The organism is Methylobacterium ajmalii (assembly GCF_016613415.1).
Classification (GTDB): Bacteria; Pseudomonadota; Alphaproteobacteria; order Rhizobiales; family Beijerinckiaceae; genus Methylobacterium; species Methylobacterium ajmalii.
On the sequence record NZ_JACWCT010000098.1, the window covers coordinates 1 to 55,900 of the forward strand.

The following is a 55,900-nucleotide window of genomic DNA, read 5'->3' on the forward strand; positions in this document are numbered from 1 at the left end:
GCCGCTCGCGGCCTGCGTGCCCACCGCCGCGCCGGACTGGCTGGTTGCCCCGGCCAACCCCGCCGCCGCCGTGCGCGCGCCGCGCTACTCCGCGGTCACCGCGGGCGTGACGCGCTACGACGTGGTCGATCCCAAGGACTGGCGCGAGCTCAACCGCGCCGTGACACCGAGGTCCGGCTCGGGCGGCATGGAGGGCATGGACCACTCCCGCATGCCCGGCATGACCATGCCCGGCATGGGCGGCAAGCGCGACACGGGAGGGCGGTGATGCGCGAGCCCTGTAACCAAACCCCGCCCGCCCACGGACTCACCCCCAAAGGGAACCCACGGATGACCGCGACCGGCATGCGCTCGATGTCCGAGATGAAGCTGCCGCCCTTCGGGGTCGCGCGCTTCCGGAAGCCGCGATGAGGCAATCATCCCCGACGAGGGCGGCGTCCCTGTCCGCGGAAGCGGCCGCCGGCATGCGAGGGGGGGTGCCGGGCGCCCTCGTCCTGCCTCGTCCCCGGCTGTTCCTCGTCCCGTGCGCGGCACTCCTCCTTTCATCCCCGGCGGTCGCCGTCGGGGACGCGCCCGCGGGCGCGTCCGCCCCTACCGTAACGTCATCCGCGGGCGATGCGGCTCGCACGGCGTCGGATCAGGCCAGCTATCGGCGGATGCTCGCGCGCGAGGCCGAAGCGCGCGGAGTGCCCCCGGCCATCGCCGATGCCGTCGCGTACGTGGAGAGCGGGTACGATGCCGGCGCGGTCGGCGGGGTCGGCGAGCTCGGACTGATGCAGGTCCGGCCGACGACCGCGGCCATGCTCGGTCACACGGGTCCCGCCGGGGCCCTCCTCGATCCCGCGACCAACGTCCGCTTCGGCGTCGCCTACCTCGCACAAGCTTGGAAGCTCACGAAGGGCGATCTCTGCCGCACGCTGATGAAGTACAGGGCCGGTCACGGCGAGGAGCGGATGAGCCCGCGCTCCGCCACGTACTGCCAGCGGGTGCGGGTCCGCCTCGCGGCGACCGACGCTTCCCTCGCCGGGACCGCCTCACCCTCCTTCCGGGGGAGCGTCCGCGGGGTTTCCGCGGCACGCCTCACGGAAAGCGATCCCCGTTCGGCAATCGCTCGGCGCCTGTGGGCCGAGCATGCGGCGCGTGTCCGCGGCATCGGGGCGCGCATCGACCGCATCATGCGCGGCGGCTGAGAACCTGTCGGAGCAAGCCACGTGAACGTCCGCTCCAGCCCGGTCCCGCCCGCCGTCGGCGGCAGCTTGGAGGTCTGAACCCATGGCCCACGCCCACCATGCGCACCATGCCCACGGGAACCGTCACGGCCACGGCGCGGCGTGCGCTGCCGGGGAAACCGCGACGGACCCCGTCTGCGGCATGCAGGTCGACCCTTCGGTCACGCCCCACCATGCCGAGCACGAGCACGCGACCTACCACTTCTGCTCGGCGGGCTGCCGCGCGAAGTTCGTGGCCGAGCCGGCACGCTACCTGGCGGCTGACAAAGGGCCACCGGAAGCCCCTGGCGGGGCGATCTACACCTGTCCGATGCACCCGGAGATCCGCCGCGACCGACCGGGCAGCTGCCCGATCTGCGGGATGGCGCTGGAGCCGCTCACGCCGACGAGCGGTCCGGTCGAGAACGCCGAGCTCAAGGACATGAGCCGCCGCTTCTGGGTCGGCCTCGTCCTGACCCTGCCCGTCTTCGCCCTGGAGATGGGGGGACATCTGACCGGCCTCGTCGACCGCCTCGGCCTGCAAACCTCGAACTGGGTCCAGTTGCTGCTCGCCTCGCCGGTCGTCCTCTGGGCGGGGTGGCCGTTCTTCGAGCGGGGCTGGCAGTCGCTGGTGAACCGCCGCCTCGACATGTTCACCCTCATCGCCCTCGGGACCGGCGCGGCCTACCTCTACAGCGTCGCCGCGACCGTGGCGCCGGGGCTCTTCCCCGAAGGCCTGCGCGGCCATGACGGGGCGGTGCCGGCCTACTTCGAGGCCGCGGCGGTCATCACCGTCCTGGTGCTGCTCGGGCAGGTGCTGGAACACGGGGCCCGCGAGCGCACCTCGGGCGCGATCCGGGCGCTGCTCGACCTCGCCCCGCAGAAGGCCCTGCGTCTCGGGACGGGAGGGGCCGACGAGGAGGTGCTCGTCTCGGCGGTGGCTGTCGGGGACCACCTGCGCGTCCGGCCCGGCGAGAAGGTGCCGGTCGACGGCGAGGTCGTCGAAGGGCGCTCGGCGGTGGAGGAGTCGATGATCAGCGGCGAGCCTCTCCCCGTCTCGGTGGAGCCCGGTTCCCTCGTGGTGGGCGGGAGCCTGAACACGACCGGGGGCTTCGTCATGCGCGCAACGCGAGTCGGGTCCGAGACCACGCTGGCCCGCATCGTCGCGATGGTCGCCGAGGCCCAGCGCTCGCGCGCGCCCGTCCAGCGCCTGGTGGACGATGCGGCGGCCTGGTTCGTCCCCGTGGTCATCTCCGTCGCCGCCTTCGCCTTCGTCGCCTGGATGGCCTTCGGGCCGGAGCCACGCTTCACCTACGCGCTCCTCGGGGCGGTCGCGGTCCTCATCATCGCCTGCCCCTGCGCCCTCGGCCTGGCGACGCCGATGTCGATCATGGTCGGGGTCGGTCGCGGCGCCCGGGACGGGGTGCTGGTCAAGAACGCCGAGGCCCTGGAGCGGTTGGAGAAGGTCGACACGCTCGTCATCGACAAGACCGGGACCCTAACCGAGGGCAGGCCCAAGGTCACCGGCGTGCTCCCGGCCCCCGGTTTCACGGACGCCGACGTGCTGCGCCTCGCCGCCGCGGTCGAACGCGCGAGCGAGCATCCCCTGGCCCTCGCCATCGTCCGGGCCGCGGACGCGCGCGTCGTCCCGGGCGCCGTGGCGTCCGACTTCGAGGCACCGACCGGCAAGGGGGCGCTCGGCACGGTCGAGGGGCGTCGCGTAGCCATCGGCAACGCGCGTTTCCTAGAGGAGCATGCGACGGACGTGGCGCTTCTCCAGGCGCGGGCCGAGAAGGTGCGGAGCCGAGGCGCGACGGCGGTCCTCGTCGCCGTGGGCGGGAAGCCGGCCGGCGTCATCGCCATCGAGGACCCCATCAAGACGAGCACGTTCGAGGCCCTCCGACGGCTTCGGGAGGAAGGGTTGCGCATCGTCATGTTGACCGGCGACAGCCGGACGACGGCCGAGTTCGTCGCCAAGGCGCTCGGCATCGACGAGGTCGAGGCCGAGATTCTTCCCGACCGCAAGGCGGAGGTGGTCAGGACGCTCCAGGGTCACGGCGCGGTCGTGGCGATGGCTGGTGACGGAGTCAACGACGCGCCGGCCCTAGCCGCGGCGGACGTGGGCATAGCGATGGGCGGCGGCGCCGACGTGGCCATCGAGAGCGCGGGCGTTACGCTGCTCCGCGGGGACCTGTTCGGCATCGTCAGGGCCCGGGGCCTGTCCCGGGCAACGATGCGCAACATCCGCCAGAACCTGTTCTTCGCCTTCATCTACAACGCGCTGGGCGTGCCGGTCGCCGCCGGACTGCTCTACCCGTTCCTCGGCATCCTTCTCTCGCCGGTCATCGCGGCGGCCGCGATGGCGCTCTCGTCGGTCAGCGTGATCGGCAACGCCCTGCGCCTGCGCGCGGCGCGGTTCGGCTGAGACGCGGCCGTGACCTGCGCATCGCCATCCTTCGCCGACGGACCTCGCCCAACCCGCGGCGTGCAGGCCCGGCGCAGTCGAAGCCGGGGACGTGCCCCCTCCCCCTCCGAGCAACCGCATGAGCCCGTGGAGACCGTGACCACGCACCCGCTCGCACTCGGCGTCGCGGACGCCTACCTCGCCCTGGTCGATGCCGTCGTCCCGGAGTTCGTCGAGACCTTGTACCTCGTCGGTTCCGCCGCCATGGGCGACTTCCGGCCCCCGCTCAGCGACGTGAATTTCGTGGCGGTGTCCCTGGCTCGCCCGGGGCGGGGGGAGCTGGCCGCCCTCGCCGAGGCCCACGCCGACCTCGCGCTCGGTTGGCCGGCCCCGGCGCTCGACGGCATCTACCTGACCTGGAACGACCTGCGGGCCGGCCCGCTTGCCGTCCCGAACAGCCCCTGCGTCCAGCGGGGGCGACTTTTCGAGTCCGGGTGCCACGACCAGCATCCGCTCACTTGGAGCGTCCTAAGGGCCAGCGCAGTCACCGTTCGCGGTCCACTCTGCGCGGGCACCGGGCTCTGGCGTGGTGCGGCCCATCTCGAACGATGGGCCCTGGCCAGCGCCAATGGATGCTGGGGCATATGGCTCGGACCCGATACGGCGGACGAGACACTCCTCGCGGCGGACGGGGTCGAACGGTTCGTCCTCGGTATGTGCCGGCTCCATTACGTACTCGCAACCGAGGTCGTACCCTCGAAGAGCAACGCCGGCCTGTATGGGTTGATCACTTTCCAGCCGGAGTGGCATCGCATCATCGACGAAGCCCTACGCGTCCGTAGGGAGCCCGAGGTGGCCGGCCTCTACGGGACGCTTGGAGAGCGCGGCCGCGACGCGTTGGCTGTTGTCCGCATCGTCGCGGACGATGCACGAACGCTCGTCGTCAGTCCTGGCGGTTCAAGACCGGGCTGAAGGGGCTGGTCCCCAAATCGCCCGGTCGGGAACGGCCGCGCTGCGGTTCGCGGTAGCCTACGCCGTCCAGAGCTTGGCCGTTACGCCAGGCATGCGGGCGGGCCGCGGAAAGGGAGCCAACGTGATCGGCCTTCGTTCTGCCGGACGCCCCTCCGGCGGTCCCGGGAGAGGCAGGCCTTAGCCTATTCGGAGGTATTCGGGCTAGGCGCGCTGCGCCCTTCTGCCCGGACAACCGCCAGAGCCTTGTCGCCAGGAGTACCCGTTGCTTACCCCGCCGATCATCCACGACCTGATCCATCAGACGTTGGGCCTCGACCACACCCGCACCCACTGGTGGGTGGACCTCGTCACCGTCCTGGTCCTCGTCGTGGCGCCTGGCTGGACCGCTTGGCTCGCTGCCCGGTCGGGCCTGCGCTGGGCCGCCGCCCGGTGGCATCGCACCCGCGGGATGGCGGCGCTTCCGCCACCCGCCGCGGCCATGGACGAGCCGGGACGGCCGAGCTCTCGTCCGGCCGTGGCGGCGCGGCTGGAGTCCTACGTCGTGCGTGCGACGTCGCGGCTGCAGGTCCGTCTCGTGCTCCTCTCCGTCCTGACGCTGCCGGCGGCCTGGCTCCTCCTTGAGATCCCCAAGCACATCATCAACCACGCGCTTGCCGATGACGCGGGCGACGGTCACCCGAAGATGGCCTTCGTCGGCCTCCATCTGGGCCGCATCGAGCTGCTGTTCGCGCTGTGCGCCAGCTACCTGGCCGTGCTCACGCTCAGCGGTCTCGCCAAGTACGCGGTCAGTCGGGTCCGGGGGCGCGTGAACGAGCGCCTCGTGCGCCGCCTCCGCCTCGCCGTCGTCCGTCGCGCGCGCGGCGAGCGCTCCCCCGAACGGGGGGCCACGCTAGCCGCCGTCGCGGTCCAGGAGATCGAGCCCATCGGCTACTTCGGCGGCAGCCTAGTGGTGGTGCCGCTCGTCCAAGGTGGCACGCTCGTGACCAGCATCGTGTTCCTCCTCCTGCAGAACGCCGCCCTGGCCATGGCAGCCCTGATCATGCTGCCGGTCCAGCTGAGTATCCTGCCGCGGTTGCAGGGGCGGTTGAACGCGAAGGTCCGGCAAAGGGTGCATGCCACGCGGGAGCTGGGGGCGCTCCTCACCGCTCCCGCGCTCGCGCGGCAGGCCGGCCGCGAGGCGTGCGAGCCCTCCGACCTGAGCCGGCAGATGCGGCAGGCCCGGAAGCTTGAGGGGGTGCGCATCGAGATCAACGACCTGAAGGGCCGGCTCAAGGGCCTCTACAACTACACCTCAAACCTCACCCCGTTCTTCTTCTTCTCGATCGGCGGCTACCTCGTCGTGCAGGGTCAGCTCTCGCTCGGCGCGCTCGTCGCAGCCCTGGCCGCCTACAAGGAGATCGCCCCGGCCATGCGCGAGCTGTTCGACTTCGCCCAAGCCTGGTCCGACGCGAGCGCGCGCTTCGAGGAGGTCACCAAGGCCCTCGGGCCGGCGGGGCATGGGGATCGCGCGACGGAGAGGTCAGCGCGCGACCGAACCGTTCGGGCGGCCTGAGCGAAGCCGGCGAGCGCCGGAGCCTCGCGAGATGGCGTCCGGCCCCGCGCGACGACGCCATCCCGCATGGCCGGGCGCCCCTGGGAGGCGGCACCTCCCTCACCCTCCGGCACGGCCGCTCCTACCGCAGCAGCGTCGCGCCGAGCTGTGCCAGCCCGCGCCCCAGGCCCGGCGCGATGCCGAGGCCCAGCGTCCCTGCCGTGCACAAGCCGAGCGCCCATGCGTAGCCGGAGCCGGATGCCGGCCCCTCGGCACGGTCCGGGTCCCTGAAGTACGTCTCCGCGATGACGGCCGCGTAGTAGAACAGCGCCACCGCCATGTTGGCGGCGGCCACCACGGCCAGCCAAGCGAAGCCGCCCTCGATGGCGGCCACGAGCAGGAAGACCTTGCCGGCGAAGCCCGCCAACGGCGGGACGCCCGCGAGCGACAGGAGGGCGAGCGCCAGCGCCGCCGCTGGCCCCGGCGCCCGCCGTCCGAGGCCGCGGATCGCGGCGAGGGCGTCGCTCCCGGTCATGCGCTCGACCTGCGCGACCACCGCAAACGCCGAGAGGTTCATCAGGAGATAGGCCGCGAGGTAATAGCCTATGGCCGGCAGGGCGTCCGGGGCCTGCCCGGCCACCGCAACCCCCATCAGCACGTAGCCGGCCTGGGCGATGCTCGAATAGGCCAGCAGGCGCTTCAGGCTCGCCTGGCGGAGGGCCACCAGGTTGCCGAAGGTCATCGTCGCGGCGGCCAGGAGCGCGAGCACGGTCGGCCAGGCGGCGAGGCCGTCCGGCATCGCCGCCAGCAGGAAGCGGATGAGGCCGGCGAAGGCTGCCACCTTCGGCACGACCGAGACGAAGCCCGAGGCGGGGGCCGTCCCGCCCTGGAACACGTCCGGGGCCCAGACGTGGAACGGCACCAGCGTCATCTCGAAGCCGTAGCCGACGAGGACCAAGCCGAAGGCCAGCGCCACCCAGGCCCGGTCGGCGCCGGCCAACCCCGCCCCGATGGCCCGCAGGTTCAGGCTGCCGGTGAGGCCGAACAGGAAGGTGAGGCCGTAGGCCATCACCGCCAGCGCGGCGGCGCCGTAGAGGAAGTACTTGAGCGTCGCCTCCTGGGCCGGTCCGTCGCTCCGCACGAGCAGGACGAGCAGGTAGGAGGGGAAGCTCACCATCTGCAGGAACAGGATGATGAGGCCGAGATCCGTCGCCGCCGTGAGCCCCATGCCACCGACGGTCGCCATGAGCAGCGCGACCGGGTGGTGCGGTTCCTGCTCGCTCCCGCGGAAGTGGGACCCGAGCGCGAGCAGGCTCACCAGGGCGCCGGCCTCGATGACCAACTGGTAGAAGCCCCGGAACGGATCGACGGCGTATGTGCCGCAGAAGGCCTCGCGCGGCGGGGCCGTCAGCATCGGCGCGGTCAGGCCCATCGCGACGAGCAGGGCGAGGAGCGCGACGGCGGCGGGCAGGCGGCGCCACCGGCCCCGGACCCAGCCGGCAACCGGGACCAGCGCGAGGGCGCTTCCCGCCAGGACCATCTCGGGCGCGACGGCGCCGAGATCCATGCAGCCGCCCATCGTCTGCCCGCCGGTCATGGAAGGTGCGCCAGGGCTGCGGTCGTGCCGTCGAGCAGCGCGACGAGGACGGCCGGCAGGACGCCGATGCCGACCGCCAGGGCCGCGAGCGCCCCCGCCGCGCCCGCCTCGGCCGCCGTGAGGGGCGGCAGCGCCGGCATGTCGGGCGGCGCCCGACCCATCAGCAGGCCCGTCATCAACCGGAGGTAGACCGCGGTCGTCACGACGAGCGCGAGGACGGCGAGCGCGGCGACCCAGGCGGAGAGCTGCAGGGCGGCGCCGATGGCCTGGAACTCCGCGATGAAGCCGGACAGGCCCGGGAGCCCGAGCGAGCCGAAGGCGAGCAGGCCGAACAGCCCGCTGAAGGCCGGCATCGCGCCGATCAGGCCGCCGAAGCGGGCGAGTTCCCGCGTGCCGGCGCGGTGCTGGAGCATTCCCACGAGCAGGAACATGCCGCCGGTCAGGAAGCCGTGGCTGACCATCTGCACGGCGGCGCCGTTGAGCGCCAGCCGGCGCACGCCCTCGTTGCCGGCCAGCGCCGCCACCGCGACGCCGAGCGTGACGAAGCCCATGTGGTTGACGGAGGTGTAGGCGACGAGCCGCTTCATGTCGGACTGCGCCAGCGCCGCCAGGGCCCCGTAGAGGAGCGAGGCCAACGCCAGCGCGACGAGAAGCCAGCCGAACCGTGCGACCGTGTCCGGCAGGGTCGGCAGCAGCACGGCGAGCATGCCGTAGCCGCCCATCTTGAGCTGGAGACCGGCCAGCACGACGCTGCCCTCGGTCGGCGCCTCGACATGCGCGTCGGGCAACCAGTTGTGCAGCGGCACCACCGGGAGCTTCACCCCGAACCCGAGGAGGAGGGCCAGGAAGACGAGGCCGCCCGCGAGCGGGGTCCGGTCCAGCGGCCGCGCCTGGACGATGGCTGGAAGCGAGAAGGTGTGGGGCTCCATGGCGAGGTAGAGGGCGAGGAAGCCGAGCAGCATGGCGAGGCTGCCGGCGCGGGTGTAGAGGAAGAACTTGAGCGCCGCGTACCGCCGCCGCTCCCCGCCCCAGATGCCGACGATGAAGTACATCGGCACCAGGCCGACCTCGAAGAACAGGTAGAACAGCAGCAGGTCCTGCGCCGCGAACAATCCGATCAGCCCGGTCGCGAGCAGGAGGAAGAGGAAGGCGTGGGCGTGCGCCCGGTCGTGCTCGCCCAGCACGTAGACCATCACCACCGTGAGCAGGAGGGCGGTGAGCAGGATCAGCGACAGGGAGAGGCCGCCGACGGCGACGTCGTACGCCGCCCCGACCGACGGGATCCACGGCAGGGTCGCCCGCCATTGCAGGCCTCCCCCTGGCTCGAATCCGGCCCAGAGCGCCAGCGCCGCGGCGAGCGTCAGGATCGCGCCGCCGAGAGCGACGTGACGCGCGAGACCCGGGCGGCCGCGCGGCAACGCCAGCACGACGAGGCCCGTCAGGAGGGGGAGGAAGATCGTCGCCGTGAGCATCGGGTCAACTCGGGTTCAGGGCCAGAGCAGGAGGGCGCCGGCCGCCAGGGCGGCCGTGGCCCAGGCGAACAGGCCGAGCGTGTAGAGGTAGAGGCGGCCGGCTTGGAGCGCGCGGAGCCGCTCGCCCCCGGCGGCCAGCCAAGCCGCGAGCCCGTCCCCCAGGCGTGCGAAGCCGCGCACCTCGATGCGACCGGCCGCCTCGCCGGCGCCCCAGGTCCACCCGGCGACGCGTCGGGCCGCCGCGTCGAGCGCGTCCTCAAGGGGTCCGAGGCGCCGGGCGAGCTGCGTCGTCCAGCGTGCCGGGGCCGCCGTGGCCGCCGAAAGCCCGGCGGCGAGCCGAGCCGGCCACGGGCCGAGCGCGGGTGATCCGCCCCTTCCCCTGGCAACCCCGATGCCGAGGCCGAGGAGGCCGGCCGCGATGCCGAGGTTCCGCAAGGAGACCTCCGCCCCGGGGTCGGCCTCGAACGGCAGGAGGGCGCCGAGGCTGCCGGCCAGCAGCCAGCCGAGTACCGCCGCGGCGAGCGCCAGCGCGAGCGTGCCCGCGCGCATCGTCCAGGCGGTCTTGCCGGTCCCGGCCCGGTCTCGGCGCCGGCCTAGGAAGGCTGCGGTCCCCGCGCGACCGATGTAGGTCCCGCCGAGAAGGACGAGCAGCACGACGAGCGCCCCCGCCCCCGGACCGTGTTGCGACGCGACGGCGAGGATGCCCTCCTCGCTCCAGAATCCGGAGAGCGGCGGAACGCCGGCGAGTGCGAGGGCCGCGACGAGGAAGGCGGCTCCCGCGAGGGGCAGGGCGCGGAGGAAACCGCCCAGGCGGTCGAGCGCGCGCGTGCCCGCCCGCTCCTGCACGATGCCTGCCGCCAGGAACAGGGTTGACTTGAAGGCCGCATGCACCGCGAGGTGGAAGGCCGCGGCGCGGGCGCCGCCGAGGCCGAGCGCGACCATCATCTCGCCGAGTTGGGAGCAGGTGGACCAGGCGAGCACCCGCTTCAGGTCCGCCTCGGCGGTCGCGACGAGCGCCGCGAAGACCGCCGTGACCGCACCGACCCAGAACAGGGCAGCCATCGCGAGCGGGGCCGCGGCGAAGACCGCGTCGAGGCGAAGGACGAGGAACACGCCGGCGGCGACCATGGTGGCCGAGTGCAGCAGGGCCGAGACCGGGGTGGGCCCGACCATGGCGTCGGGGAGCCACGCGGAGAACGGCAGCTGGGCGCTCTTGCCGAGCGCGCCGGCGAGCATGAGGAGCGCCATCGCGGTCACCGCGCCGGGAGCGACCCTGCCCGCCTCGACGGCCCCGGCGAGCGCGTCGACGTCCGTGGTCCCCGTGGCTGCGAGCGCCAGCAACCATCCGAGCAGGAGGCCGACGTCGCCGGCCCTCGTCATCAGGAACGCCTTGGAGGCTGCACCGGCGGCCCCCGGCGCGGCGTGCTCGAAGCCGATCAGCAGGAAGGACGCCAAACCGACCATCTCCCAGGCCGCGAACAGGAGCGCGAGGGAGTTCGCCAGGACGAGGGCCAGCATGGCCCCTACGAACAGGCCGAGTTCGGCGAAGAAGCGGGGCCGGTCCGGGCGGCCGCCCATGTATCCGACCCCGTAGGTGGCGACGCATACGGCGACGCCGGCGACGACCATCGCGACGAACCGGGTGAGAGGGGTCGCCGCGAGCCCGACGGTCAGCCGGTAGTCCCCGCTCTCGAACCAGCTCACGGTCATCGTTGCCCCGGTTGGGACCAGCGCGAGCGCGACGAGGGAGAGGGCGACCCCGGCGACCACGAGTTCGCCGCCGCCCCATGGCAGGCGCCGGCCGGCGGCGAGGGCCGTGACTGCCGCGAGGAGCGGCAGGAGGGGGATGGCCAGGAGCGCCGTCATCCGTTCAGGTCGGTGTAGGCGTCGACCTCGACGGTCCGGCGCTGCCGGTAGAGCAGCAGTACGAGGGCGAGACCGATGGCCATCTCGATAGCCCCCACGGTGACGACCAGGATGGCGAGGACCTGCGCGGAGTAGTCGGTCGGCGCGGTGAAGCGCCAGAACGCGACGACGTTCAGGCCGATGGCGTTGAGGAGCACCTCGACCCCCATCAGGACCATGACCGCCGAGCGCTGGGCGACGACGGTGTAGACGCCGATGGCGAACAGGAGCGCGGCGACGACGAGATAGGCGGTCAGCGGCACGGTCATCCGACGTGGTCCTCGTGTCCGTGGTGGCTCCCGTGGTGCTCCGGTTCGGGCGCGCCGCCCGCTTCCGCGAGCGGAGCCAATCGGTCGTCCCGGATGGCCTCCGGCTTCGCGTCGACGGCGGCCTTTGCGGCGCGCGAGGGGTCGTCCGGGTGGGTCGAGGGCCGGGCAAGCAGCACGGCGCCGAAGATGCCAATCAGGATCAGGAAGCCTGCGCCCTCGAAAGCGACCATGTACTTGTCCATGAGAAGGTTGCCGACCCGCCGGGCCGAGTCGGGATCCGGTACCGCGTCGGTCACGGGCCAAGCCGGCCGCAGGAACAGCATGCCCACTAGGACGACCCCGGCGGCGGCTGCGAGCCAGGCCGCGAGGGGGCGCACGGGCGTCACCATGGACATGTCCATTCCGCCGTGGCCGCCATCCCCGTGCTGGTGGTCTGCGTGCCGGTGCTCCGCATGTCCGCCGTGGGCGCCGTGTGGCATGGCACCGCCCCCGTGGTCGCGCGCGTGGCCGTGCCGTCCCTCGCCGTGCGGCATGGCATGGCCCTCGTGCCGGTTCCCGGCGTGGCTGCGGCCCTCGCCGCTCGCAGGGTCGTCCTGTCCCGCGCTTGTGGCCTCGTCGCGCGGCACCAGGCCCTTGCTGAACCAGCGCTCCAGCGGGGACAGCTCCATGCCGGCCATCATCGCCCCGCCGGGATCGTGCATGACCAGCACCATGAACAGGATCATGACGAGGAAGCCCCCGATGTACATCATGACCTGGAGCAGCCCGATCAGGTCGGCCGACAGCAGGATGAACAGGCCGGCGACGCCGATGAACGAGGCCATCAGGAAGATGCCGGAGCGGAACATACTCATCGTCGTCGCCATGCCGAGCGCGCCGGCGACGGCGACGAAGGAGCAGGCCCCGAAGGCAAGGATATCGAAGGCGGCCATCATGCGCCGGGCCCCACCCCGAGGAGGATCAGGCCGCCGACGAGGAGCACGTTGACGAGGCCGAGTGGGATCAGGATCTTCCAGGAGAGGGCCAGCGTCTCCGCCGTCGAGAGCGGGCGAACGAGGCGCCCGAGCCCGAGCATCAGCGCCATCAGGCCGTACGTCTTGGCGAGCATCCAGGCCCATCCCGGGAGCCAGGGACCCGAGGGACCTCCCAGATAGAGCACCGCCCCGACCGCGGCGACGACCAGGAGCACGCCGGCGAGTGCGACCCGCCACACGAGCGCGGACCAGCCGCCCACGACACCGAGCACGCCGCCGCCCAGCGAGGCCGCGAACGGCTCCAGGAACGGGGCGCGATACGACTGCATCAGCCCGGTGACGACGTAGAGCAGGAAGCCCAAGGGTTGTAGGACGACGAACCAGAGGCCGCGCTGCGCGTCGACCACCACTACGGTCGACAACGAACGGGCCATCATGATCACGCCGACGTAGGCGAGCCCGAGCGGCACGACGTACGCCACGAGCTGGGCGACGATGCGGTAGCATGCCTCGACCCCCTCGGGGGTATTCGCGCCCCAGCCGGCGAGAGCCAGGCCCAGCACCACGAAATCCACCACGACGATGACGTAGAAGAGGCCGATGCCGAGGTCCCTCCCGATCAACCCGGGGCCGAGGGGCAGCACGACCATGGCGAGCGCGACGCCCGCGAGCGCCACGACCGGACCGGCCGGCAGCAGCCATCGGTCGGCGTTGGGCAGTTGGAGGTTGTGCCGCAGCTCGGTGTGCCGCGCCGGGCCGGCCTCCTGGTCGATGCGAACGAACGCGTGCTCGACCGCGAGCGTCAGGGCAGCCCCCCCGAGCAGGGCGCCCAGGACCGCCAAGGCCGCCGCTACTCCCATCGCAGCCCGCCCATGCCCCAGGCGTAGGCGATGCCAGCCGACAGGAGCGCGATGAAGACCAGCATGTCGAGGAAGGCGCTCATGCCGATGTCGGCGAAGACGACCGCCCACGGGTACATGAAGATCATCTCCATGTCGAAGGCGAGGAAGATCAGCGCGTAGACCGCGTAACCGAAGCGGAACTGCGCCCACGCGGGGGGAGCGCGGACGGTCCGCGTTGGCGCGCGCGCGAACGCGGCCACGGCCAGCAGCGCAAGGCCCATGGCCATGAGCAGCACGAGGGCCACGAACCCGAAATCACCCAGGACTGGGCTTTGCGCCGGCATCCGCTCCATTCCCTTCTCCTGCTGACCGCCCCCACCCGAGGCAGGGCCCCTCCGTGGCCTGGGACGCCTAGGCGACGTGGCCCGCATGTCGACGGCGTCAATCCTCCGCGAACGCCCGCCCCGCATGGTCGTCGACAGGCGGAGGAGGTTGGCGAAGGCGCTGAGCAGACCGACCGCGGGAAGCGCGGCTTCGGCCCCGCGGAGCGGGCCTTCCCCCCTCCTCCCCGACCTCGGCACCCCCGGGGGTGGACGAACTCTCGATGCGGCTCATCGTGGCGGCCCTGCTACGGGGTGGTCCGGGGATCTAGGCCGGCGTGGGAACGCACGGTCCGGCGGCTCGGGGAAATGGTCGGGCGCTCGCGGCCGTGCCGCGGGCACCATCCTGCCTCAGACACCGTGGCAGGTGAGGCTCGCCAGCCGCAGGTATCGCCGGCTATTGAAAGATGAGCTGGGAGCCGACCGACGTGATGGCCGGGTCGTTCACGAAGGCGCCTGCCCGTCCGTCGTCCGCGTTGAACATGAAATCGTCCTGGGCCATCTGGCTCTTCGTCAGGCCTTCAAGGAAGATCGACCCGTTGCCCTGGTCCGTCTGCCAGCTGACCAGGACGCCGGTGTGCCCGTCGTCGTGCGCCGAGACCCCGTCGGCAACGGTGACTTGGCTCGGCAGGATGTCCCGGAATGCGATATGGTCGAAGGCGCCCGGGCCGGCGTCGAAGCCGCCGGTGACGACGTCGTTCCCGGTATCGGGTCCCACGATGAAGGCGTCGGCGCCGTCGCCGCCGTTCAGCTCGTCGTTCCCCTTGCCGCCGTCGAGCATGTCGTGGCCGGCGCCGGCGTAGAGCTTGTCGTTGCCGTGCTCGCCCATGAGGTTGTCGGCCTGATCGCCGCCGTACAACCGGTCCGAGCCGGCGCCGCCCCTGAGGTCGTCCTGGCCCGCACCGCCGTCGAGGACGTCGTCGCCGGCATCGCCGCGTAGATCGTCGTCCCCGGCAGCCCCGAACAGCAGGTCGTTCCCGCCTAGGCCAAAGTAGTAGTCCCGCTCGCCGGTGCCTTGGAACGTATCGGCTTGGCTGGAGCCTTCCCTTACGTTGAACTCGTCGAAGCGGAACGTGTTTGCGGAACCGGTGTCACTCCCCGGGTTCGGGGCACCGAGGTTGAAGCCCTCGTCCTTCGCGTAGCTCAAGGCGGTGACGTGGTCCGCGTCCGCGCTCGTCGGCTGAATGAGCATCCTGTCGTCCGTGAACATGAAATCGTCCTGCGCGAGGTCCGTCTTCCGGACGCCCGCCAGCAGGACCGAGCCCTCGCCCCCGGTCACGTCCCAGCTGATCTTCACACCGGCGGAAGTGTCTTGGAATCTGAGGTCCTCGGGCGCGAGGTCCCGTACCGCGAGGTGGTCCAGGATGCCGGGACCGGCGGAGAAGTCGGTGATGACGTCGTTGCCGCTGTCGGGCGAGATGACGAAGGCATCGCCTCCCGGACCGCCTGTCAGGATGTCGTTGCCGGGACCGCCCTCAAGATCGCCGTGTCCGACGCCCTCGTTGAGATAGTCGTTCCCTTCGGCGCCACGCAATGCGTCCGCGGCCCCGCCGCCGATCAGGACGTCGTTTCCCTTGCCGCCGTCGAGGTGGTCCATGCCGGCGCCCCCCAGGAGGACGTCGTTGCCCTTGCCGCCCTGCAGGTCATCGTCTTGGCCTCGGCCGGCGAGATAGTCGCTCCCGCCTCGGCCGAAGGCGATGTCCATCCGGCCGGTGCCGGGGTAGGCGTCGGGATCTCGCTCTCCGATGAGCAATCGGTAGTCGCCGAAGTCCTCCTGAACGTTGTGGTCGTTCGCAGGGACTTGGTGGTGCGAGCGATGCGACATGAGGGATCTCCTGCCGATGAGCCAAGAATCGGAAGCCAACCCGCCCGGGTTGCGCATCCGCCTATACCCCATCGGGGTAGGCAGGCTTCCAACACCCCGCCCGCGAAGCTGTTTCATCCCTACCGCGGCGCGGGGCGGTTTGACGCAGGCCCCGCCGTGCGCTCCGCGTCGGAACGGATTGCCACGGTCCCGCCGCTCCGGACGCCTTGACACCTGGTTCCAGGAAACGGGCAGGTGTTCGGAATACGTGTCCCGAACCCCCTCGGGGTATATCCCACTCTTGAGTGGGCCCTTCGTCGCGGCGGGGTGCTGACGGCGTCGACCACCGGGGTGGATGCCCGATCAGGTTGACCGCGGAAAGGTGGCCACCGGCCCAAGGCGGTAGTTGTCCGCATCCCCCGCGATTTGCCCGGATGCGCCTTACGAAGCAGCCGGGGCCAAGCGTCAGCCTCGTCGAGGGGACGGGGTGCCCGAGTCGGCTTTGGCCGGCGCGGCCGGCACGAACGCTCGTGATGTCTCACTAGGCCGGAGAGAGGGGCCGCGCGGCCTGGACATCACCTGGGCGCGCCGACCGGCCGTGCGATGGCCAGCACTCCCTTGAGGCCGGTTCCGAAGCGCGCGATGGTCTCGCGATGCCCCCGCAGCTCGCTGTACGGCAGGTAACGAAGATCCAGCTCGCTCACACGCGAGAAGGCAGGTCTGGCGAACTGCGCCCGGACGTCCTCCTCCCTGTTGTCGGGCGCGACGAGGAAGAGGTTGCGGGCCGTCCCGCCCTCGACGCCGAGCGCCAAGTCGAGCATCCGCACGATCCCGGAGTATATGCTCGTCGTATGCTCGACCTCGAAGGCCGCCGCCACGTCCCTGCTCGCCTTTTCGAGCCAGATCACGTCGATGAGCCGGACCGTTTCGGCCGTTCCGTTGGCGGTGAGCCGTTCGGGTAACCGGTCGAGGCAGCCGTCGGACAGCCTGCCGCCTGCGTAAGGACGGCCCCCGTCATTCGAGGCGACCCAGACGTCGAAACCGAGCGCGAGCCCGAGGTCCCGGAGCCAGCCCTGGATCTCGGTGTGGGTATGGTCGGCCTCGCTTGCGGCCTGGGCCGCCTTCGAGGCGGCGCCGGCCGCCTCCGCCCGCAAGCGTTCGAGATCCTCCCGCCATCGCTCCAGCGCCCCGGTGGCATCCCGCTCGGGAAGCGGGTAGCGCCCCGACCCGACGTCGAACAGGAAGCCGGCCACGGCGCCGAGGTCGTTCGACAGGAGCGTCCGGTGGGCGGCGTTGAGGGCAAGGATGCCTTGGCGCATCGCGAGGTACTCGTCCCACCTGCCGAGCTTCACGTTGGCGCCCATGAGCGCGTTGAAGCCCTTGACGATGGCGGTGTTGAACGGGGAGGCCACGGTCGGATGCAGGAAGTACAGCAGGTTCGCCGCGGCCGGGCCAAGCCCTTTAATGCGCGACTGGTCGAGCGTTCGGATGGCCGCCAGGACCTGCGCCTCGGCGTTGCAGCAAAGGCAGGCGTCGAGGAAGCGCCCAAAGGCCAGCTGGTTGGCCCGATCCTCGTAGATGTCAGGGATGCGAAGCTTGGGCTTCCAGAGGAAGGCATGGTCGGCGCCCTTGAACACCTGGCGCTGCTCGGCGATGGAGGAGACGATGGTCTCCAGCGAGGAGCCGCGGTAGGCGTTGCCGAAGGTGTCGGACCGGATCTCGTCTATGACCGCCTGGATGCCGCGCCGGATCGAGCGGAAGTTCTTGATGCGCTCCTCCCACAGGAACCACGTTCTGTAGGAGGCGCCTGGGTCCTCGCGCCAGTGCCGGATGAGATTGCCGATCCAGGCGTCGTTCACGTTCGTCATATTCGGGGGCTTGGTGGTCGTGGCTCCCGAATATGCCTGGTCGGGGTATCAGGCACCACAGGGCCGTGGACGCGCAGGCAGGGTTTCCGATGATGGCGGGAGGGTGTCGCAACCGTGCAACAGATGCGAGAGGCGTCGGTGATGGCGGGGCGCACGCGCCCAGGCGGCATGCCGATAGCAGCTCCCGGAGATCAGTGCCGCGGCTCATCCCGTGAAGCTTTTCCTAACCGGCGGTCCCGCACACATGAGAAGCGGACTGCCGTGGGCGAGTCCGCGGCGCAAGGTGACGGGCGCACTGCGGCCTGCGTCCGTTGCGCATCAAGGCCGGGGCCGACGGCGCGAGACCCGGGGGCCGCCCACGGCGACCGCCACGCAGGCGAGGCGGTCCCGCCGCGCCGATTGGTCCCGCCCATCCGCATGTTCTGGGCCCGGGCGCTGACGGTCCGGCACCGTGCCTGTACGTGCATCGTCGGCATGCGGGGATCTCGCCCCGCGCGGGCCGGCGGTGCGCTGGCCGTGGCGACGCCGTTCGAGGACGCTGCGCCGCCAGTGGTCCCAGCGGCACGCGGCACGAGCTGGTCGGCCTTCCTCGCAATTCCTCCACGCCCATGAAGGCGAGCGGGGAGCCTCTGGGATGCCGGAGAGCCTGGCGCAGCCCGGGGCCAGCCCGGCCCCGACAAGGATGGCGTCCGACGAACCGATGAACTCGCCGCGAAGCCTGGTGGATCCCTCCGGCGGACTGGCCGGCTCGGCTGTCCGGGCGCGGGGGCAGTGATATGTGCCATGAGGCCCGATGCGATTGCACCTGACACCTCCCAAGCCGGCCCGGGCAGGGCATCGGTCAGAAGGGCCGGCGGGACAACCGGGACGAGGCGGCGCGCAGGGAATGCCGCCGAGCGGCCGTGTCCTGAGCCGCCCCGGACGAGCGGTTCAGGCCGCCATCTTCCGACAGCTTTCCGCGCAGCGGCGGCACTGGTCGACGCAGTGCTGCATATCGCCCACCTGCTCGCAGCTCCGCGCGCAATCCTCGCACACGTCGGCGCACTCGCGGCAGGTGTGCTTATGATGGCTCGTGCCGAGGAGCATGAAGTGCGCCGAGGTGCGGCAGATCTCGGCGCAGGCGAGCATGAGGCGAAGATGCTCCGCCTCGACGTGCTTCCCGCCGGCGGGCAGGCAGTGGTTGGATGCCATGCCGAGGCAGGTCTGGTAGCAGCGCAGGCACTCGTCGATGCATGCCTGCATGTCCGGTCTCATCTGGTGCATTGTGTCGCTCGCATTGTTGGACGTTCGGCCAAGCCTTACTATGGCTGCGTGGGCCCGCCCGCGCGGAGCGGGCCCACGACGAAGAGGCAACATACCCTGGCAGGGTATGGTTCCAAAACCCTGGGCCGGCGGCCGCCCGTCCCATCAGAGGCGCAAGGCAGCATGTCGGGTTCCGAAAAGGACCACGGTGGGGTCACGGTCAACCACAAGCAGCAACTCCCCCGGCTGCGTCGCATCGAAGGGCAGGTGCGTGGCATCCAGCAAATGATCGAGACGGAGCGATACTGCGTCGACGTCGCGCACCAGATCGATGCCGTCATCGCCGCGTTGCGCCGAGTGCAGTCCGACATGATCCGCGACCATATGCACGGGTTGGTGCAAGCCTCCGTCGCGAGCAACCTCTCGCAGGAGGAGCGGCAGCGCCTGGCCGACGAGATCGGCAGCCTTATCGGCAGGATCGTGTAGCCGAGGGCAGGACTGTCGGATGTCAGGCGCTGCGAGCGCCCTGCCACGACCGGGTCGCCCCTCGTGCCGCATCCCGGCGTTGCGGCCCGGACGCATGCGCGGTCCCGAAGGCCGACCGGCGCCGCGGGACCGCGGGCGGCACAACCTGTACGCCCCCTGGCGTCCAAGCGCGATGCGGCCCTGGAACGGCCGCGGGCCTTGGGCCATGCATAGCGATGGTCGGCTCGGTCCTGGCAGGCCGACCAGCCGCCGCGGACTGAGGGGATCGGTCCCGGCACACCTCCAGGCGGCGGAAGCCGGCGCATGGCCGACAAGGCCCGCCCTGTCCCTCGCCCTCAAGAGTGGCGGTGAGGCAACATTTCGGCCCGATGAGAACCGCCCAAGGGATCACGGGTGAATAGCCTTTGACCCCGGTTCCCGACGGTTTTACCCCATTGGGGTATAATCTTGGAGGGGACAAATGAGGATGGCGACGCGGAGAGCGTTCCTGGGTGGCGCCGCGGCATCCGCGGTCGCACTGGCGGCGCAAGGAGCGGGCGCGAGGCGGGCGTTCGCGCTCGAACAGCGCAACGGCGTCGACTTCCTGCGAGGCCCCTACAACCTGGCATTCTTCTACCGGCACAACCTGGCCTACCGCATCGGGGCCGGCATGCACTTCTTCCACTCGAAGCAACACGACCTGCTGCAGTTGACGCGCTTCGAGGACCACGCCGCGGTCGACGCGCGCTTCGACCAGGAAGCTCTGGAGTGGCTGCTCAACCCGCCGGCGACCGAGCCGGAGATGCCGTTCTACTCGTCCTATGTCGACCGGGCGATGCACACGCTGTTTCGGACCATCGACTGGACGCATATGCACCACGAGCAGACTTACGACGTGATGGCCTTTCGTGAGATCCCGTGGGCCGAGAAGAAGGCTTGGACAGATCGTGCGGTCAAGTATTACTTGACCATGCAGACCGAGGGTGTCCCGCGTAGTCCGGCGCCATTGGAGCTGACGATGCGGCGCGCGGGCATCATGATGAAGCCCTACTTCAATTACTTCCGGAATTTTTATCCGCTCGACCAAAGCCTATTCTACGTCGCGCACTGGTGGCACCCGGCGGTTTACGAGGCGCAGATGATCTCGGGCAACCAGGACCAGGAGGCCGCCATCAAGGGCGTGGAGGACGTCATGCATCGCGAGGTCATCCCGAACCGCCCAGGCCGGATGGTGCTCTCGCGCGAGATCATGCCGCGCTACTCTCGCATGAGCCCGGAGAGCGCGAACATCTTCGACAATCTGCACATGCTCCACGGCATCGCCTACTCGATCCTCGCCTACAAGGGCTGGTCCGTCGAGGAGAAGCGGGCCGAGATGTACCGCGTCATCCAGGCCATGGGGTACCAACCGGGGGACGAGGCTTATGCCCGCAAGTTCGGCGAGCCCCATCCCGCATACGACCCGCGCACCTACCCGAACTGGGTGCGCTCGCCACAGGGTGCCATGGGCATGATCATGATGGACATGCTTATGGAGATGCTGCCCATGATGTACCCTGGGGGGCTATCCAAGGCGGAGAAGTCCGCCGTCATGCAGCAGATGATGAAGAACGGGCGGCTCGGCATCGAGCCGGGCGAGATCCCGGGCTCTCTGCACGACGCCATGATGCGGGTTGCCTCCAGGATGAGGATGATGCCCGGCGCGACCGAACCGGGCGAGACGCCACGGATGATGACCGAGACGATGGAGGCGAACTGGCGACGGAAGGCCGAGCGCATGCCCGACATCGCTCCCATCGACATGGGCGTCGAGCCCTCGCTGGGCGCCGCCCGCGTCGCCTCCCGCTGACTGCCCCGACGCCCGACAGGAACTCCGTCATGAAGCATCACGTGCGCCTGGCCGCCGGGGCCGCCGCGTTCGCCATCATTGCCTGCGACGCCCTCCCGGTGTGCGCCGCCGACCATACGAACCTCGAACAGGGCCTGCCCGTCGTCATCGAGGATGCCTACCCGATCAAGGAGAACGGCCTGGAGATCCAGGGGTACCTCCGCTACGACAGGGCTCCCCGGAGTGACCCTGACGGCCGGAATCGCCTGTTCGTGGTCCCGCGCGTGGAGTGGGGCGCGACCAAGAACTTCCAACTGTCAGTCGAGACGCCATACGCGGTTGGCGATGCGAGCGAGACGAAGCAGGGTGCCGCCACGGTTCAGGGCCTCTACAACCTCAACACGGAAGGCCTCTATCTGCCGGCCTTCGCGGTGGCGGCCGGCGTGAGCCAACCCTATGGGTACCGCAACGGCGGGACCGAGACCGAGCTGAAGTTCCTCGCGACGAAGTCGCTGGGAACGCCGGACCCCGAAGGCACGTCGCCATTCTCCTACGTGCCGCGTCAGATCCACTTCAACGCGTCTTGGTTCCACAACTTCGACCCGCTCACGGGTCGCGATGCCGAGAGGACGGACCGCTACCGCGTCGGCGTCGCCTACAGCCAGCCCGTGACGAACGAGTTGGTCGTCGTCGCGGATGTCTACCGTGAGACGGACAGGGACCGCAGGCGCGCGTCGAACATGGCCGAGGTCGGTGTCCGCTACCTGCTGACGCCCCAAACCGTCCTCTCGGGCAGCGCCGGCGTCGGGTTCGGCGGCGACCGCAACCAGGATTTCCGGTTCGTGGCAGGCATCCAGCACACGCTGAGCTACCCGTTCAGCTTCGACCCGCCCCGATGAGCGGCCGCGCCGGTACGAGTTCCGCCCACCGCGGGACCTGCTCGGCCCTACGTACCGGGTCGCCTTCGCCCAACGCCGGAGCCATCGTGAAGAGGACGAAGGCGCCGACCCTGGCCATCACGCAAGCCAATTCCGATACCTGAAGAGCTGCGTCGCGGATGCGTCGCCAAGCCTCCCGAGAAGCTCGCCTCCGTGGAGCGGGAGGCCATCGCCGTAGCCTCGCGATGCAACAGGCCGAATGGGTGGGGCACTGAGCGGGCCGGCGCCTGACCCTGCATGTGCCGTGCGCTCCGGCAGCCGGATGCGGTCGATGGACATCACCCTGCCCAAAGGGCAAACGCCCATGAGGCGCCGCCCGGGACCTGCGTTCGGCAAGTCAAACGGACCAAGGCGTAGAACGCTGTGCCGTCACCGCTCGGGTCGGGAACCTGGTCGCGAGTGCGTCCTGGCAAGCGGTAGACGGATGATGACGGCCATTGGCCAGCAACTGCGAACGCCTTCGGGCGGCCCTCGCGCTCTGTTCGACCGATGATCTCCAGCGCCTCGTGCGTGACATTCCGTCAAGGTGCAGGCGCCCGGCATCGACGGCGGCATGATGGCAGCGTCTCAGCGCCTGGATGCCCGGACGACGGCCACTCTTGCGACGAGCACCGAATGCGAGCCGAGGCGCTTGACGCGCGCGAAGCCAGCTTCGGAAAGGATGTCGGGCCACGTTCCGTCCATGTGTTGTCGGAGGCGCGTCTCGCCGAGCATCATGGACGCGACCTTGACCAAGGCGCCTTCCTGCGCCCCACGCGCCGCATCAAGATCCGAGGCGAGCAGGCTTCCTTGCCGCCGCAGGACGCGCAACAACTCGCGCGCGATCCGAAGCTTTCCTTCCTGCGGCTCGCAATGCAGGGCCATCACCGAAGCCGCCTTGTCGAAGGAGGCGGGAGGGAACGGCATGCGACCGCGGGCCTCGTACGCGAACGCCTTCACGTTCGCGAGGCCCGCCGCCGCCGCATCGGCCCGGGTCGCGGCGGCGCGCTCGGCATCCGCTTCCAAGCCGACGAACCCGGTACCCGGAAACCTCCTCGCGAGCCCGAGCACGGGTTCGGCCTGCGGCCCCCTGACATAGAGGATGCGCTCGCCGGCCTCGGGAGCAAGGGCGGCTATAAGGGGCTCGGTGCAGGCCGGGTCCCGCATCAGGACGGGATAGGTCCGCTCGAAGCCGCGCCTGGCAATCCACCGGCGCGCGCCAAGGATGAGGTTCATTGTCGAAGAAACCGTTCAGGTCGACGCCAATGGCTACGTCGGCCCTGGGCGTGTCGGCCCCAGGGTGACGGCGGCCATTCCGACCATAGCCGCTTTCGGCCATGGGTGTACCACTACCGGGTAAGGGTACATGGCAGGCACTGCAAGCGGGGAACTCGGACCATGTCCTCCGCCCACCTCATGCGCTAAGGTCCACGGCCTCGGAAGTGGAAGAGGCCTTCGGGTGACGATCTCAATCGGTGAACTGTCGCGACGCTCGGGCGTGCGCATACCTACAATAAGGTACTATGAGCAGAATCGCCTCATTTCGGCCCCGGCTCGAACCGAGGGCCAGCAGCGACGCTACACTGAGGAGGATGTGGTTCGGTTGAGCTTCGTCCGACAGGCCAGAGAACTCGGATTGGAGGTCGATGCGATCCGCGAACTCCTCGAACTGGGAACAGGGCATAGTGGCTCGCCCGAGGAAGCTGCCAGGCTGGCCCTGCGCCACAGGGATGAAACGGACCGGCGGATCGCCCTGCTCACGGCACTCCGGTCCGAGCTTGGGCGTCTTGTGGCCGAATACGGCCGTGGACGTTCCCACGGAGGGCGTCTCCTTGAGGTGCTTGCGCAACCGGATATCGCGGATGGCGAACGCTGACCGTCTTGGCGCACGGGTATTCCGAAGGACCAGGGGCTCCTCCCCTGCCCCGGTGCTCCCAAGCGGGCAGCCCATCCCACCCGGTCCGCGCGGGGCACACGGAAGCAAGGCAGCGGTCTCAGCGGAGTGGCGGCGCAGGGCCTACGCCATGGAGCATGACGAGGCGCCTGGCTCCGGCGTCGGAGAACAGGCGCGCACGAACACCGCAATCAAATCGAATCTTGTCGCACGTCCCCCTTGCCCGCGCGGAGACTAGATAGGCGTCAAACCCAAGGTGGAGTGTGGCGCTTCGGCGTTTCCTGCCAAGACCGTGGGTGCATCAGCGCATCGAGCCCGGCGATCCACGACCGCATGGGCCCGCGAGATCGTCCCGGCAAATCATGGGCTCCGATGCGTGATCCCAGGCCGGTCCGCGAAGCGAGGGACGGTGCATCATGCCCAGGGGCGCCAGCCGTCGACGACCCGGAGATGCGGTTCCCGGTTCTCTCAGCTCAGCGTGAGTTGCACCTCGTGAGACACCTTGACGGGTAGGCCGTACAGCTCGCCCATGCGGGCGACGAACTCGGTTTGCCCTCCGTAGCTGGGATGCCGGACCCGCTCGGCCGCCATACCCAAGTCCGCCAACGCTGCCTCGGCATCCCTCCCGATGGCGACCAAGACCCGGGGCCGCAATTCCGACACCAGCCATTCGAGGAGGTGGCGGGACGCCTGCCGTTCCCGACGGGTATGGCAGCGGTTGGACAGCGGGTCGCCGGCCGCGTGCGGATGGAGCGGGAAGACGTTCCAGAGGAAGACCGGGCGCCGCAGGTCCCGGAGAACCTGCCAGATCACCGTCGCCGTGCGCTCGGTCATCGCGGGGCCGCGGGTTGCCCGCGCCAGCGGCAATTGACCGTAGAGGCCGGCATGGGCGGAGAGGTGGGCCTCGTCCGTGAGCGCCAGGCCCGTGCGCCGCCCACCACGGTACCCGAGGTCGCGCGCGATCCAGATCGAATCGACGCCTCCGGCGAGGGCCGCCTCCAGGACGAGGCGAAGGTTCTCACGCCGGACTTGAGGCGCATCGACGCCGTCGTGGTCCGGGCAGGCCTCGGCGTAGGGGTTGAAGGTGTCGCTGAAGCGAAGCGCCGCGAGGGCTTCGATGAAGGCGCCAGGTGTCATGTCGGCAGGTCCTCGACCAGCATCTTCCGCCCGACCAGATCGAGCCGAAGGCGCCCGCGGCGCTTCTCCCGCAAGAAACGAAAGGCTTCGTTACCGGCGAGGATGGCTTCTTCCCAGAGCCAAAGCGGGCAGGCCTCGACCTCGTAGCCGCGCAGGAATTGCCTCACCGATTTCAGGAAGGCGAAGCCCAGGTCGCCCGGGCGCTGCCCCTCGAAGAAGCCGAGCTGCTTCGCCTCACCGAAGACGAAGGTCGCCACGCCCTCCTCGATCAGGATCGCGCGCGCTCCATCCTGCCCCTCGTCGACGCGGGCCTCGCTCTTCCTCTTCAGGCGGAACAGCGCGCGCGTCACGGGCGACCAGCCGAGGACGGCGGCGTAGGCATAGTGGAAGGCGTCGTGGAATCGGTAATCGTCCGGCTTCATGATGTTGTCGGTCAGGCGGTCACCGATGAAGATGCCGTTGCATCGCTGCACGACGTACCGCCTGTCGTTGCCGCCGGTGCGCTCGAAGATGTCGATGGTCAACGCCCGGGGCAGGCGTTCCTCGTCCGGGAACGCCTCGTCGAACAGCGGCGGGGCCACGCGCGTCGCCGGCCAACGGTCCTCGGCCTTCGCGAGGTTGCGCATGGCGGCCTGCTCCAGGGTGACGCCGGCCTCGTTCGCGGCCGCGACGAGAAGGCCGAACACTGCGGAGAGACGCTCCGGGAGGTCCGGGCTTCCCGCGAGGTCGCCCCGTGCCCCCAGGGCGGCCAGCCGGCCGACGGCCCCGGCCAGCTGTAGCAGGGTGTGCTCGAAGGCGACGGTCGGGACGTGCAAAGGCAAGGCGCGCTGTGGCTGCACGTCCGCGAAGGTCGGCTCGGGTCCCCCGGCGAGATCGCGGCCGGCGAGCTCGCCCAGGCGGAGGCCGGCGTGATCGGCGATCACCGCCAGGTACCAGAGCGCGTCGCCCATTTCCTCGATGACGCTCGCCTCATAGCCGAGATAGGACCGCGCGTCGCGCTGCTTCTTCTTGGTCTCGCTCAGCAGGCTGCCCGTCTCGCCGAAGAGGCCGAGCACGGCCAGGTCGAGGCCGGTGCCCTTCCCTCGCGTCCGGTCCGTCCGGATCGCCCCGGCTTGATAACCGTTCAGGCTAAGCGGCGCCGTATCCATGTCCCCTCCCCGCTCCGGGTTGGCATATCCTCAGGTTGCCATCGTCGGCCCTTTCCGGCGCTCAGTCCAGGGTTGCCTGTTCCCACACAGGCAGCGGACGCACCCTTGCCATACCGACCGCGGCTGACCACCTAAGCTTTACTGAGCCAGGCTCCCGGGCGGAATGCGCAACGGAAGGACCTGGGCACCGGGGAGAAGCCGCACATGCCGAAGGTTTGCGTGCTCGGTCCTGTCGATGACGAGGAACGCACGGCCCTGCTCAAGCTCTTGGCCGAGGCGGGCTGCGAGGTCGTGGACGAGGAGGTCGCCGTGGTCGAGCCCGACGAAGGGGAGGACGACGAGGGGGAAGACGGCGAGCACGTCGAGGATCCCGTTGCGCCGGAAAACGGCGAGCCCGCACCCGCGGATGACGAGATTGCGGCCGGTCACGCCGAGACGCCGGACGAGGACTTGGGGGTGATCGTGCTGTCTCCCGATTGCCTCGCGGACGAGGAGCTGGGGCGCGTGATGCAGCGGGCCGCCGCCCAGGGTCGTCGCGTCATCGGGATCTGGCCTCCTGGAACCCAGGACGAGACGCTGCCGCGCGCGTTCGAGGATTACGGCGGGGATACCGTTCCCTGGGATGCAGGCAGCCTGCGGGGCGCCTTCCCGCGGAGGAACGCGAAGCCCGAGTGGTTGAAGCCCGACGCCCAGCCGCGGGCGGAGCGCCAGACCAAGCGGAACAAGTGCTGAGGCCGGCGTGCGCGTCCACTCCTACGTGATCGACCACGACCTCGGGTTCGCGCCCAATCCGTTTCACCGGGTTTGCACGCTGAGCGCGTGCAAACCGCTGATCCGGCAGCACGCGAGCGTCGGGGACTTCGTGGTCGGAACTGGCTCGATCCCGAACGGGATCAAGGACCGTGTCGTCTACTGGATGCGGGTCGACGAGATCCTCACCTTCGACCAGTATTGGGACGACGCTCGCTTCGGCGCGAAGCGACCCGTGATGTCCGGCAGCCGCATGCAGATCTACGGCGACAACATCTATCGCCGCTCGGCCGACGGCACCTTCGTCCAGGCGGATTCCTTCCATAGCGAGCCCGGGGGCGTCACCAGCCTGCCGAACCTGGTGCGCGACACCGGTCGGACGGACAGGGTGCTTCTCGGGCGCGAATACGCCTACTGGGGCGGGTCGGGCCCGCTGGTCCCCCAGGAACTGCGCGATCTCGTGCACAGCACGCAGGGCCATCGAAACCAGTTCACGCCCGAGCGGGTGAGCGCCTTCGTGACATGGCTCCGCGGCATGCCGGGCCGCGGCTTCCTGGGTCGCCCAGCGAACTGGCCAGCCTGAGAGCCGAGCGCCCCGGCGGCCCCACCGCCGCCGAGGACGGCCGGCGAACCCGGCCACGAGGCCATGGGCGTGACCCGCGGCGAGGTGGCCTCGCCCCGGTCCTTCGGAGACATCGACGCCGCGCGCCGGCTGCCCCCGACGGGCGGCTCGGAAGGCGCGGCGCCTGCCGAAATGAGCCTGGCTCAGCAGTCTCTACCACCGACGTGCCCCTTGCGATGCCCAGGGTCTTTTGATGAGGCCGCCGGGCGGCGACCTTTCATCCGAGCCGGTCGGAAGTCCGGGCGGACAGCCGCATGTGGACCTGGATCTGGCTTCGATCCGTCGAGCCACGGTGGCGGGACGCGACCCGAGACTGGGCGTTCCCAAAGGCTTTGAATGGCGGCGGCACGCATCGGGTTACGCCGTCCCGCCGCGTGGGCGCCGTCTCGTTCGGCCCGGGCAGCCTCGGTGATGCCGATCCATGCGCGCGTCTGCGCAGGACACACTCTCATGGGGCGCCTCTCGTCATTTGAGGTAGGTCCGCACCACCTCGATCAGCTCGGCCGCGCCCCGGGCGCGCTCGGCGTCCGGCTCGGCGTCCGGGTTCACGACGTGGTGGCGGATGTGGTCTTCCATCAGCTCGGCGGTCAGACCGTTGATGGCCCCGCGCACCGAGGCGACCAGCATCAGCACGTCGGCGCAGCCGTGCTCGGCCTCCAGGGCCCGCTCGACGGCCTCCGCCTGACCCTTGATCCGGCGCACCCGCGCCAGCAGCTTGGTCCTGTCCTTGATCGTGTGGGCCATGAATGGCGTCCTCGTCCTCGCAATACATAGGGGGGTATCCTATCTATGTCCAGCGGCCGATGCGTCGCGTGGCGGGGAGGCCCTAGCATGAGGAAGGACGACCCCTGCACCGGGGTTTGCCAGTGGGACGGGCGTACCGGCTGGTGCCTCGGCTGCGGCCGCACGGTCCCGGAGATCCGCGCATGGCGGAAGATGACGCCCTATCGGAAGACTGCCCTCGCGCGCGAGCTCCCGCGTCGGGTACGCCAAATTGCGGTCACGCACGCCGAGGCCGATCCGGCGAAAGACCGGGCCGATGCGCGATGGCCAGTACCGGCGACGCCTGCCGCTGTCACCGTTTGGCGGCGCGTACGGGCCATGCGCACAAGCACCCAGGTTCACCTATCCCGCCTTTGCAGCGGCCGCCCTGGCCAAGATCGCCGGCTGCTTCGCCTCCTGGGCGTGGCTGCGCCTCGACAAGTCCCCATGGTGGCTCATTCCGGGCATGGCCTCGCTCGCGCTGTTCGCCTACCTGCTGACCTTCGTGGAGACCGAGGCGGCGGGGCGCGCCTACGCGGCCTACGGCGGCATCTAAATCGTCGCCGCCATCCTCTGGCTATGGGGCTTCGAGGGCCACCGACCCGACCGATGGGACTTCATCGGCGGTTTGGTGTGCCTGGTGGGAAGCTGCCTAATCCTGTTCGCGCCCCGGGGAGCCTAGGCGGCCCACCAGGGCAAGCCGTCAATGGCTGTCGTCGACGCAAAGGCCGTGGTCCGAGAGCACTTCGATGACCCGACACTCGCCGACGCGCCCATGGCCGCATTCCCCGATCATGCGCGACAGTTCGGTCTTCAGCGCGGTGAGCCGCGCGATCCGGCGCTCGACCCCGACGAGGTGGCGCCGGGCGATCCCATCCACCTCGGCACACGGGCGGTCAGGCTGCGCGACGAGCGCCAACAACTCCCGTATGGCCTCTATCCCGAATCCAAGCTCGCGTGCGTGCCGGATGAAGGCCAGCCGCTCGACGTCCGCCTGCCCGTAGCGGCGGCGGCCGCCCTCCGTCCGCGGCGCCGGCGGCAGCAAACCCACCTGCTCGTAGTAGCGCACGGTCGGGACCAGCACGCCGGCTCGCCGCGACAGCTCGCCTATCGGGAAATCCATTCTCGGCCTTGCTCCTCTAGCCGCTAGAGGAAGTAGGAGCTTCCGATGTTTCCGGAAGGAGGGACCATGGCCGACTACTGCTGCGGCACGGGCCACAACCACAAGGCGCACGAGGCACCCCACTCACCGGACGTGGAACCGGCCCGGTCCGACGCCAACGGCGACGCCGGAGGCACCTGCGCCTGCTCGGGCGGCGTGCCGGTCTTCGACGGGGTCGACCTGCGCTACAAGCGCGTGCTGTGGACGGTCATCGCCGTCAACGGCGCCATGTTCCTGACCGAGATGGCCGCCGGGCACCTCGCCGGCTCGCAGGCGCTACAGGCCGACGCCCTCGACTTCCTGGGCGACACGGTCACCTACGGCCTGAGCCTCGCGGTCATCGGAGCGTCCCTCAGGGCTCGGGCCACGGCGGCGCTCGCCAAGGGGCTGTCCCTAAGCGTGATGACGGTCTGGGTCTTCGGCTCGACTGCCTACCACGTCCTGGTGCTTGGGGTGCCCAAGGCCGAGGTCATGGGCGTCATCGGGCTGATGGCCCTGGCAGCCAACCTCGGCTCGGTACTGCTGCTGCGCCCCTACAAGGACGGCGACGCCAACGTGCGCTCGGTCTGGCTGTGCTCGCGCAACGACGCCATCGGCAACGTCGTGGTGATGGTGGCCGCGCTCGGTGTCTGGGGGTCCGCGTCGGCTTGGCCCGACCTCGCCGTCGCGGCGGTGATGGCCGGCATCTTCCTGACCTCGTCGGTGCAGATCCTGCGGCAGGCCTGGGCGGAGTATCGCGAAGGCGCCGTCACGACGCGAACCGCGGCGTCCGGATAAGGTGCGCACCCATCCGCGGACAGACCAAGACGGATACAGGGACGACCATGACATCGCACGACGCACGCGCAGGACATGACCACGGATCGCATGACCACGACGGCGAGGCGGGTCACGACCATGCCGGGCATTCCCATGGGCCAGGGCACAGCCATGCCCCCGCAAGCTTCGGGAAGGCATTCGCCATCGGCATCGCGCTCAACGTCGGCTTCGTGGCCGTCGAGGCGACCTACGGGTCCTGGCGAACTCGGTGGCCCTGCTCGCCGATGCCGGCCACAACCTCTCGGACGTGCTCGGCCTCATCGTGGCCTGGATCGCGACGGTGCTGGCCAGGCGCGCCCCGAGCGCGCGGTTTACCTATGGGATGAAGGGCTCGTCGATCCTGGCGGCCCTTTTCAACGCCGTGTTCCTGCTGGTCGCCGTCGGCGCCATCGCGTGGGAGGCGATCCAGAGGTTCGGCGAGCCCGTCCCGGTCGCAGGCAAGACCGTGATGGTCGTAGCCGCAATCGGCATCCTGGTGAACGGCATCACCGCGTGGCTGTTCGCCTCCGGGGCCAAGGGCGACATCAACATCCGCGGGGCGTTCCTGCACATGGCGGCCGACGCCGCCGTCTCGGCCGGGGTGGTCATCGCCGGCCTCGTCATCCTCTACACCGGATGGACGTGGCTCGATCCGGTGGTGAGCCTCGCCATCGTGGCCGTCATCGTCTGGGGCACGTGGGGACTCCTTCGCGACAGTCTTACGCTGTCCCTCGCCGCCGTCCCGCCGGGCATCGACCCGGTCGCCGTCCGCCGCCACCTCGAAGGGCTGCCCGGCGTCGCGGCCCTGCACGACCTGCACATCTGGGCGATGAGCACCACGGAGACCTGCCTCACGGCGCACCTCCTTATGCCCGGCGGCCGTCCCGACGACGCCTTCCTGATGGCGGCGGCCACCGGCATCAGGGAGCGGTTCGGCATCGGCCACACGACCCTCCAGGTGGAGACGAGCGAGGCCACCGCCTGCGCCCTGGCTCCGGACCACGTGGTCTGAGCGCGGCATGCAAGCCTGGTCCTATACCCTGATCCCCGCCGCGGCCGCCGTCGTCGGCGCGGCGGCGGCGGTCAACCTGCGGCCGGGCCCCGTCCTGGTCAGCGCCATCCAGCACTTCGCCGCGGGCGTCGTCTTCGCGGCGGCCGCGGGCGAGATCCTGCCAGACCTCAAGCATGCCGGATCGCCCTGGGCCATGCTGGCCGGGGGCGCGCTCGGCGTCGCCGCGATGCTCCTCGTCCGCATCCTGGAGAAGCGGGTGAAGGGGCCGGCCGGGCTGATGTCGGTCACCGGCATCGACATCCTGGTGGACGGCCTCGTCCTCGGCATCGCCTTCGCGGCCGGGGCGAAGGCCGGCATCCTGCTCACCGTCGCGCTGACCATCGAGGTGCTGTTCCTGGGACTGACCGTGGCGAACGAGCTCGGCGAGGGCGGCGCGTCGAAGGGCAAGGTGGTCGGCCTGACGGCCGCCCTCGTGCTGCTGCTCCCGCTCGGAGCCCTGCTCGGCGGGCCCGTCGGCTCGCTGCCCGCCGCCGTCCAGGCCGGCTTCCTCTCCTTCGGCCTGATCGCCTTGCTGTACCTCGTGACCGAGGAACTCCTCGTCGAGGCGCACGAGACCGAGGACCGCCCCTGGGTGACGGCGATGTTCTTCGCGGGCTTCCTGCTGCTGCTCCTGCTCGACGGGATGATCGGCTAGGCTGGATCCGGAATGCTTGCCGCGGGCGAAACCAGGTCTCTCCCGGACGAGGCCCACATCCTGCTCGTCGAGGACGACGACGGCATGCGCGTGCTCGTCGGCCGCATCCTGCGGGAGAGCGGCTTCCGGGGCACGGGCTGCCGCGGCGGCGCCGAGATGTGGTCGCTCCTGCCCGACACGCCGGTTGACCTCGTCCTCCTCGACGTCATGCTGCCGGGCGCGTCCGGGTTCGCCCTGCTCAGGGCCCTGCGGGCGAAGGGCACCGTCCCGGTCATCATGCTGAGCGCCCGCAACGAGGAGGCGGACCGGGTGCTCGGCCTGGAACTGGGCGCCGACGACTACGTCGCCAAGCCGTTCGGGCGCCCGGAACTCCTCGCCCGGATCCGGGCGGTGCTCCGCCGGTCGGCCCTCGCGCCGGTGCCGAGCGCGGCGTCGCGGCCGGAATCCCTCGCCTTCGCCGGCTGGCGGCTCGACCTGCGCAGCCGCGCTCTGACCGATCCCGAAGGCGCCGCCGTCGACCTGTCGGGCGCCGAGCACGACCTGCTGCTGGTGTTCCTGGAACACCCGGGCCGGGTGCTCGGCCGCGAGCAGATCCTGGAGATGGGCCGCGGGCGGCTCGCCGCGCCGTCGGACCGCAGCGTCGACACGCTGGTCAGCCGGCTGCGGCGCAAGCTCGAACCGCCCGCGGGGACGGCCCCCGTCATCAAGACGGTGCGGGGCACCGGCTACATGCTGGCCGCCAAGGTCGAGCGGACATGAGGGGCGTCCTCGGGCTCGCCAGCAGCCTGGAGGGACGCACCGTCGTCGTCCTGCTCCTGGCCGTGCTCCTCGTCCATGGCGGCGCGCTGGCGATCTACCGCCTCTCGGCGGCGGCCGCCGCCGACGAGGCCTTCGCCACCGAGGTCGCCCGCCAACTCGTCATCGCGCGCGAGGCCGTGTCGCGGCGCCCGCCGGAGGAGCGGGCCGACGAGGCCGAGGCCCTCTCGTCGAACCATTTCGAGATCGGCTGGGACGCCCCGGCGCCGGCTCGCCCCCCGGGGGCGACCGATCCCGCGCTCCGGGACCTGCGCGACCGCCTCCTCGCCCTCGAACCGGTCCTCGGGGCGGGGCTCGTCCTGAACCTGGAGGCGCCGGACGAGCCGCTCCACCGGCAGGACCTGCGCGGGATCATCCCCCTCCCGGACGGGAGCGCACTGACCTTCCGGTCCGCGCATGCCCCGAGCCTCGTCCCCGTCGCGCCCTGGGCCTCGCTCGCCACCGCCATGGCCATCCTCGTCGGGGTGGCCGCGGTCGTCCTGATGCACCGGATCGCCAGCCCCTTGCGGGAGCTGACCCGGGCCACCGGACGGATCGGGCACGGCGCCCCCGTCCGGGTTCCCGAGATCGGTCCCGACGAGACCCGAGGGATCGGCCGTGCCCTCAACGCGATGCAGGAGCGCATTCACCGGCTGGTCGGCGAGCGAACGCAGGCGCTCGCCGCCGTGTCCCACGACCTGCGAACGCCCATCGCCCGGCTCCGCCTGCGCCTCGACCACGTCGAGGACCCGGCCGGGCGCCGCGCCATGGCCTCCGACCTCGACGACATGCAGGCGATGGTCGACGCGACGCTGGCCTACCTGGGGGGCGACGCCGACCCGGAGCCGCGGCAGGTCACCAACGTCGCGAGCATCCTGATGGGGGTCGCCGACGCCTCCGCAGATGCCGGCCGGGCGGTCGCATACGGAGGTCCCGGCCGGGCCCTGGCGACGGTGCGCCCGGTCGCCTTCCGGCGGGCGCTGGAGAACCTCGTCGACAACGGCGTGCGCTACGGCGCGCGGGTGCGCATCGCCCTGGCGGCCGAGGAGACAGCGCTGGTCATGCGCATCGACGACGACGGGCCCGGCATCCCGGCATGCGACGTCGCCCGCGCCTTCGAGCCCTTCATCCGCCTGGAGGGGTCGCGCAACCGAAACACCGGCGGGACCGGCCTCGGCCTGACCATCGCGCGGCGGGCCGTGGAGGCGGAGGAAGGCACGCTCATCCTGGCCACGAGGCCGGAGGGCGGATTGCGGGCCGAGATCCGCGTGCCCCGGGCGGGGCGCGGCGGCTGACACACTTCGTCACGAACGCGGCGTCCCGGAGACAAACGGCTTGGCTATCTCGGTCTTCGAAGCGGCCGACGCGGTCGGCGCCGAACAGGAGACCGACAGATGAAGCGCACGCTCGCCGCCGTCCTCGCCACCGGGATGCTGGCCGCGGCCACGGGGTCCGCCTTCGCCTTGGACGGCCACGGCAATGCCTCGAACCCCGAGCGCGCCGTCCCGAACACCGGCGGCGTGTCGGGCGGCCCGGCCCATCGCGACGACCCACGCGTCAGCGAGGCCCGTGAGAAGCGGCCCGACGGCAAGCCGGCGCATTCGGACAACGACGGGCATGCCCACGGGCACAGCCACGACAAGCCCGGCAAGAAGTGAGCTCGCCGGGCAGGCCGCGGGGGCGGGAGGCGCGGACATGCGGATGCTGCCCCTGCTCGTCGTCTTCGCGCTCCTGGCCGCGGGGATCGGCTACGCGCTCGCCGAGCCTGCCCGGCACGTCGTTCACGATGCGCCGACCCCTCGCGCGTCGTGATGGTGATGGTGTTGCTCGAACCGGCCAGGCCCGTAATCCTCGCGGCGCGGGTGATGGTGCCGGACCACGACGTCGTCATGGTTGCCGTAGCGGTAGACGTCGACATGGTCGTGCGGCCGCCGCTCGCCGTAGCCGTAGCCGCGCTCGTAATACTGGGCCGAGGCCGCGGCCGGGGCGAGGAGGATGGCCGCCGCCATCAAGCCTGCAAGGTGCCGTCGCATCGCTGTCTCCTACGGGGATTCCTATTGCGGCGGTTTGCGCGGCGGCGGTTGAACAGGTCCTGAGACCGCCGTTCAGGAAGCCGTCACTCCAGGTTCGCCGACGTCCTAAAACGCGAGGGACCGGTCCGGAGGTCACCGCCCCCCGGCCCGGCCCCGTCGTGATGTCAGGCGCTCAGTGGCGGTGCACTTCCACGACGGTCTTGTCGTGATGGTCGTCATGGTGTTCGTGCACGACCGGCCGGTCGCGATGGTACTCCTCGACGGTGGTGTGCATATGGTCGACATCGCGGTGGTGGCCGTCGCCGTGAACCCCGACCCCGCCGGGGCCGACGTCCACGTGCCGGGCGAGCGCACCGACCGGCGCCAGGGCGACGGCGGCAGCGGCGGCGAGCGTGATCTTCATCCGAGGATCTCCATGTTTCGTGGTCGTGCCGGGAATGCGGCCTACCACGAAACCGTCCCCGGATTTTACCGCTCGGTATTCGTGTCGGCCGAGCGAGAAACGGCTTGGCCGCTTTCGCGTCGTGACCGCGGCAGACCTCGCATGGCGGCGACAAATTCTGCTCAGACCGGGGTCAAGGGGCCAGGGCGATGCCTTGCCTGATCCGGGGTGAATCGCACATAAGGCCGGAGATGGGTTCAGTTCGCGGGCATAGCCGCCGGTGGGCGGCACGGGGATGGTGGGCGTTCGCCGCACGCCTGCTCTCCCTCGCCCTCGCGCTGTCTCTCGTCGCACCCGCCGCCGGCCTCGCCGCCGACGTCGCGTACCACGATGGCGGCGGCAGGCACGTCACGGAGATCGCGAGCATTGAGGCCGCGCCCGACACCGGCGCGACCGACCCCGGCATGGCCTGCCACCTCCATTGTGGCTGCCACCAGGCGGCACCCGCCGTGGCCGACTTCTCGGAGCCGGTCTTCGGGGTCGCCCGGCTGGCCTATGCGCACCTGAGCCAGACGGTTTCCTCCGTCTCGCCGGACCGCCTGCCGAGGCCCCCCCGCGCCTGAGGTGACGCCGCAGAGGCGCGTCCCGAACCCGGAGCCCGCGCTCCGGGCCACTCCTCACGCCACAGAAGCGGGACTGCCGCGTCCGTCCGAACGGCGCCCGATCCCGGCCGAGCAGGTCTCATGCGCATCCTCATCACCGCGGTCCTCGTGGCCGCCGGCATCGTCGTCGGCGCCGCCGTCCCCGCCGTATCCGCGTTCGTCCGCGGCCTCCTGACATCGGCCGGGCTGCCGCCGGCCATCCTCACCTTCGCCGCCGGCCCGCCCCCTGGCGGGAAGGCGCCGAAGGACGAGGCCGACCATGCCGAAAGCGACGGCCACGACCACGGCAAGGCCGCCGCGCCGAAGGCCGAGGGAGCCCACGCTCACGGCGAGCACGAGCATTCCGAGGCGGAGGGCGAGGAAGGCCACGTCAAGATGACGGCCGAGCAGGTCGAGGGGCAGGACATCGGCGTCGCCAAGGCCGAGGGTGGGACGCTCTCGCGACACGTCCTGGTGCCCGGCACCATCACGCCCGACACGGACCGGATCGCCCGCGTCCCCGCCCGCGTCGTCGGTACGGTGTCAGAGATGCGCAAGCGCCTGGGCGACGACGTCAGGAAGGGCGAGGTGGTCGCCCTCCTCGACAGCCGGGAAGTCGCCGACGCCAAGAGCGAGTACCTCACCGCGATGGTCCAGTCCGACCTCCAGAAGATCAACTTCGAGCGCCAGCAGAAACTCGTGGCGTCGGCGGCGGCATCCCAGGCGGCGTTCGACAACGCAAAGGCCGTGTTCCAGGAGAACCAGCTGCGCGTCGACCTCGCCCGCCAGAAGCTCTCGGCGCTGGGCCTGAACGCCGCCGAGGTCGCCGCCGCGCAGAAACGCGACGAGGCGACGCCGAACGCCTCGACGCTGCGCCAGTACGAGCTGCGGGCGCCCATCGCCGGCCGCATCGTGGAGCGCAAGGTCGATGTCGGCACGGCGGTGGGCAAGGAGGGCGACCCGGCCGACGTCTACACCGTCGCCGACCTCTCGACCGTCTGGATCGAGCTCGCGGTACCGACCTCCGACCTCGCCGAGGTCCGGGAGGGCGCGCGGGTCACCGTGAACCGCGGCGGCCGCAGCGAGCAGGGCAAGGTGGTGTTCGTCAGCCCGCTGCTGAACGCCGACACCCGGTCCGCCCGGGTCGTGGTCTCGCTGCCCAACAAGGACATGGCCTGGCGGCCTGGCACCTACGTCACCGCCGAGGTCGAGACCGCGACGGACCAAGTGCCGGTGCGGGTCGCCAAGTCGGCGCTCCAGACCGTCGAGGGCAAGCGCGTCGTCTTTGTCCGCACGGACGAGGGCTTCGAGAAGCGCGAGGTCGAGCTCGGGCGCTCCGACGACGAAGGCTTCGAGGTCGTCTCGGGCCTGAAGCTCGGCGAGACCATCGCGGTGGCCAACACCTTCCTCCTCAAGGCCGAGCTCGGGAAGAGCGAAGCCGACCACGACCATTGAGGAAGCCCGACATGATCAGCCGTATCCTCGACTTCTCCGTGCACCAGCGCTGGCTGGTTCTGCTCCTGTCTCTGCTGGCCGCCGGCTTCGGCGGCTACTCGGTCACCAAGCTGCCGATAGACGCGGTGCCCGACATCACCAACAACCAGGTGCAGATCAACACGACGGCGCCGTCGCTCTCCCCCGTCGACATCGAGAAGCAGGTCACCTACCCGGTCGAGACGGCGCTCGCGGGCATCAAGGGCCTTGAGTACACCCGCTCGCTCTCGCGCAACGGCTTCTCGCAGGTCACCGCGGTCTTCGCGGAGAAGCTCGACATCTACTTCGCCCGCCAGCAGGTCGCCGAGCGCCTCGCGCAGGTGAGGCGGGACCTGCCGCCCGGCACCGAGCCCAGCATGGGGCCGATCTCGACCGGGCTGGGCGAGATCTACATGTGGTCGATCCATTACGCGAAGCCCGGCGAGCGCACGGTCTCGAAGGCGGGCAAGCCCGGCTGGCAGCCCGATGGCAGCTACCTGACCCCCGAGGGCCAGCGCCTGAAGACCGAGCTGGAGCAGACCGCCTACCTGCGCACCGTCCAGGACTGGATCATCCGCCCCCTGGTCAAGACCGTGCCCGGCGTGGCCGGGGTCGACGGCATCGGCGGCTTCGAGAAGCAGTACCACGTCCAGCCCGACCCGACGCGGCTCGCGTCCCTCGACCTGTCCTTCTCGGACGTCGCCCGGGCGCTGGAGGCCAACAACGCCAACCAGGGCGCCCGCTACCTGGAGGACAACGGCGAGGGCTACGTCGTGCGCGCCGCCGGCCGCCTGGAGAGCATGGACGAGATCGGCGACGTGGTCGTCGCCACCCGGGGCGGCGTGCCGGTGCGGATCAAGGACATCGCCGAGGTCCGCATCGGGCGCGACCTGCGCACGGGCTCGGGCAGCGAGGACGGCCAGGAGGTCGTCGTCGGCACCGCCCTGATGCTGATCGGCGAGAACAGCCGCACGGTGGCGGCCGCCGTCGACGCGCGCATGGAACAGATCCGCAAGAGCCTGCCGCCCGGCGTCGAGGTCCAGACCGTCCTCGACCGGACCCGGCTCGTCGAGGCGACCGTGAAGACGGTGGTGAAGAACCTGTCCGAGGGCGCGGCTCTCGTCATCGTCATCCTGTTCCTGCTGCTCGGCAACATCCGGGCCGCCATCATCACGGCCCTGGTCATCCCGGTCGCCATGCTGATGACCATGACCGGCATGGTCGAGGCGAAGATCTCGGCCAACCTGATGAGCCTCGGCGCCCTCGATTTCGGGCTGATCGTCGACGGGGCGGTGATCATCACCGAGAACGCCCTGCGCCACCTCGCAGAGAAGCAGCAAGAGCTGGGCAGGGGGCTCGACACCGAGGAGCGCCTCCAGACGGTCCGCGCCTCGGCCGAGGAGATGATCAAGCCGTCCCTGTACGGGCAGGCGATCATCATCCTGGTCTACGTCCCGCTCCTGACCTTCACCGGAGTCGAGGGCAAGATGTTCGAGCCGATGGCGCTGACCGTGATCATCGCGCTCGTGGCGGCCTTCGTGCTGTCGCTGACCTTCGTGCCGGCGCTCATCGCCATCGTCATCACCGGCAAGGTCACGGAGAAGGACAACCTCATCATCCGGGCGCTCAAGGCCGCTTACCGCCCGGTGCTCGGCGCGGCGGTCCGGGCGCCGTTCGTCTTCGTCGGCGCGGCGCTCCTGCTGCTCGTCGGGGCGGGCATCCTGTTCACCCGCCTCGGGACCGAGTTCATCCCGCAGCTCGACGAGAAGAGCATCGCCCTCAACGCCACCCGAATCCCATCGACCTCCCTCACCCAGTCGCAGGCGATGCAGCTCAAGGTCGAGAAGGTGGTCTCGAAGTTCCCGCAGGTGGCCTACGTCTTCTCGAAGACCGGCACCGCCGAGGTCGCCTCCGACCCGATGCCGCCGAACTCCTCAGACACCTTCGTCATCCTGAAACCCCAGGAGGAGTGGCCCGAGCCGAGCCTGTCCAAGGCCGAGTTGCAGGAGCAGATCGAGAAGGCGGTCGGGGCGCTCGCCGGCAACGTCTACGAGTTCTCCCAGCCGATCCAGCTACGCTTCAACGAGCTGCTCGCCGGCACCCGGGGCGACCTCGCCGTGAAGGTGTTCGGCGACGAGTTCGAGCCGATGCTGAAGGCGGCCAACCAGGTCGCGGCGGTCCTGAAGGGCATCGACGGCGCCGAGGACGTCAAGGTCGAGCAGACGGCGGGCCTGCCGTTCCTGGAGATCAAGATCAACAAGGCCGAGGCGGCGCGCTACGGCCTGAGCACCGGGGCGATCCAGGAGGTCATCGGCGCGGCCATCGGGGGACGGGACGCCGGCGTCGTGTTCGAGGGCGACCGTCGCTTCCCCATCGTCGTGCGCCTGACCGACAAGGTCCGCGAGGACCGGGAGGCCCTGGAGAACATCCCGGTGCCGCTGCCGGCTGGCCCGAACGGCCGGGCGAGCTCGGTCCTGCTCAAGCAGGTTGCGAGCTTTTCGGTCACCGAGGGACCGAACCAGATCTCGCGCGAGAACGGCAAGCGGCGGGTCGTGGTCACGGCCAACGTGCGCGGGCGGGACATCGGCTCGCTCGTCGCGGAGGCGCAGGCGAAGGTTGGAAGCCAGGTGCAGCTGCCGCCGGGTTCCTACCTCACCTGGGGCGGGCAGTTCGAGAACCTCGCCTCGGCCAAGCGGCGGCTGATGGTGGTGGTACCGGTCTGCTTCTTCCTGATCTTCCTGTTGCTGTACTCGGCCCTGGGCTCGCCGCGGGACGCGCTGCTGGTGTTCAGCGCGGTGCCGCTTGCCCTCACCGGGGGCATCTTCGCGCTTTGGCTGCGCGGCATGCCGGTCTCGGTACCGGCAGCGGTCGGGTTCATCGCGCTCTCGGGCGTTGCGGTCCTCAACGGCCTCGTCATGCTGACCTTCATCAAGCAGCTCGTGGCGGAGGGCCGGCCGAAGCGCGAGGCCATCCTGGAGGGCGCCATGACCCGGTTGCGGCCGGTGGCGATGACGGCGCTGGTCGCCTCGCTCGGCTTCGTGCCCATGGCCATCGCCACCGAGACCGGCGCCGAGATCCAGCGGCCGCTCGCCACCGTGGTCATCGGTGGCCTGATCAGCGCCACCCTGCTGACCCTGATCGTGCTGCCGGCCCTGTACGCCCGGTTCGGCAAGGTTGTCGTCCCGAAGGTCGCGGAGCGGCCGCGGGAGCCGGGGCCACGACACCTCAAGGCGGCGGAGTAGACGAGATGCGACGCGTCCCGACCTGGTTGGCGGCTCCTTTCGCCTTCCTCGCGCTGACGGGTGCGGCTCCGGGCGCGGACGGAGGCGTCGGCGAGGCTCCGTTCGGCCTCGCGTGGGGGCCCGTCGCCGACGTGCCGCGCCCGCTCAAGGCCGACCGCGAGGCCAACCTGACCGCGCTGTACTACCCGCGTGGCTGGCGGCCGGCCGTCGGGTCGGCAACGGCCGAGGTCGTGCTGGTGGTCTGCCGCGAGGAGGGTCTGCAGGAGGTCGTCTGGGTGGGGCTCCCCCTGGCGGGCGAGGAACTCGCGCGCGTGCGCCGCGCCATCCACGACGAAGGGGTGCGCCGCTACGGCGAGCCGACACCGGGGCCATCGGCCGATTCCGAGCTCTGGCCCGGCGGTCGGGCTCTCCTGGCCAGCCGCGAGGCTCCGGACGGGCGGCACGAGCTCGTCATGGCGGCGTTCGGTCCCGGCTACGCGGCCTGCTCTGCCGCCCACCTCGCCGCGACCGGACACCCCGCCGGCGCGCACGTGGCCGAGCTCATCGGCTCCTCCGGCCCCTGAGGCGGCCGGTCCGGGACGGCAACGAAAGACTGGGAGCGACATGGGACACGGACACGCGCACGGCGGCGGCCACGGGCATTCGCACGGCGGCGGCATACCCGCGGGCTCGGCGGCGGGCAGGAACAAGGGGCGCCTAGCCTGGGCGCTCGCCCTGACGCTGACCTACATGGCCGCGGAGGTCGTCGGCGGCCTGCTCACCGGCAGCCTCGCGCTGCTGGCCGATGCCGCCCACATGGTCACGGATGCCGGCGGCCTCGCGCTGTCGCTGCTCGCCATCCACTACGCGGCCAAGGCGCCGTCGCCGGGCAAGAGCTTCGGCTACATGCGCTTCGAGATCCTGGCGGCCCTCGCCAACGCCGTCGTGCTGCTCGGGGTGACGGCCTACATCCTGTACGAGGCCTACCGGCGCTTCTTCGAGCCGACCGAGATCCTCGGCTGGCCGATGATGCTGGTCGCGTTCGTCGGCCTCGGGGTGAACCTCGCCAGCATGAGGCTCCTCGCGGGCGGATCGTCGGAAAGCCTCAACGTCAAGGGCGCCTACTTCGAGGTCTTCTCCGACATGCTGGGTTCGGTCGGCGTCATCGCCGCGGCCCTCGTGGTGATGGCGACGGGCTGGCGATGGGTCGATCCGCTGGTCGGCGCCGGCATCGGCCTGTTCATCGTGCCGCGCACCTGGCGCCTGTTGAGCGAGGCGCTTCACATCCTGCTGGAGGGAACGCCTCCTCGTGTCGATCTTGCCGCGCTACGAACGGAGATCGAGGCGGTGCCTGGCGTGCGGCGCGCCTACGACCTTCATGCCTGGACGCTGACCTCCGGCTTCGACGCGATGAGCGGCCACGTGGTCATGGACGACGTCGCCGCCGGACCCGACCTCATCCGCGCGGTCCGGCGTCTGGTGAAGGAGCGACACGGCATCGAGCACGTCACCGTCCAGGTCGAGGACGAGGCGCTCTCGGCCGAGGCCGCGCGCCTGCCCGTGTGACGGCGAGCATCCGGCATGAGCAAGAAATCGGCGCGGCTGCAGACCGAGTGGGCGCCAAATCCTCGGCGCAAGCGACGGGTCAGGCCATACGTCCGCAAAGTCGCGGATCGAATGATGATAGCGATCTGTATCGGATTGCCTCTGGCCGTATTGTTTCTCCAATACTTCAAGCACCTCATGAAGTGATGCCTGAGTAATGATGCTTGACTATGCAAGGTGTTTTCGATGAATGATCTACAAACACACCATTTTGCCGTGACGACAACGGCGATGCTTGCGGTTCTGAGAACATCGACCATCGCCATGATGACCCTTCTCATGCAAAAACTTTCAGCACCTGAACGGGAAGAGGTTTTCGCAGAGATCGCGGCGACAATCGGTGAGTTGCCCCCGGATTATTCCCAGGCAAGCCCCGTGGGGACCAAGTTCTACGAAGAGGTCGTTGCCGAGGCGCCGGCGCTCGCGAAGGCATTCGTCCAAGATTTGCGTAGATCTCTTGGTTGAAATCCGATGAGACCATTTATCAGTTATCGAGTGTTGGTGACGGAGAGCAGAGGTCCCGCGGACCTGACGCGCCTGTCGCCTTTTCTGTGCTCGGTGCCCGGCCCGTCACTGAGGCTTAGGCGTCTCCGTATCGAGTGCCAACTGGGCATGGCGGATCTTCCTGGCGACACCGCGCCTGCGCGGGTTGCTCGCCCTGAATTTCGCCGTCGCGGCGGCCGGCGCCATGGTCATCGTCAATACCGTGGTAATCGTCCAGGCGCTGCTCGGACGCCCCCAGCACGACGTCGCCCTTGCCCTTGGCCCCTTCGGCACGGGCTCGATGGCCGCCGCCCTGGTCCTACCGCGGGTCCTGGACCGCCTGTCCGACAGGGGTGTGATGCTGCCGTCCGCGGCCTTCCTCGGAGTCGTCCTCGTCGGGGTCGCTGCCCTGACCTGGTGCGGGGCCATCGGCTGGCCGGTACTGCTCGGGACCTGGCTCGTCCTTGGGATCGGCTACTCCGCCGCCCAGTTCGCGCTCTCGCACGCGTCGTGGCTCCTCACTTACCCGCTGGCGGGCTGCCTCGGCGCCGCCGTCGGGATGCCCGCGACCCTGGCGGCACTCGGCGCCCTGACCGTCGCGGGCGTCGCGGCGGCGGCCATGCTTTGGCCTGCATCCGACCCGGACGTCGTCGCACATGCCCACGCGGACCTCGACCCGTCCCACCCCCACGTGCGGGGGATCGGTCAGGGCCGGCACGAGCATGCTTTCGTCATCGACGACCTGCATCGGCAATGGCCGTCCAGGGCGAATTAGGAACCACACGGCGAGCGTTGGAACGGCGACGCTCAGGGGGGGCGTCGGGTGCCGGACATCCCTCATCCGATGGTCTGTCGGGGGCCGTGAGGATTGCGTCGCGGCAGGTCCGCATCGAGGGGAACACGGCATGAGAACGTTGCTCGGATCCTGGCAGCTGTGGGCGCTGCTTTCTGCCGCCTTCGCGGCGTTGACCGCGATCTTCGCCAAGGTCGGCGTCGAGAACGTCAATTCCGACTTCGCCACCTTCATCCGCACGGTCGTCATACTCTGCGCCCTCGGCGCCATCCTGGTCGGCACAGGCCAGTGGGTACCGGTCGGGTCGGTCTCGGCCAGGACCTACGTGTTCCTGGTGCTCTCGGGCCTCGCCACCGGCGGCTCATGGATCTGCTACTTCCGCGCCCTCAAGCTCGGCGAGACCAGCCGCGTGGCCCCGGTCGACAAGCTCAGCGTCGTGCTGGTGGCCGTCTTCGGGGTCGTCTTCCTCGGCGAACGTCTATCTCCACCGAATTGGCTCGGCGTCGCCCTCATCGCCGCCGGGGCCGTGCTCGTCGCCTATCGAGGATGAAGCCGGCGGGAAGGGATGCGTCGCGGCGCAGTCCAGGGCGAGGGCTCGAAACCGGACGGACCGACCGATGCGCGTGCTGTTGATCGAGGACGACCGGATGATCGGCGAAGGGCTGTCGAACGGCCTCTCGGCCGAGGGCTATTCCGTCGATTGGGTCCGCGACGGCGGCGAGGCCGAGACGGCCCTGCTCAACGGCGGCCACGCGCTCGCGCTGCTCGACCTCGGCCTGCCGGGCGGGGACGGACTTCGGGTGCTTCGATCCGCCCGGGCGGCCGGGATCGACACGTCGGTGCTCATCATCACGGCGCGGGACGGCCTCGAAAGCCGCGTCGCAGGCCTCGACCTCGGGGCGGACGATTACCTGGTCAAGCCGTTCGAGATGCGCGAGCTGCTCGCCAGGATGCGGGCCATCCTGCGGCGGCGGGCCGGGCGGGCGAGCGCGCGGCTCGTGGCCGCCGAGACCGAACTCGACACGGAAAGCCACGTCCTGTCCCACGCCGGGACCGTCGCGGTCCTGTCGGCGCGCGAATACGCCCTCATGCACGCCCTGATGGAGCGACCGGGGCGCATCCTCTCTCGTGCGCAGATCGAGGAACGCATCTACGGGTGGGGCGAGGAGGTCGAGAGCAACGCGGTGGACGCCCTGATCCTCACGGTCCGTCGAAAGGTCGGCAAGGGCGTGATCCTGAATGTCCGCGGCGCAGGTTGGATGGTACCCAAGCCATGAGGGCCGCCTCCCTGCGCCGCACGACGCTCGTCTGGATGACCGCCCTGCTCGCCGGAATCGGCTTGGCCGCGATGGTCGCGGCCTATGCCCTCGCGCGGATCGAGGCGGCCGATTTCCTCGACGGGCAGTTGCGGCAAGTCGCCCTCAACGCCGGTCCCGGGCTAACGGACGCGGACGCGCCGCCCGCCGCCGACCAGGACCCGGAGGACCAACTCGCCGTCACCATCTGGAAGGACGGGCAGGTCCTGCGCGACGACCGCGGCGTCGACGTCCGCCACCCCGGCCGCACGGGATATGCGAACGTCGTCATGGGCGGCGAGCTCTGGCGCACATACACGACCGCCAACGGCACAACGACGGTCCGGGTCGCCCAGCGCGACGTCGTGAGGGCGGAGTTCGCACGCAATGCGGCGCTCGGTGCCGTGGCCCCCCTGCTGCTCCTCGTCCCGCTGTCGTGGATCGTCGTCGGCTGGGCGATGAACCGGGCGCTCGGGCGGCTCGACGGCTTGGTGCATGACCTCGCCGGGCGCGGCGCCGCCGCCCAAGGCCCCTTGCCGACGCGCGGCGTGCCGACGGAGGTGGCGCCCCTCGTCGAGGCCATGAACGGGCTCATCCTTCGCCTGCAGGCCGCTCTGGCCGCCCAGAAGCGGTTCGTCGCCGACGCGGCGCACGAACTGCGTACGCCGCTCGCCGCGATGCAGATCCAACTCGACTCCCTCGGCGGGACTGCCGGTGGCGGGAGCGACGCGCGGCGTATGGCGCTGGCGGACGGCTTCCGGAGGGCGAACCGGCTGGTGGATCAACTGCTCCGTCTCGCCCGGCTCGACGACGGTGCCGAGGCGCGTCCTGCATCCGTCGACCTCGGCCAGCTCCTGCTCGACTGCGTCGCCGATCACGTCGTGCTCGCCGAGCGCAAGGACATCGACCTGGGCGTGCATATCGAGACACCCGCGACGCTTCACGCGTCGGAGGACGAGGTCCGCGTCCTGTTCGCCAACCTGGTCGACAACGCCCTGCGCTACACGCCGTCGGGAGGCCAGGTCGACGTCTGTCTGCTGAGCCTGGACGGTGCGTGCGTCGTCACGGTTCGGGACACCGGCTGCGGGCTGCCGCCGGGAAGCGAGGGCCGCCTGTTCGACCGCTTCTTCCGGGCCGCGCCACCGGATGTCGAAGGCACGGGGCTCGGGCTCGCCATCGCCCGCCGCATCGCGGAGCGCAATGATCTCGGCCTGACGGTTGAAAACCGACGTGACGGGCAGGGGACCCTTGCAACCGTCAGGCTGCCGGCCTGAGGCCGAGCCCGCGGCTCCTCCGGACGAAGCTCATTCTGCCCTCATTCTGGCGCGCTATCACCGTGCCCGACCATGACGGACGGGAGACGGGGATGAGCGAGATCCAGCGCCAGGCCTTGAACAAGGTACCGGAGGTCACCGCAGCCTTCTGGGTCATCAAGATTCTCTCCACGACCGTCGGCGAGACCGGCGCGGACTACCTCGCGGTGAACGTCGGCCTGGGTGCCGCCGTTACCGCCACCATCACGGCCGGCCTCTTCGCGTCCGTCCTCGCCCTGCAGGTGCGCGAGCGGCGCTACGTGCCCTGGACCTATTGGTCGACCGTCGTCCTCGTCAGCGTGGTCGGCACGCAGGTCACCGACATCCTGACCGACAAGCTCGGCGTGAGCCTCTTCGTCAGCACCGGCGTGTTCGCGGCCGCCCTCGCCGCCGTGTTCGCCCTCTGGTACGCGACCGAGCGGACGCTCTCGATCCACGCCATCGTGACCCGGCGCCGCGAGGCGTTCTACTGGCTCGCCATACTCCTGACCTTCGCGCTCGGCACGGCCGCGGGCGACCTGGCCACGGAGGCGCTGGGGCTCGGCTTCAATCTCGGCGTCGTCATCTTCGGCACGATCCTGGCCGCCCTCGCCCTCGCCTGGCGCCTCGGCGCGAACCCGGTGACGACCTTCTGGTTCGCCTACATCGTCACGCGTCCCCTCGGCGCATCGCTGGGCGATCTGCTGTCGCAGGCACGGGAATACGGCGGCCTCGGCTTCGGCACGGCCTCCACCAGCCTCGTCTTCTTCGCCGTCATCGTCGCCCTGGTGACGTCCCTGAGCCTTGTCTCCGGCCGCCCTGGCGAGCCGGCCGGACAGCGGCGGGCCTGACCGTCCGCCGCCTCCCGCATCGCCATCCTCCAGTCCTTCCAACGCCGCACGACACGGAGCGAACGACCATGCGAAACATCCTCCTCGCCGCCATCGCCGCGACGGTCATCGGTGCCACGGCCGCCCCCCTGGGCCTGCTGGCGATGCAGGACGCCGCCGTCGGAGCGACGCCCGAGGCGATGGCGGCCTCGAAGTTAGGCGACCTCTCCAAGTTCCGGACCATCGTCGTCGACGTGAAGACGATGACCGACCAGGGCGACCTCGCCGCCGCCAAGACCCGCATCAAGGACCTGGAATTGTCCTGGGACGCGTCCGAGGCCGGCCTGAAGCCGCGAGCCGCCGCCGACTGGCACGTCGTGGACAAGGCCATCGACCGCGCCCTCGACGCGCTGCGGGCGTCGAACCCCGATCCGGCCGCCTGCCGTCGCGCGGTCGACGACCTGCTCGCCATCATCGACCAGACCCACACCGCGTGAGCCAGCCCTCGCTTTCCCACGGCAGCCCGATGCAACCGACCGAGCGACCCGGACACGTCGAACCCGCCAAGGTGCCAGAAGCCACCGCCGGGTTCTGGGCCATCAAGATCGTGGCCACGACCCTGGGCGAGGTCGGCGGCAACGCCGTCACGTTGACGCTCGGCCTCGGCTATCTCGCCGGCACGGCGATCTTCGGGGCCGCCCTGGCGGTGCTGCTCGCCGCACAGGTCCGGGCGGACCGCTTCCAGCCGCTCCTGTACTGGGCCGTGGTCACCGCGACGACGCTCGCAGGCACGACCCTCGCCGACTTCTGCGACCGGTCCCTCGGCATCGGCTATGCGGGCGAGTCCCTGGCGTTGCTCGGATCGGTCGTCGCGACCCTGAACCTGTGGAAGCGCACGCTCGGCACGGTCGCCGTCGAGACGGTGCGATCCCCGCAGGCCGAAGGTTTCTACTGGGCCACGGTCATGTTCTCCCAGACGCTCGGCACCGCGTTGGGCGACTGGATGGCCGACAGCAGCGGGCTCGGGTACAACGGGAGCGCGCTCCTCATCCTCGTCGCGCTGGCCGTGGTCACAGCCCTCTACCTGCGAACGCGCGTTTCCAGGCCGATACTGTTCTGGACGGCGTTCGTCCTGACGCGGCCGCTCGGCGCCACCCTCGCCAATTCGCTCGACAAGCCCGCTGCATCGGGCGGCCTGGGCATCGACGACATCACGATCTCCGGCGTGCTCGCGCTCGCCATGATGGCGCTCGTGCTCCTCGTACCGCAGCGGGCCGGTCGCCATGCGGTCGGGTCCGATGCCGCTTGACGCCCACCTCCAGCCCAAGGATCCAACCCGATGAACGACGTCCGTGAACGCGCCTTGAGCAAGGTACCCGAGGTCACGCTCGGCTTCTGGGTCATCAAGATCCTGGCCACCACGCTCGGCGAGACCGGCGGCGACACCGTCACCATGACCCTCGCCTGGGGTTACCTCGCCGGAACCGTCCTATTCGCCCTGGTGCTGGTCGGCCTCGTGGTCGCACAGGTCATGGCGAAGCGGTTCCACCCAGTCCTGTACTGGTCCACGATCGTCGCCTCGACCACCTTCGGTACGACGATGGCGGACTTCGCCGACCGGTCGCTCGGCATCGGATACACCGGCGGGTCGACCCTGCTCCTCGCCTGCCTCGCGGCCGTGCTCGGGCTTTGGTACGCGACCGAGGGCGCCGTGTCGGTGGACACTGTTTCGACCCCGCGGGTCGAAGCGTTCTATTGGGGGGCTATCACCTTCTCGCAGACGTTGGGCACCGCGCTCGGCGACTGGCTCGCAGACACCGGTGGCCTCGGCTACGAGGGCGGCGCCCTCGTCTTCGCGGCGGCGCTCGCGGTCGTCATCGCCCTGTACTACCGAACCTCGGTTTCGCGCGTCACGCTCTTCTGGGCGGCGTTCATCCTGACCCGCCCGCTCGGGGCCACGGTGGGCGATTTCCTTGACAAGCCGGTCGCCAACGGCGGGCTGAACTTGAGCCGGCCGCTCGCTTCCGCCGTGATCGCGGCCTTCATCGTGGCGCTCATCGTCCTGCTACCGCAACGGGCCGGTCGGCACCCGGGAGAGGGCGTACAGGCGTCTCAATGACCCGAAAATTTCGGTCATTCGTCATTCGGGGTTGATGACCCCTCCTAACGTTCTCCAGCGCTGCCCTCAGGCGGCGAGGAGCGTCCCGGGACGACACACGGCCCGACGGCCCACGTCGGCGTCCCCGAGGGGCTGACGCCCTCGCTTGCGGCCTTGACCGCAAGACCTCGGTCCCGGATCACCCCGGCCGAGTTCACGTCACGATGCTCGTCCAACCCGCACGGGCAGACGTGCCGGCGCAGGGACAGCGGCTTCGCCGCCACTGCCTTGCACCGCCGGCACTCCTGCGACGTTCCACGGGAATCGACGCAGATCAACCCGCCACCGGCTCTCTCGGCCTTGTAGCGAACGAACTGCACGAGCTTGCCCCATCCCGCGTCCAGGATGGACCTGTTCAACCCCCTCTTCTGTGCGACGTTCGTCCCCGGCTCCTCGGCCGTTCCCGCGGCCGAGCGGGTCATGTTCCGGATGCGCAAGTCCTCCAGCACGACGAGCGGGTGCTCGCGCACCAGCCGCGCCGAGGCGCGGTGGAGATGCTGGTCGCGGGTGTTGGCGACGGCGCGAAGCTGCCGCGCCAGCCGCGCCTTGACCTGCGCCGCCGGTTCGAGCCCTTGCGGCATCGTGCGAGCCCCCGGCGGGAGACGCGGATCTCGCGCTCGCGGCGCGAAGCGGAACGGACGTTCGGGATGCGCTCGCCGGTGGACAGCGTCAGCAGCGCCTCCACGCCCAGGTCGCCGCCCACCGCCTCTCCGACGGGCGGCGTGATCGCCACGATCTCGGTCGTCTCGACGGTGAACGCGGTCGTCCTGGCCCTGCCGGAGATGCGCGGCAAGCGCGGCGAGCTCCTCCGCGCCGTCGCCGCGCTCGCCGCCGCCGCCGGCGAGATCAACGTCGAGTTCAGGCTCGGTCACGACAGGCTGTCGGTCGTCTTCGACCCCGCCGACCTGCGCCGCCTGCCGGCCGGCGTCACGCTCCAGCACGACGACGCCCGCCTCGCCGCCACGGGGCACAAGCCCCGAGGCCACCCGCGCGGCGAGGGCTGGAAGCCGCCGCCGTTCCGCTGGGCGGACGTCCGCCGCCCCGTCCACCCCGAGTGGGGGCCGGCCATCACGGCGCTGCCTGGCCGCTGCCTCGGCATCGACCTCAACCCGGGCTGGATCGGTCTCACCGTCGTCGAGAACCGCGGCGACCTGCGTAGCCTCCCCGCCACCCATGTCATCGACCATCGCCTGGTCAGGCTCGACCTGCCGCGCGGCGCCTCGCCCGAGCTCGTCACCGAGGCGCTGGCGAAGGTCGCGGGCTTGGCCGTGAGTCTGTGCGAGGTGCACGGCGTCGGCTTGGTCGCGATGGAAGAGGGGCTCGGAAAGCTCCGCTCCGGCGGGCGTTCGCGCTCGCTGAACCACAAGCTCAACTCGTGGGACCGGAACCGGCTGAAGGCGATGCTGGAGCACAGGCTGGGCCTGCGCGAGGCGTCGCTGGTGACCGTGTGGGCCGGCTACTCGACAACCATCGGCAACGTGACCTTCGCCCTCCCGGAGGCCTGCGCGGCGGCCGCCGAGATCGGGCAGCGCGGCCTGGCCGAACTGGACTGGCGCGCGCACCCGCGCGGCGCGCCTGAACGGCTCCCTGCCCAAGGGCGGGGTGGAGAAGGACCTCCTGCCATTCCCATGCCCTGAGGCGTTCCTGAGCCTGTGGAAGGATTCGAGCGTGCCCAATGCGGCCGCGCTCGCGCGATTGCGACAGGTGGGGACGTGGCGGGCGGTCCATCGGGAAATCAAATCGGCGGCCCTTGGCGTCCGCCGACCGCACCCGGAGGTCACCTCCGGGTGCGGTGGCACGTCCCGCGCCAGCGGGCCGAGCCACGCGGTGTCGCGCCTTGGCCACCGCCGTCGACCGGGGCTCGTGCTCCGGCCGACGGCGGTGAAGCGCCCGGCTCACCCCGGGACGGCCGCCGCGACGGAGAGTCGGGAAACACGGGTATCACCCTAAATTTCCCGATAGCCGAAATTATTCGGATGGTCCTTGCTGCGGAGGCCGTTGTGCTGCAACTCGGAAGCGAGCCGCTCAGCAGCGGCAACCAGACGGGTCCTAATCAATATGGGTGTAAACTAGCGAATGGATGGGCCTTTTAGGTGAAAAACAGCTCCCGTTGTAGCCCAATTGGGTCAAACTGGAGCTGTTATGGATACAGGCAGACTTGGGCTGTCGCGCATACACGCGGACGACCTGGAGCAGCTCGACGCCGGGATGCTTCTCTACGACGCCTTCTATCGCTGGTGCCGGGACGCGACGGCGGAGCGCCATTCCTGGGAACGCGACCGCACCAAGGGGAAGGCGTGACCATGGCCGGTACTGCTCGCATCCAGACCGCTCCCGGGCCGGGCGTGATCACCCAGGGCGCGCCGCCGCCTGTGACACTGGCGCAAGCCTTGCCGGTCTGGGCCCGCATCGCCGCGCTCTCCTTCGGCGGCCCGGCCGGGCAGATCGCGGTGATGCACCGCGTCCTCGTCGAGGAGAGGCGCTGGATCTCAGAGAACCGCTTCCTGCACGCCCTGAACTTCTGCACCCTCCTGCCGGGGCCGGAGGCGCAGCAACTTGCGACCTACGTGGGCTGGCTGATGCACGGCACCCGCGGCGGCCTCGTCGCCGGCGGCCTGTTCGTCCTACCGGGCGTCCTCCCCATCATGGCGCTGAGTTGGGTCTATGCGCTCTACGGCAACGTCGGCCTCGTCGCCGGCCTGTTCTTCGGTCTGAAGGCGGCGGTGCTCGCCATCGTGCTCCAGGCCGTGATACGCATCGGCAAGCGCGCGCTTAGGGCCCCCGTCATGGTCGAGCTCGCGGCTGCCGCGTTCGTGGGCATCTTCTTCATCGGCGTGCCGTTCCCGCTGATCGTGCTGGCAGCCGGCGTCATCGGCTACCTCGGCGGCCGGGCCGGCCTGCCGCAGTTCAAGGCCGGCGGGCACGGGGCCGGCGGCAAGGCGGTGGCGGGCCCCTTCCTGCTCGACGACCACGAACTCCCCCGAGAGCGGGCCGCCGCCGGGCACACCCTGCGGATGCTACTCGTCTGGGGAGCGATCTGGCTGGTTCCCGTCGCGGCCATCCTGCTCGCCCTCGGCTCGGACGACGTCTTCGCCCAGGTCGCGGTGTTCTTCTCCAAGATGGCGATGGTGACCTTCGGGGGCGCCTACGCGGTGCTCTCCTACGTCGCCCAGCAGACGGTGGAGCACTACGGCTGGCTCAAGCCCGGCGAGATGCTGGATGGCCTCGGCATGGCCGAGACCACACCAGGCCCGCTCATCATGGTCACGCAGTTCGTGGGATTCCTCGCCGCCTAGCGGTCCCCGGGCGTGATGCCGCCCCTGCTTGCCGGGACCTTGGGCGGTCTGCTGACCACCTGGGTGACCTTCGCGCCCTGCTTCCTCTGGATCTTCGTCGGCGCCCCTTACGTCGAGCGCCTGCGCGGCAACCGGGCCTTGGCCGGCGCGCTCTCGGCCATCACCGCGGCGGCTGTCGGCGTGATCCTCAACCTCGCGGTCTGGTTCGCCCTGCACACCGTCTTCGCCGAGACCCGGCCGTTCACGGCCGGGCCGATCCGGTTCGACGTGCCGGTGCCGTCGAGCCTGAACCCGTGGGCGCTCGCCCTGGCGGCCGCGGCGGTGCTGGCGGTGTTCCGCTTCAAGGTCGGCATGGTCCCAACGTTAGCGGCCTGCGCCGTGGCCGGAGTGGCCCTGCACCTGGCGGGGTTGGTCTGATGGGCGCCGGACGCGTCACTGCTTTGGCCGTCATACTCGTCGTCATGGAAGGCCCGGCGTTCGCCGGCGAGACGTTCCGGCGCTTGTCCGGCTCCGAGATCCGGGCTCGTCCCGTCGGCAAGGAGGTCACGGACGACGTGCACTGGGCCTATGCCTTCGAGCGAGGCGGCTTGCGCGTGGTGTCGCTCGGGCGGACCCGCGCCGCGCGGTGGCGGATCGACGGCGACGGGCTCTGCCTCGATAGCCAGCCCTGCGTTGAGGTCTGGATGGCCGGGGACTGCATCGAATTAAGGCACGGCGAAGGGACCTTGCCCGAGGAGGGTGTGCTGCAGGCGCCGGCCAGCCGGCGCTGAGGAACGCGAAACCCAGAGAGGAGACAACCATGCGCCGCTTGCTTGCATCCCTTGCCGTGCTGGGCACGGTCTCGCTCGCGTTCGCCGCGTCGGCGGGCGAACCCTGGCAAAACGCCATCGCCACCGGGCTCGGCAAGCCCGGCATCGCCATGCCGGGCGGGGTCTACTGCGTCGGCCTGCCCCGGCCCGACCTGAACGTCACCCTCGACGGTATGCAACTAAAACCGTCCTTCGCCCTGGATTCCTGGCTCGCCTTCGTGCGGCACGGGGGCGGGAACGAGGTGATGGTGATGGGCGACCTCGTCCTGACCGAGGACGAGGTGAGCCCGGTGATGAGGCGCCTCGTCGAGAACGGGGTCGAGATCACCGCCATTCACAACCACCTGCTGCGGGCCTCGCCGAGCACCCTCTACATGCACGTCTCGGGGCAAGGCGAGCCCGGCAAGCTCGCCACGGTCCTGGCCGGGGCGCTCGGGGCCAGCCGGACACCCATCGGCGGCGAGACCGCAGGCGGCTCCCCGCCTTCCGGGAAAACTGAACCGGCCTCGGCCGGCGAGGGACCGGTGCCGGCGAAGGCGACCGCGCCGGACCCCGACCTCGACACCGTTGCCATCGACGCTGCCATCGGGCGCAAGGGCAAGGTCAACGGCGGCGTCTACGCCGTGAGCGTGCCGCGGTCCGAGACGCCGAAGGACCATGGCATGGTGGTCCCCGAGGCCATGGGATCGGCCATCGCCATCAACTTCCAGCCGACCGGCGGCGGCAAGGCGGCCGTCACCGGCGACTTCGTGCTCACCGCCGACGAGGTGAACCCGGTGATCAAGGCGCTGCGGGCGAGCGGCATCGAGGTGACGGCGCTGCACAACCACATGCTCGACGACGAGCCGCGGCTGTTCTTCATGCACTTCTGAGCGAACGACGACACGGGCAAGCTGGCCAAGGGCCTGCGGGACGCCCTCGACCGAGTGAAGGTTGCGAAGGGCTGACGCGGATGGCGAACTCCGGCTCCCCTCCCTTCAAGGTCGCAGTCGTCTGGCGGGGCGATGCGCAGGCCCGCGCCGAGGCTCGCCCCGAGACCAGCCGGTTCGCGGCGGTCTTCGCCGCCCTAAAGCGGCACGGGCTCGCCGCCGAGCCCGCCGTCTGGGCCGAGGGGCAGGCCGACGCCTTCCGGGCCCAGCTCCTGACGACGGACGCGGCGCTGGTCTGGGTGAACCCGGTGGCGGAGGACACCGGCGAGGGCCGCGCCGCCCTGGACGCTGTGCTGCGGGAGGTGGCCGCCGCCTGCGTCCTGGTCAGCGGCCACCCTGACGTGGTCGACCGGATCGGCACCAAGGAGGTGCTGGTCCGGACGCGGGAGATGGGCTGGGGGACGGACACGCACCTCTACGCGAGCCAAGCCGCCCTCGCGGCGGGGTTTCCCGGGCGCATGGCCGAGGGGCCGCGGGTGTTGAAGCGCAGCCGCGGCAACGGCGGCATCGGCGTCTGGAAGGTCGAGCGCGCCGCGGGCCCCGACGTCCTGGCACAGGAAGCGCGCGACCGGACCCGGCGCACGGTGACGCTCGACGCGTTCCTGGCCGAGCGCGCCGCCGACTTCGGGGCCGGCGGCACCCTCGTGGACCAGCCGTTCCAGGCGCGGCACCTGGAGGGGATGGTCCGCTGCTACGTGAGCGGCACGCGGGTCGCGGGATTCGGTGCCCAGCACGTGACCGCGCTCGCCCCGCCGGAGCACGGGCGCGCGCCGCCACGCCTCTACTCGGGACCGGACGACGGTCGGTTCCAGCGCCTGCGCGGCCTGATGGAAGCGGCGTGGATACCCGAGATGGCGGAACGGCTGGTGTTGGGGCCGGACGACCTGCCGGCCGTCTGGGACGCCGACTTCCTGCTCGGGCCGAAGGATGCGGCCGGCGAGGACACCTACGTGCTCTGCGAGATCAACGCGAGCTCGGTGTACCCCATCCCCGACGAGGCGCACGACGCCCTCGCTACGACGACGTTGCGACGACTGACCGAGGCCCGCGCCGGCCGGTCCAAGGCGATGCTGCATGCTCCCAACCCTTGAGGCTCGCGGGCGAGCAGGACAAGGGGGCTCCACGGTGGCAGACCCCTCTGCATCGAGAAAGGCAAGAGGCAGCCACGGTCCCCCAAGGCGCCTACATCGGCTGGAACGGGGAATAGGTGCTGACGATGGCATCGGGTCGCCATGTGGCAGTAGCGGCTGGGAGCGCGTCGAGGAAGGCTGTGGCGAGGCGCATGGCCCCGGCATCGGGGCTGCCCCGTCATGCAGCGGACAACCCCCATTGGGGCATCAGGCCGCCGAGGGAGCCTGCGCGAGCGACCAGCGCAGGTGCTGCTGGATGTGCGACAGGCGGCGCGGCAGGCCCTGCAGGGCCTCCACGCTGGAGGAGTAGATGCAGATCGTCGAAAGCGTGCTGGCGGCATGGTAGAGGGCGCAGGCGCCGTGCTCGCGCAGGGCAAGGCCGGCGGCCATGATGGCTGCCTGTATGGCGCCATGCAGGTCCTGGTCGACGCGCGCCACCATGACGAACTCGGAGGCCTTCCACCAACGCAGGATGCGCCGCATGCCCTCGGTGACCTCTTCGACTGTTGAAGGGCGCGGCAGGTCGTCGAGAACGACGAGCTTCGTGTCTTCGACGTCGTAGCCCAGGTAGACCGAGTGGAGGGCGCGGAACGCCTCCCTCACCCGGTTCCGGGACCAGTGCATCGAGACCTCCTCCGCCATCTCGAGGCTGAGGACCGCGTCCGCGACATACGTTGGGTAGAACTGGGGCTTGGGGGCGGGCGCCGGGGCGGCGACGGGTTTGGGGGCGCGGGGCATGACGACGACCGGATGGCGGTGGCGACGACCAGGCCGGGATGCGTAGGCATCGACCAGGATCGCCGCTTCCCATGCCTCGACACACGGGGCCTTGCTGAGCGCCGCCCCGATGCGACGGATACGCTCGCGTGCCCCGGCGTGCCGCATATCGCGGAGGCGGGCGGCCATGTCGCCCTTGGCGGCATAGAGCGCCCAGGCCTGATCGAGCCCGACCTCGCGAGCGTGGTTGACGACGGTGCGGACGAGGTCGACGCCGCCTTGCGCCTGTTCCGAAAGCCGTCCGTAGACGTCGCTCCGCGCCGCCTTCTCGACCGCGTCAGCAAGAACGAGGGAATCGGCC

General features: G+C 70.4%; 52 protein-coding genes and 7 pseudogenes (1 of these 59 cut by a window edge). 39 read left to right on the forward strand and 20 right to left on the reverse strand.

What is annotated here, in order from left to right:
- From HPY23_RS18420 to HPY23_RS18440, 5 genes are all read left to right on the forward strand, one after another.
- Positions 1-268, forward strand: a 268-nt coding sequence (locus HPY23_RS18420) for a hypothetical protein (RefSeq protein WP_200649661.1), incomplete at its 5' end; no start/stop codon positions are given.
- Between the two features lie 388 nt (positions 269-656).
- A complete protein-coding gene (locus HPY23_RS18425; RefSeq protein ID WP_395411332.1) occupies positions 657-1,190 on the forward strand; it encodes a lytic transglycosylase domain-containing protein in 534 nt (177 codons plus the stop codon).
- A gap of 82 nt (positions 1,191-1,272) precedes the next feature.
- Positions 1,273-3,633: a heavy metal translocating P-type ATPase gene (locus HPY23_RS18430; RefSeq protein ID WP_091891879.1), complete on the forward strand. Its 2,361-nt coding sequence runs from the start codon at positions 1,273-1,275 to the stop codon at positions 3,631-3,633.
- Positions 3,634-3,768: 135 nt separating this feature from the next.
- Positions 3,769-4,584, forward strand: coding sequence for an aminoglycoside adenylyltransferase domain-containing protein (locus HPY23_RS18435; RefSeq protein WP_175540102.1), 816 nt, complete (start codon positions 3,769-3,771; stop codon positions 4,582-4,584).
- 262 nt (positions 4,585-4,846) lie between these two features.
- Entirely contained in the window at positions 4,847-6,136 is a 1,290-nt protein-coding gene (locus HPY23_RS18440; RefSeq protein WP_091887284.1) for a multidrug ABC transporter ATPase, read from the forward strand.
- 121 nt (positions 6,137-6,257) lie between these two features.
- Here the strand turns inward: HPY23_RS18440 and HPY23_RS18445 are convergent, their stop codons facing one another.
- The 10 genes from HPY23_RS18445 to HPY23_RS18490 all read right to left on the reverse strand — a co-directional run bounded on the left by HPY23_RS18445 (position 6,258) and on the right by HPY23_RS18490 (position 18,489).
- Entirely contained in the window at positions 6,258-7,712 is a 1,455-nt protein-coding gene (locus HPY23_RS18445; protein ID WP_091887283.1) for an NADH-quinone oxidoreductase subunit N, read from the reverse strand.
- The gene (locus HPY23_RS18450; RefSeq protein WP_091887281.1) at positions 7,709-9,184 is read right to left on the reverse strand and encodes a complex I subunit 4 family protein; all 1,476 of its coding nucleotides are present in this window, start codon (positions 9,182-9,184) and stop codon (positions 7,709-7,711) included. Before HPY23_RS18450 ends, HPY23_RS18445 begins: the two co-directional genes overlap by 4 nt.
- A 15-nt stretch (positions 9,185-9,199) precedes the next feature.
- Positions 9,200-11,050: an NADH-quinone oxidoreductase subunit 5 family protein gene (locus tag HPY23_RS18455; RefSeq protein ID WP_091887279.1), complete on the reverse strand. Its 1,851-nt coding sequence runs from the start codon at positions 11,048-11,050 to the stop codon at positions 9,200-9,202.
- Entirely contained in the window at positions 11,047-11,358 is a 312-nt protein-coding gene (nuoK, locus tag HPY23_RS18460) for an NADH-quinone oxidoreductase subunit NuoK (RefSeq protein ID WP_060850433.1), read from the reverse strand. Before nuoK ends, HPY23_RS18455 begins: the two co-directional genes overlap by 4 nt.
- On the reverse strand, positions 11,355-12,293 hold the full coding sequence (locus tag HPY23_RS18465; RefSeq protein WP_091887277.1) for an NADH-quinone oxidoreductase subunit J: 939 nt from the start codon (positions 12,291-12,293) through the stop codon (positions 11,355-11,357). The genes nuoK and HPY23_RS18465 overlap by 4 nt, the downstream gene beginning before the upstream one ends.
- A complete protein-coding gene (locus HPY23_RS18470; protein WP_236012532.1) occupies positions 12,290-13,174 on the reverse strand; it encodes an NADH-quinone oxidoreductase subunit H in 885 nt (294 codons plus the stop codon). Before HPY23_RS18470 ends, HPY23_RS18465 begins: the two co-directional genes overlap by 4 nt.
- A gap of 8 nt (positions 13,175-13,182) precedes the next feature.
- Positions 13,183-13,527: an NADH-quinone oxidoreductase subunit A gene (locus HPY23_RS18475; protein ID WP_091887272.1), complete on the reverse strand. Its 345-nt coding sequence runs from the start codon at positions 13,525-13,527 to the stop codon at positions 13,183-13,185.
- A 424-nt stretch (positions 13,528-13,951) separates the two neighbouring features.
- The gene (locus tag HPY23_RS18480) at positions 13,952-15,379 is read right to left on the reverse strand and encodes a calcium-binding protein (protein WP_091887270.1); all 1,428 of its coding nucleotides are present in this window, start codon (positions 15,377-15,379) and stop codon (positions 13,952-13,954) included.
- A gap of 554 nt (positions 15,380-15,933) precedes the next feature.
- Entirely contained in the window at positions 15,934-17,226 is a 1,293-nt protein-coding gene (locus HPY23_RS18485) for a type II restriction endonuclease (protein WP_091887267.1), read from the reverse strand.
- Positions 17,227-18,156: 930 nt separating this feature from the next.
- Positions 18,157-18,489 (reverse strand): four-helix bundle copper-binding protein, encoded by a 333-nt coding sequence (locus tag HPY23_RS18490; protein WP_091887265.1) that lies wholly within the window; start codon positions 18,487-18,489, stop codon positions 18,157-18,159.
- Between the two features lie 162 nt (positions 18,490-18,651).
- On the opposite strand from HPY23_RS18490, the gene HPY23_RS18495 reads away from it, so the two are divergent.
- From HPY23_RS18495 to HPY23_RS32700, 3 genes are all read left to right on the forward strand, one after another.
- The gene (locus HPY23_RS18495) at positions 18,652-18,954 is read left to right on the forward strand and encodes a metal-sensitive transcriptional regulator (protein ID WP_091887263.1); all 303 of its coding nucleotides are present in this window, start codon (positions 18,652-18,654) and stop codon (positions 18,952-18,954) included.
- A 466-nt stretch (positions 18,955-19,420) separates the two neighbouring features.
- The gene (locus tag HPY23_RS18500; protein ID WP_091887298.1) at positions 19,421-20,782 is read left to right on the forward strand and encodes a hypothetical protein; all 1,362 of its coding nucleotides are present in this window, start codon (positions 19,421-19,423) and stop codon (positions 20,780-20,782) included.
- Between the two features lie 29 nt (positions 20,783-20,811).
- Entirely contained in the window at positions 20,812-21,660 is an 849-nt protein-coding gene (locus HPY23_RS32700) for a transporter (protein WP_210344331.1), read from the forward strand.
- Between the two features lie 606 nt (positions 21,661-22,266).
- Here HPY23_RS32700 and HPY23_RS18510 read toward each other — a convergent pair.
- Complete coding sequence (locus HPY23_RS18510) at positions 22,267-22,914, reverse strand: methyltransferase domain-containing protein (RefSeq protein WP_091887261.1); 648 nt, start codon at positions 22,912-22,914, stop codon at positions 22,267-22,269.
- Positions 22,915-23,044: 130 nt separating this feature from the next.
- On the opposite strand from HPY23_RS18510, the gene HPY23_RS18515 reads away from it, so the two are divergent.
- Positions 23,045-23,554, forward strand: coding sequence for a MerR family transcriptional regulator (locus HPY23_RS18515; protein ID WP_210344332.1), 510 nt, complete (start codon positions 23,045-23,047; stop codon positions 23,552-23,554).
- A gap of 486 nt (positions 23,555-24,040) precedes the next feature.
- On the opposite strand, the gene HPY23_RS18520 is transcribed toward HPY23_RS18515, so the two are convergent.
- Together HPY23_RS18520 and HPY23_RS18525 are read right to left on the reverse strand one after the other, a co-directional pair.
- On the reverse strand, positions 24,041-24,709 hold the full coding sequence (locus HPY23_RS18520) for a uracil-DNA glycosylase (RefSeq protein WP_060850450.1): 669 nt from the start codon (positions 24,707-24,709) through the stop codon (positions 24,041-24,043).
- On the reverse strand, positions 24,706-25,857 hold the full coding sequence (locus tag HPY23_RS18525) for a nucleoside triphosphate pyrophosphohydrolase family protein (protein ID WP_091887257.1): 1,152 nt from the start codon (positions 25,855-25,857) through the stop codon (positions 24,706-24,708). Before HPY23_RS18525 ends, HPY23_RS18520 begins: the two co-directional genes overlap by 4 nt.
- 204 nt (positions 25,858-26,061) lie before the next feature.
- Here HPY23_RS18525 and HPY23_RS18530 point away from each other — a divergent pair, with 204 nt between their 5' ends.
- Positions 26,062-26,589 carry a hypothetical protein gene (locus tag HPY23_RS18530; RefSeq protein ID WP_091887255.1) on the forward strand — a complete coding sequence of 176 codons (528 nt, stop codon included), beginning with the start codon at positions 26,062-26,064 and terminating at the stop codon, positions 26,587-26,589.
- A gap of 7 nt (positions 26,590-26,596) precedes the next feature.
- Positions 26,597-27,190, forward strand: a complete 594-nt coding sequence (locus HPY23_RS18535; protein WP_091887253.1) for an Nmad2 family putative nucleotide modification protein — start codon at positions 26,597-26,599, stop codon at positions 27,188-27,190.
- A 504-nt stretch (positions 27,191-27,694) separates the two neighbouring features.
- Here the strand turns inward: HPY23_RS18535 and HPY23_RS18540 are convergent.
- Entirely contained in the window at positions 27,695-27,973 is a 279-nt protein-coding gene (locus HPY23_RS18540) for a metal/formaldehyde-sensitive transcriptional repressor (protein WP_091887251.1), read from the reverse strand.
- A gap of 87 nt (positions 27,974-28,060) precedes the next feature.
- Here HPY23_RS18540 and HPY23_RS33195 point away from each other — a divergent pair.
- Both HPY23_RS33195 and HPY23_RS18550 read left to right on the forward strand, forming a co-directional pair.
- Positions 28,061-28,201 (forward strand): annotated as a pseudogene (locus tag HPY23_RS33195) (DUF1289 domain-containing protein); the annotation flags it as partial.
- A 100-nt stretch (positions 28,202-28,301) separates the two neighbouring features.
- A pseudogene (locus HPY23_RS18550) lies at positions 28,302-28,673 on the forward strand (YnfA family protein).
- Between the two features lie 21 nt (positions 28,674-28,694).
- On the opposite strand, the gene HPY23_RS18555 reads toward HPY23_RS18550, so the two are convergent.
- Positions 28,695-29,114: a MerR family transcriptional regulator gene (locus HPY23_RS18555; protein WP_091887249.1), complete on the reverse strand. Its 420-nt coding sequence runs from the start codon at positions 29,112-29,114 to the stop codon at positions 28,695-28,697.
- A gap of 66 nt (positions 29,115-29,180) precedes the next feature.
- Here HPY23_RS18555 and HPY23_RS18560 point away from each other — a divergent pair, with 66 nt between their 5' ends.
- The 6 genes and pseudogenes from HPY23_RS18560 (at position 29,181) to HPY23_RS18585 (ending at position 34,110) form a co-directional block, all read left to right on the forward strand.
- A complete protein-coding gene (locus HPY23_RS18560; RefSeq protein WP_091887247.1) occupies positions 29,181-29,930 on the forward strand; it encodes a cation efflux transmembrane domain-containing protein in 750 nt (249 codons plus the stop codon).
- Positions 29,931-29,977: 47 nt separating this feature from the next.
- Positions 29,978-30,963, forward strand: a pseudogene (locus HPY23_RS18565) (cation diffusion facilitator family transporter).
- Positions 30,964-30,970: 7 nt separating this feature from the next.
- Positions 30,971-31,657, forward strand: a complete 687-nt coding sequence (locus HPY23_RS18570) for a ZIP family metal transporter (RefSeq protein WP_091887245.1) — start codon at positions 30,971-30,973, stop codon at positions 31,655-31,657.
- 12 nt (positions 31,658-31,669) lie between these two features.
- Positions 31,670-32,416 (forward strand): response regulator transcription factor, encoded by a 747-nt coding sequence (locus HPY23_RS18575; RefSeq protein WP_091887243.1) that lies wholly within the window; start codon positions 31,670-31,672, stop codon positions 32,414-32,416.
- A complete protein-coding gene (locus HPY23_RS18580; RefSeq protein ID WP_091887241.1) occupies positions 32,413-33,747 on the forward strand; it encodes an ATP-binding protein in 1,335 nt (444 codons plus the stop codon). The genes HPY23_RS18575 and HPY23_RS18580 overlap by 4 nt, the downstream gene beginning before the upstream one ends.
- 99 nt (positions 33,748-33,846) lie before the next feature.
- Positions 33,847-34,110 carry a hypothetical protein gene (locus tag HPY23_RS18585; RefSeq protein WP_091887238.1) on the forward strand — a complete coding sequence of 88 codons (264 nt, stop codon included), beginning with the start codon at positions 33,847-33,849 and terminating at the stop codon, positions 34,108-34,110.
- 123 nt (positions 34,111-34,233) lie between these two features.
- On the opposite strand, the gene HPY23_RS18590 is transcribed toward HPY23_RS18585, so the two are convergent.
- Together HPY23_RS18590 and HPY23_RS18595 are read right to left on the reverse strand one after the other, a co-directional pair.
- Positions 34,234-34,485 (reverse strand): hypothetical protein, encoded by a 252-nt coding sequence (locus HPY23_RS18590; RefSeq protein WP_091887236.1) that lies wholly within the window; start codon positions 34,483-34,485, stop codon positions 34,234-34,236.
- A gap of 172 nt (positions 34,486-34,657) precedes the next feature.
- Entirely contained in the window at positions 34,658-34,888 is a 231-nt protein-coding gene (locus tag HPY23_RS18595) for a hypothetical protein (protein WP_091887235.1), read from the reverse strand.
- 230 nt (positions 34,889-35,118) lie between these two features.
- On the opposite strand from HPY23_RS18595, the gene HPY23_RS18600 reads away from it, so the two are divergent.
- The 14 genes from HPY23_RS18600 to HPY23_RS18665 all read left to right on the forward strand — a co-directional run bounded on the left by HPY23_RS18600 (position 35,119) and on the right by HPY23_RS18665 (position 48,619).
- On the forward strand, positions 35,119-35,490 hold the full coding sequence (locus HPY23_RS18600; RefSeq protein ID WP_091887232.1) for a hypothetical protein: 372 nt from the start codon (positions 35,119-35,121) through the stop codon (positions 35,488-35,490).
- Positions 35,491-35,610: 120 nt separating this feature from the next.
- Complete coding sequence (locus HPY23_RS18605; protein ID WP_091887230.1) at positions 35,611-36,963, forward strand: efflux RND transporter periplasmic adaptor subunit; 1,353 nt, start codon at positions 35,611-35,613, stop codon at positions 36,961-36,963.
- 11 nt (positions 36,964-36,974) lie between these two features.
- Positions 36,975-40,223 carry an efflux RND transporter permease subunit gene (locus tag HPY23_RS18610; protein WP_091887227.1) on the forward strand — a complete coding sequence of 1,083 codons (3,249 nt, stop codon included), beginning with the start codon at positions 36,975-36,977 and terminating at the stop codon, positions 40,221-40,223.
- A gap of 5 nt (positions 40,224-40,228) precedes the next feature.
- The gene (locus HPY23_RS18615; RefSeq protein WP_007563933.1) at positions 40,229-40,786 is read left to right on the forward strand and encodes a hypothetical protein; all 558 of its coding nucleotides are present in this window, start codon (positions 40,229-40,231) and stop codon (positions 40,784-40,786) included.
- Positions 40,787-40,826: 40 nt separating this feature from the next.
- On the forward strand, positions 40,827-41,768 hold the full coding sequence (locus HPY23_RS18620) for a cation diffusion facilitator family transporter (RefSeq protein ID WP_091887225.1): 942 nt from the start codon (positions 40,827-40,829) through the stop codon (positions 41,766-41,768).
- Positions 41,769-41,993: 225 nt separating this feature from the next.
- Positions 41,994-42,272: a hypothetical protein gene (locus HPY23_RS18625; RefSeq protein WP_139234974.1), complete on the forward strand. Its 279-nt coding sequence runs from the start codon at positions 41,994-41,996 to the stop codon at positions 42,270-42,272.
- A gap of 184 nt (positions 42,273-42,456) precedes the next feature.
- Complete coding sequence (locus tag HPY23_RS18630; protein ID WP_236012534.1) at positions 42,457-43,065, forward strand: MFS transporter; 609 nt, start codon at positions 42,457-42,459, stop codon at positions 43,063-43,065.
- A 130-nt stretch (positions 43,066-43,195) separates the two neighbouring features.
- Positions 43,196-43,633, forward strand: coding sequence for an EamA family transporter (locus HPY23_RS18635; protein ID WP_091887223.1), 438 nt, complete (start codon positions 43,196-43,198; stop codon positions 43,631-43,633).
- Between the two features lie 67 nt (positions 43,634-43,700).
- Positions 43,701-44,360, forward strand: coding sequence for a response regulator transcription factor (locus tag HPY23_RS18640; RefSeq protein WP_050733500.1), 660 nt, complete (start codon positions 43,701-43,703; stop codon positions 44,358-44,360).
- Positions 44,361-44,395: 35 nt separating this feature from the next.
- On the forward strand, positions 44,396-45,652 hold the full coding sequence (locus tag HPY23_RS18645) for a sensor histidine kinase (RefSeq protein WP_236012535.1): 1,257 nt from the start codon (positions 44,396-44,398) through the stop codon (positions 45,650-45,652).
- 92 nt (positions 45,653-45,744) lie between these two features.
- Positions 45,745-46,521: a COG4705 family protein gene (locus HPY23_RS18650; protein ID WP_091887219.1), complete on the forward strand. Its 777-nt coding sequence runs from the start codon at positions 45,745-45,747 to the stop codon at positions 46,519-46,521.
- A 68-nt stretch (positions 46,522-46,589) separates the two neighbouring features.
- On the forward strand, positions 46,590-46,997 hold the full coding sequence (locus HPY23_RS18655; protein ID WP_091887217.1) for a histidine kinase: 408 nt from the start codon (positions 46,590-46,592) through the stop codon (positions 46,995-46,997).
- Entirely contained in the window at positions 46,994-47,809 is an 816-nt protein-coding gene (locus HPY23_RS18660; protein ID WP_459564352.1) for a COG4705 family protein, read from the forward strand. The genes HPY23_RS18655 and HPY23_RS18660 overlap by 4 nt, the downstream gene beginning before the upstream one ends.
- A gap of 30 nt (positions 47,810-47,839) precedes the next feature.
- Positions 47,840-48,619, forward strand: a complete 780-nt coding sequence (locus tag HPY23_RS18665) for a COG4705 family protein (RefSeq protein WP_091887215.1) — start codon at positions 47,840-47,842, stop codon at positions 48,617-48,619.
- A 44-nt stretch (positions 48,620-48,663) separates the two neighbouring features.
- Here the strand turns inward: HPY23_RS18665 and HPY23_RS34120 are convergent, their stop codons facing one another.
- Together HPY23_RS34120 and HPY23_RS34125 are read right to left on the reverse strand one after the other, a co-directional pair.
- Positions 48,664-49,239: an RNA-guided endonuclease InsQ/TnpB family protein gene (locus tag HPY23_RS34120; protein ID WP_091887213.1), complete on the reverse strand. Its 576-nt coding sequence runs from the start codon at positions 49,237-49,239 to the stop codon at positions 48,664-48,666.
- 20 nt (positions 49,240-49,259) lie between these two features.
- Positions 49,260-49,391, reverse strand: a pseudogene (locus HPY23_RS34125) (hypothetical protein); the annotation flags it as partial.
- A gap of 49 nt (positions 49,392-49,440) precedes the next feature.
- Here HPY23_RS34125 and HPY23_RS18680 point away from each other — a divergent pair.
- The 6 genes and pseudogenes from HPY23_RS18680 (at position 49,441) to HPY23_RS18705 (ending at position 54,783) form a co-directional block, all read left to right on the forward strand.
- On the forward strand, positions 49,441-50,295 hold the full coding sequence (locus HPY23_RS18680; protein WP_091887209.1) for a hypothetical protein: 855 nt from the start codon (positions 49,441-49,443) through the stop codon (positions 50,293-50,295).
- Positions 50,296-50,815: 520 nt separating this feature from the next.
- A pseudogene (locus tag HPY23_RS18685) lies at positions 50,816-50,959 on the forward strand (sulfurtransferase); the annotation flags it as partial.
- A 2-nt stretch (positions 50,960-50,961) separates the two neighbouring features.
- Positions 50,962-52,371 (forward strand): annotated as a pseudogene (chrA, locus tag HPY23_RS18690) (chromate efflux transporter).
- A complete protein-coding gene (locus HPY23_RS18695; RefSeq protein WP_091887207.1) occupies positions 52,371-52,724 on the forward strand; it encodes a hypothetical protein in 354 nt (117 codons plus the stop codon). Before chrA ends, HPY23_RS18695 begins: the two are co-directional and overlap by 1 nt.
- Positions 52,725-52,753: 29 nt before the next feature.
- Positions 52,754-53,710: pseudogene (locus tag HPY23_RS18700) on the forward strand (DUF1259 domain-containing protein).
- Positions 53,711-53,715: 5 nt separating this feature from the next.
- Positions 53,716-54,783: a Cj0069 family protein gene (locus tag HPY23_RS18705; protein WP_091887205.1), complete on the forward strand. Its 1,068-nt coding sequence runs from the start codon at positions 53,716-53,718 to the stop codon at positions 54,781-54,783.
- 246 nt (positions 54,784-55,029) lie between these two features.
- On the opposite strand, the gene HPY23_RS18710 is transcribed toward HPY23_RS18705, so the two are convergent.
- Positions 55,030-55,900, reverse strand: the 3' portion of a protein-coding gene (locus HPY23_RS18710; RefSeq protein ID WP_139234973.1) for a hypothetical protein. 1,211 nt of this gene lie beyond the right edge of the window; 871 of the gene's 2,082 nt are visible here — the last part of the coding sequence; the start codon falls outside the window, past its right edge; its stop codon occupies positions 55,030-55,032.

Coding starts and splice junctions, on each gene's coding strand:
- HPY23_RS18425 (WP_395411332.1), top strand. CDS start 657: ATGCTCGCGCGCGAGGCCGAAGCGCGCGGAGTGCCCCCGGCCATCGCC.
- HPY23_RS18430 (WP_091891879.1), top strand. CDS start 1,273: ATGGCCCACGCCCACCATGCGCACCATGCCCACGGGAACCGTCACGGC.
- HPY23_RS18445 (WP_091887283.1), bottom strand. CDS start 7,712: ATGACCGGCGGGCAGACGATGGGCGGCTGCATGGATCTCGGCGCCGTC.
- HPY23_RS18450 (WP_091887281.1), bottom strand. CDS start 9,184: ATGCTCACGGCGACGATCTTCCTCCCCCTCCTGACGGGCCTCGTCGTG.
- HPY23_RS18455 (WP_091887279.1), bottom strand. CDS start 11,050: ATGACGGCGCTCCTGGCCATCCCCCTCCTGCCGCTCCTCGCGGCAGTC.
- nuoK (WP_060850433.1), bottom strand. CDS start 11,358: ATGACCGTGCCGCTGACCGCCTATCTCGTCGTCGCCGCGCTCCTGTTC.
- HPY23_RS18465 (WP_091887277.1), bottom strand. CDS start 12,293: ATGATGGCCGCCTTCGATATCCTTGCCTTCGGGGCCTGCTCCTTCGTC.
- HPY23_RS18475 (WP_091887272.1), bottom strand. CDS start 13,527: ATGGAGCGGATGCCGGCGCAAAGCCCAGTCCTGGGTGATTTCGGGTTC.
- HPY23_RS18480 (WP_091887270.1), bottom strand. CDS start 15,379: ATGTCGCATCGCTCGCACCACCAAGTCCCTGCGAACGACCACAACGTT.
- HPY23_RS18485 (WP_091887267.1), bottom strand. CDS start 17,226: ATGACGAACGTGAACGACGCCTGGATCGGCAATCTCATCCGGCACTGG.
- HPY23_RS18490 (WP_091887265.1), bottom strand. CDS start 18,489: ATGCACCAGATGAGACCGGACATGCAGGCATGCATCGACGAGTGCCTG.
- HPY23_RS18495 (WP_091887263.1), top strand. CDS start 18,652: ATGTCGGGTTCCGAAAAGGACCACGGTGGGGTCACGGTCAACCACAAG.
- HPY23_RS18500 (WP_091887298.1), top strand. CDS start 19,421: ATGGCGACGCGGAGAGCGTTCCTGGGTGGCGCCGCGGCATCCGCGGTC.
- HPY23_RS32700 (WP_210344331.1), top strand. CDS start 20,812: ATGAAGCATCACGTGCGCCTGGCCGCCGGGGCCGCCGCGTTCGCCATC.
- HPY23_RS18510 (WP_091887261.1), bottom strand. CDS start 22,914: ATGAACCTCATCCTTGGCGCGCGCCGGTGGATTGCCAGGCGCGGCTTC.
- HPY23_RS18515 (WP_210344332.1), top strand. CDS start 23,045: ATGGCAGGCACTGCAAGCGGGGAACTCGGACCATGTCCTCCGCCCACC.
- HPY23_RS18520 (WP_060850450.1), bottom strand. CDS start 24,709: ATGACACCTGGCGCCTTCATCGAAGCCCTCGCGGCGCTTCGCTTCAGC.
- HPY23_RS18525 (WP_091887257.1), bottom strand. CDS start 25,857: ATGGATACGGCGCCGCTTAGCCTGAACGGTTATCAAGCCGGGGCGATC.
- HPY23_RS18530 (WP_091887255.1), top strand. CDS start 26,062: ATGCCGAAGGTTTGCGTGCTCGGTCCTGTCGATGACGAGGAACGCACG.
- HPY23_RS18540 (WP_091887251.1), bottom strand. CDS start 27,973: ATGGCCCACACGATCAAGGACAGGACCAAGCTGCTGGCGCGGGTGCGC.
- HPY23_RS18555 (WP_091887249.1), bottom strand. CDS start 29,114: ATGGATTTCCCGATAGGCGAGCTGTCGCGGCGAGCCGGCGTGCTGGTC.
- HPY23_RS18560 (WP_091887247.1), top strand. CDS start 29,181: ATGGCCGACTACTGCTGCGGCACGGGCCACAACCACAAGGCGCACGAG.
- HPY23_RS18570 (WP_091887245.1), top strand. CDS start 30,971: ATGCAAGCCTGGTCCTATACCCTGATCCCCGCCGCGGCCGCCGTCGTC.
- HPY23_RS18575 (WP_091887243.1), top strand. CDS start 31,670: ATGCTTGCCGCGGGCGAAACCAGGTCTCTCCCGGACGAGGCCCACATC.
- HPY23_RS18580 (WP_091887241.1), top strand. CDS start 32,413: ATGAGGGGCGTCCTCGGGCTCGCCAGCAGCCTGGAGGGACGCACCGTC.
- HPY23_RS18585 (WP_091887238.1), top strand. CDS start 33,847: ATGAAGCGCACGCTCGCCGCCGTCCTCGCCACCGGGATGCTGGCCGCG.
- HPY23_RS18590 (WP_091887236.1), bottom strand. CDS start 34,485: ATGCGACGGCACCTTGCAGGCTTGATGGCGGCGGCCATCCTCCTCGCC.
- HPY23_RS18595 (WP_091887235.1), bottom strand. CDS start 34,888: ATGAAGATCACGCTCGCCGCCGCTGCCGCCGTCGCCCTGGCGCCGGTC.
- HPY23_RS18600 (WP_091887232.1), top strand. CDS start 35,119: ATGGGTTCAGTTCGCGGGCATAGCCGCCGGTGGGCGGCACGGGGATGG.
- HPY23_RS18605 (WP_091887230.1), top strand. CDS start 35,611: ATGCGCATCCTCATCACCGCGGTCCTCGTGGCCGCCGGCATCGTCGTC.
- HPY23_RS18610 (WP_091887227.1), top strand. CDS start 36,975: ATGATCAGCCGTATCCTCGACTTCTCCGTGCACCAGCGCTGGCTGGTT.
- HPY23_RS18615 (WP_007563933.1), top strand. CDS start 40,229: ATGCGACGCGTCCCGACCTGGTTGGCGGCTCCTTTCGCCTTCCTCGCG.
- HPY23_RS18620 (WP_091887225.1), top strand. CDS start 40,827: ATGGGACACGGACACGCGCACGGCGGCGGCCACGGGCATTCGCACGGC.
- HPY23_RS18625 (WP_139234974.1), top strand. CDS start 41,994: ATGAATGATCTACAAACACACCATTTTGCCGTGACGACAACGGCGATG.
- HPY23_RS18635 (WP_091887223.1), top strand. CDS start 43,196: ATGAGAACGTTGCTCGGATCCTGGCAGCTGTGGGCGCTGCTTTCTGCC.
- HPY23_RS18640 (WP_050733500.1), top strand. CDS start 43,701: ATGCGCGTGCTGTTGATCGAGGACGACCGGATGATCGGCGAAGGGCTG.
- HPY23_RS18645 (WP_236012535.1), top strand. CDS start 44,396: ATGACCGCCCTGCTCGCCGGAATCGGCTTGGCCGCGATGGTCGCGGCC.
- HPY23_RS18650 (WP_091887219.1), top strand. CDS start 45,745: ATGAGCGAGATCCAGCGCCAGGCCTTGAACAAGGTACCGGAGGTCACC.
- HPY23_RS18655 (WP_091887217.1), top strand. CDS start 46,590: ATGCGAAACATCCTCCTCGCCGCCATCGCCGCGACGGTCATCGGTGCC.
- HPY23_RS18665 (WP_091887215.1), top strand. CDS start 47,840: ATGAACGACGTCCGTGAACGCGCCTTGAGCAAGGTACCCGAGGTCACG.
- HPY23_RS34120 (WP_091887213.1), bottom strand. CDS start 49,239: ATGCCGCAAGGGCTCGAACCGGCGGCGCAGGTCAAGGCGCGGCTGGCG.
- HPY23_RS18680 (WP_091887209.1), top strand. CDS start 49,441: ATGCGCGGCAAGCGCGGCGAGCTCCTCCGCGCCGTCGCCGCGCTCGCC.
- HPY23_RS18695 (WP_091887207.1), top strand. CDS start 52,371: ATGGGCGCCGGACGCGTCACTGCTTTGGCCGTCATACTCGTCGTCATG.
- HPY23_RS18705 (WP_091887205.1), top strand. CDS start 53,716: ATGGCGAACTCCGGCTCCCCTCCCTTCAAGGTCGCAGTCGTCTGGCGG.